Genomic DNA, 46,715 nt, shown 5'->3' with positions numbered 1-46,715 from the left:
CGCCTACGAGAAACGATCGATCGCGATCAGCTCGAACCTGCACCCCTCCGGGTTCGACGAGCTCATGCCCAAGACCCTCGCGACCGCGACCGTCGACCGGCTCCTCCACCACGCCCACCTCACGCAGACCACCGGCGAGTCCGTCCGCCTCGCCCAAGCCCTCGCCGGCACGGGGGTGACCCCCATGCCCTAACCGAGACCGCTCACGCGGCCAGGGCCACCACAACCCGATGGGCAGAACTCCTGGCCGCGAACGGGCACTTCCACTGGCCACCAGCGGGCACTTCTGCTGGCCGCCGATGGGCAATTTCTGGTGGCCGTTGACATCGATGACCACTTAGCACCGCGGGACTCAATTTCGAGTGATACTCCGGCCTTCGCCATTCGCTTGCAGTGCGTCCGCTCAGGCATCCCCTCAGCGGGCGGTGTGCCATAGTTCAGTTCTGGGCCCAAATTCTGCGATTGGAAGCTCTAACCTTGGCCCGTGCGCCAAACCGAGTCAGACCGACGATGTGCACCAAACCGTGGGGTGCCAACGGCACGGAAAGCAACGATCGCGGCGCTTACTTTGGCTTTGGCCTTGAGCATGTCCGCATGCATCCAAGTTGACAACGGCATCACCTTGCCAAAAGAGACGCTGCCTCCTTGCCCGACAAGGCCGCCTCCCGCAACGCGTGTACAAGACTTAGGTCACCAGTCCTGTGATCTCACTGGCGGAACGCTGATTTTCCCCGACGGATACACCCTCGTTGTACCGCCATCTGGCGCAGTGACCTCTGACGATGTCTGCCACGCTAAACCGGATCCCGATCCGAGCGGCAAAACCGTCTGTACCGGAACGTATTATGCCGGAAACCTGGCGGGGTGGGGCACCGTCGCCTGGTTCAAGAGCGGCGATGGGAAACACACAACCTACGGGGAACGCCAATCGCCGTGAGAAAGGAAAAGGCGCTCAAGTAGGGCGCTACCGTCAGCGTTTGGCTGTGAGCGACGAGCGATCCGGGGGACCAGTTGAGTCCCCCGCAGTGGATGCTGCTATTGCTGTCAAGTGGCCTGTTTGGTTTCGAGGTGAGTGAGTATGAGGTTGGCGTGTTGTTCGAGTTCGGGGTCGGCGCGGGTGCCGATCTCGAGTCGTCGTAGCCGCGACGTCCACTCCGACCGGATCGTGGGCTATTCGATCAGCGACCGGATGACCGCGAAACTCGGCGTCCACGCGCTCCCTAACGCCGTCACACGGCGCCGTGAGGTCGCCGGGTGCATCCTGCACGCCGACAGAGGCAGCCAGTTTCGAAGCCGCGCCCCGGCCAGCGAACTCCGCCGCCACGACATGGTCGGATCGATGGGCAGAGTCGGCGCCGCCGGAGACAACGCCGCCGTGGAGAGCTTCTGGTTCCTCGTTCAAACGAACGTGCTCAAGCAGCAACGGTGGACGACCCGGCAGGAACTGCGCCTCGTGATCGTCGTCTGGATCGAGAGGAAGTATCACCGGCAGCGAGCCCAGGACGCTCTCTGCGGATTGACGCCAATCGAGTTCGAAGCGAAGCTAACCGAACAGCCGCTCTCCCTCGCGGGCAAAACCATACCTGTCACCGATCCCTACTTCACGCCCATGCGCCGGGTACGCTCTACGCCATGTGTGTACGTTTCGCGATGCACGAAGAAGTGAATGCGGCGATTATGGAATTCGTCGAGTGGACCGGTACAACGCCGGAACTCATCGAGCCGGTCTTGTAGGGCTAGGAGAAGCGTTGGCCGAGGTCCTAGTGCTGCACGGTTCTCCGGGCTCGGGCAAGAGCACCCTCGCCCGGGGCCTGGCTCTAGCGCTTAGCGCCGCCGATGTGGCCTGGGGCGTCATCGACCTGGACGAGTTGAGTCTCGTGCATCCCTATCCCGGTAAGGGATTCGCACGAGACAACCTCCGGGCGATCTGGCCGAACTACGTCGCCACCATTCCCCACATCAAGCTGATAATCCCGATGGTCTTCGACAACGAGCAGGAAGTCGAACTCGTCCGCGCGGCACTCCCTGGCGCACGGCTGATCATCGTCGAGACGACAGCACCCGTCGCCGTCCTGAAGAAGCGAGTAACCGACCGGGAGCCGACAGAGGACGTAGCAGCAGGAACACGCACGTGGATCGACCTCTACCACGCCCGGTCGGATCACGAACGGATCCGACACTTCCAAGTGACGACCCATCCCGCGAGGGTCGATGAATCCGTCCGCGAGATCCTCAACCTGACGGGCTGGCTCAGTTAGCCTCCGCCCTACGATGACAGCGTGCTCGATCACGAAGAGATTGTTCGCCTGTACGGTCCTTGGCGGAGCCGGACTCCGCAGGACGCGGCGGCTCTGCTCGCCGTTTATGGTGGCCAGTGGTGGATCGCCGGAGGCTGGGCGATCGACGCGTTCGTGGGATCGTCTCGTGAGCACGGCGATCTCGACCTCGGAATCCCGCGCGGATCGCTCGAAGGGTTCATCGATTTCGTCTCTCCCGGTCTAGACGTCTGGGCGGCAGCTGGGAGTCTCACCTCTCTGTTCGGCGGCTCCGCGCCGCAACTGCCCGAAAGTGTCGGCAACTTGTGGCTGCGGGCGAGCGGGGCCGATCCCTGGGAGTACGACGTGATGCTTGAGGCCGTGGAGGGTGGTACCTGGACATTCAAGCGAGATGCGCGCATTACCCGGCCGCTTATCGACTGTCTCTGGGAGCACCACGGTTTCACGTACCTCCGTCCGGAGATACAGCTGCTCTTGAAGGCGAAGGACCTTCGGCCGAAGGATGACTTCGATTTCGAGCGCTGCCTTCCGATACTCGAGGCGAGCAACCTTGCCTGGTTGGCCGGTGCGCTCGTAGCTGCGCATCCTGACCATCCGTGGATAGAACGCATCACTCGACAAAGCCGGAGCTGACGGCGGTCCACCTCTAGCACTAACAACGATGCCAGCGCCATTCTCATCGACGACGTACGAGCGCGAGCACTATCGTTGCCAACCCTGCGAGGAAGAACACGACAGACGCCGTTAAGAGCACCCAATCGAGGACCTGGCTTGACCCTGTGCGTCCCACGGTTCGTGACCCAGTCGCTGCGCGAACTGACCGCCGGCAAGAGAAGCGACGATACCCATCTTTTGGGTTCTGGGCCGTATCCGGATGGCGGTAACGTCCGCCTCGATCCCAACTGTCGGCAAGGTGTTGGATTTTCCGTTGGACTTTTCGGTTCTGAGCCGAGATCCGCTCCGCCTGAAACGAAGAAAACCCCCGGCTGACCGAGGGTTTTACTGTGGTGGGCGATACCAGACTCGAACTGATGACCTCTTCCGTGTGAAGGAAGCGCGCTACCAACTGCGCCAATCGCCCGTGCATCCGCGAGCGGCTGCGAGATTCGATACTAGCCGACTCCGGGCCGTCGATGCACATCGGCACAGGCACTCCAGGCGACACACCCGGAGGGCGTAACCGGTTTTGTCTTGTCCCGCCGGATCGGATAGAGTCTTCCACGTGCCGCAGGGAACTGCGGGATGGAATGCGGATGTAGCGCAGTTGGTAGCGCATCACCTTGCCAAGGTGAGGGTCGCGAGTTCGAATCTCGTCATCCGCTCGAGTCGGCCCGGTCCTCGGATCGGGCCTCTCAGGTACGGTGCGGGTTTTTTCCGTGTTGTGGCGTTCGGTGGATTGGCCGAGAGGCGAGGCAGCGGCCTGCAAAGCCGTATACACGGGTTCGAATCCCGTATCCACCTCGGTCCTGGGCTTTGCGCTCAGGTTCGGGCGATTGGCGCAGCGGTAGCGCGCTTCCCTGACACGGAAGAGGTCACTGGTTCGATCCCAGTATCGCCCACAGAGAGAAACCCCCGGGGAGACCGGGGGTTTCGTCGTTTCCGCGGTGGTCTAACCTCCGGTGAGTGGCGACTACTTCGCTCTGGTCGATCGGGCGATGGTCGGCTGGGCGGTCGCCGCGTCGAGGAGCGTGCGAATTCCGGCGTCGAGGCTCTGCTCGAAGCGGCTGAGTTCGGCGTTCCTGACGCCGTTACGTGTGGCGGCGACGCGCCATCCAGCGATCACTTCCGCGGTCCGCCTCAGCTCCGCGGCGACCTCGTCGGAACTGAGGCGGCACGCGCGCCCCGCGACGCGGAGCCCCTCGGCCTCGTCGGCGGCCGACTCAGCACCGGCGATGGTGGTCTGCCGGCCGTCGGGGTCGGGATTCGAGTTGATGTCGAAGGCCGGCGACAGGGTCCATCCAGCGCGGCCTCGGAGGAAACCGTGGTTGCGCAAGTGGTCGTCGGTGTTGTTCAGGCCGACGCTGACGGCGATACGGCGGAACAGCTGCCTGGCGTCGTCCTTCGGACTGGCGCTGACCTCCTGGAGGCGGTCGGCGATGTCGAGGTAGTCCGCGCTCTCGCCGTCACGGTGCTGCAGGAGGGTCATCGCGCTGATGTATCCGACGCGGCCGGGCTCGGCAGCGTCTGCCCGTGTTATGCGGTCGAAGCGATCGAGCAGAAGAACGTGCCGGCCGTCAATGCGCACGAGCCGATGCGGGGGAGTTGTGACTCCGGCCAAAGCGGCAAGGTCGAGGGCTGTGGCCTCCCAGGCCATGACGTCCCACGCGTCCTCGTGGTGAGGAAACTTCGCGATCAGCTGCATGCCGTCGTCTCCGCGTACAGCCGCTTTCGGGCGGGCGCCTCCGAGGGAGCCGGTCCCGGCGTCCAGGAGTGCCTTGACGGCCTCGAAGTCGTCGCCGTCACGTGCCGCGGTATCCGCAGCGCGCAGAAGCTCGGGCAGTCGGACGAGTCTCGGGACGTGGTGCCCGGGGTCGACGAAGCGGGATCGGTCGTTCGGCCGGAATCGGAGTGCGCCCTGCCGGGTGATGTCGCTGACTCCCGTCAGGAAGTCGACGTCGTCGAGCTGCTGTGGGCGGCGTTCCTCCGTGCGGGCGACGGCGCGCTCGCGCTTGGAGATGAGGTTGCGTCCCCACCGGTCCGGCGCAGAGTCGGCGAAGGCCCCGGGGAGGCCCTGCGCGTACTGAGTACCCGTGACGAGTTGCAGCGCCGGATCGATCGCGTAGGCCTCCGGGTGCGCGAGGTAGCTCTGGTCGTACTGGAAAGTCGTCGAGGTGAGGGCGCCGCGGCCGCGGTGGAATTGGGCGTGGCCGACGAATACCGTGGAACCGCCGAGCTCGAGGTGCACCTCGAGTGCGTCGTAATGGGTCACCGCACGCGCTCCCGGTTGAGGAGCGCCGCGCGGGCGCGCCCGAGGTCCGTGCTCAGCGGGTCGAGAGCGCCGGCGAGAGTATCGAGGATGCCGAGAGAGCGCGCGACCTTCAGGACCACATGGAAACCGACGGTGGGGTCGCCGTGCTCGAGCTTGCGCAGGGTGTCACGGGTGATGTCTGCGCGCTCGGCGACCTGCTGGGTGGTGAGGCCGAGGATCTTGCGCCAGCCCGCAAAGTCGTCGCCGATCTGCTTGGCGGCGTGGACGACCTTGGCTGGTTGCTCGCTTGTCATAACCGCCCCTTCGCCGACCTTTAGTGACGAGCATACCAGGCCATAAGGCTATTAATGAACAGTTTGGTCGCCATTACTTCGGCGATCATGAGCGAAATGATCTGCGTAGGCCGGACCGGGCTCACTCCGTTACGGTATCGAGGTCGCGCGGTTCGTCCACGTCCGCGACCACGTCGGCGCTGACGCGGACGACAGGGAGGCCGAGCCGCCCGATGAGCGCGCGCACCGGTGTCCCTGCGACCCCGCCAGTCGCCTCAAGCTGCGCCAGCCGGTTCCGCAGGGCGGGGAGCGGGACGCGCGCGAGGAGCCACTGGATGTTGCCGGCCTCGTCCGCGAGCACTCCCAGCGGCATACCGTGAAGGGCCGCGATCGCGTCGGCCGGCCGTGCGAGGTCCGCCGAGACGATGAGCGCCTCGCGCGTGCCTTCCGGCAGGGCGGCGACCCCGGCTGCGATCCCCGCACACGGGCCACCCCACCGCGGATACTCGGACACGCGCACGGCGTCCCGGGGGAGAGCGTGATCGGCGGCCGAGACGATGACCACCGTCCGGCACTCGCTCAGGGCTTCGATCGTCCGGAGAAGGAGAGTCCGGCCGGCCACCTGCGCCTGCAGCTTGTCGCTCCCGAACCGCGTCGAGCGGCCGCCCGCGACGACGATGGCGGCCTCCACCGGGACACGCTCAGCCACGCCGGCTCTCCACCGTCACGGGCCCCGGACCAGCGAGCTGCGTGTCGAAGCCCGACCAGGGCAACGCCATACTGTCAGCGGTGTCGCCCTCGCGTAGCCCCTCCTCCGGCACCACGAGGATGCCGCTGGCGCCGGCGAGCCCGCGCAGCATCGCGGCCCCGTGCCACGCCGTCACCGTCGCCCGGCCATCCACCCAGGTGAACGGTGCGAGCGTCGTCGCGCCGTCGCGCCCCGTCGTCGCGGCGGCGACCACCGCCCTGAGCTGGTCGGACGGCCGACCCGCCAACCCAGCGAGCAGGGGCTCGACCACCGTGAGTGCGCCCAGCATCGCCGCGAGCGGGTTCCCCGGAAGAGCCGCGACGAACCGGCCGTCCGGCAGCACGGCCAGCGTGGTGGGGCCTCCCGGACGCATCGCAATGCCGTCCACCAGAATCCGGGCATCGAGCATGCGGAGGGCATCGCGGACATGGTCCGTGGGCGAGGTACCGGTACCGCCGGTGGAGACGACCAGGGGAGCGTCGACCTCGTCGAGAGCGCGCGCGGTCCCCTCCACGTCATCGCCCACGCGGGTCGCTCCTGTCACGGTGCCGCCGAGCATGCGGATGAAGGCCGGCAGCTGGACGCCGAAGCTGTCCCGCACGCGTCCGGGACCCGGGATGCCCGCGGTCACGACCTCGTCGCCGGTGAGCACCAGCCCGACACGGGGCACGGCGCGCACCGCGAGCTCATCGCGTCCGGTGGCGGCGGCGAGTGCGACGTGTGCCGGGTTGAGCAGCGTGTCGGAGGCGATGATGCGCTCGCCGCGCGCAGCCTCCATCCCCGCCGGCCGGATGTGCTGGCCCGGTCGCGGCTCGTGTGCGACGGTCGAGCGGAGGACGCCGTCGGCGACCGAACCGCTCTCGCTGCGGAGTACCGCGGTCGCGCCGGCCGGCACGAGCGCCCCGGTCACGATGGGGCGTGCGAAGCCCCGAGCGGGGAGGCCGTCCCCGAACCGTTCGACGACGTGACCCTCCAGCTTCCACGGTCCATCGCCCACCACCAGCCAGCCGTCCATCGCCGCCGAGGCGAAATGGGGGAGATCGATGTCGGTGAGCAGGTCGTCTGCCAGGTGGCGTCCGACAGCGTCCGCGAGCGCCACGGTCTCCTCCGGCAGCAGAGCAGCGGTCCCAGCCGCCAGTGCGATCGCCCGGGCGTCGTGCCAGGCAGGTCTCGCCGCCCGTCTGTCGTGTCTCTTCGCGGCCGTGGTACTCATCGCTTTCGAGTATGGCCCGCGCCGGGCGGATCGTTCCCGTCGAAGTCGATGCGCTTCCTCGGCGGATTCGAGTAGGACCGGCCGCGAGCGCTGTGATAAGCCTGCTGTATGAGCAGGAGGACGGCGCGAAGACGCATCACGAGGATCGAAGTCGGCGGGGCCGAGTCCCACCGCGAGGACCTCCTCGCCGTCGAAGAGCCGCTCGAGATCCGGCTCGGTGGAACGCCGCTGTCGATCACGATGCGTACGCCCGGGCACGACTTCGACCTGGCCGCCGGTTTCCTCGTCTCCGAGGGAGTTGTCGCCCACGACGAGGAACTCCTCGCCATCCGCTACTGCGCCGGGCTCCCGGCTGAGGGCGAGAACACGTACAACGTGCTGGATGTCACCCTCGCCCCCGGGGTCGCGCGTCCCGTCCTGGGCCTCGATCGCAACTTCTACATGACCAGTTCGTGCGGACTGTGCGGCAAGGCGAGCATCGACGCGGTGCGTACCCGGTCCCACCACCCGGTGGCAGCGGACCCGGTGACCGTTTCCGACGAGTTCCTGAGCGCCCTGCCGGATCGGCTCCGCGCCGGGCAGGCCGTGTTCGACCAGACGGGCGGCCTGCATGCGGCCGCGCTGTTCGACGCCGCCACCGGAGAGCTGCTGGTGCTGCGCGAGGATGTCGGCCGGCACAATGCCGTGGACAAGGTCGTCGGCTGGGGGCTGAAAGAAGGACGGCTCCCGCTGAGCGGGACCGTCCTGATGGTGTCCGGTCGTGCGAGCTTCGAGTTGGTGCAGAAGGCGTCGATGGCGGGAATCCCCGTGCTGGCGGCGGTGTCGGCGCCGTCGTCCCTGGCCGTCGATCTCGGGCAGGAGCTGGGGCTGACCGTCATCGGATTCCTGCGCGGGAACTCGATGATCGTCTACTCGGGGAAAGAGCGCGTCGTCGCTGCGGGGAAGACCCGGAAACAGGAGGAACTGGTCTGATGCATGACAGGGACGTGAACCCCGGGACCGACTACCCCGACCTGCAGGTCGGCCGCAACAAGGACTGGGCCGTCGGAGTGCCCGCGATCCTGCATTCGATGGAGCCGGCCATCGCCGAGATGGGTCCGCTGCGAACCGCGAAGCTGATGACGGCGATCAACCAGAAGAACGGCTTCGACTGCATGAGCTGCGCCTGGCCGGACCCGGGCGAGCGCAACCTCCTGGAGTTCTGCGAGAACGGTGCGAAGGCTGTCACCTGGGAGGCGACGCCGGTCACGGTCCCGACGAGCTTCTGGGCCGAGAACTCGCTGACCAGCCTGCTGGACAAGTCGGAGTACTGGCTCGGGATGCAGGGTCGCCTCGTCGAGCCCGTCTACAAGCAGGCCGGCTCGGATCATTACGAACCGATCGGCTGGGACCGGGCATTCACGGTGATCGCCGATCGCCTCACCTCCCTCGACTCGCCGGACCGCGCCGCGTTCTACACCTCTGGCCGCACCGCCAACGAGACGGCGTTCGTCTATCAGCTGTTCGCCCGCGCATTCGGGACCAACAACCTCCCCGATTGCTCCAACATGTGCCACGAGTCGACCGGCACGGCGTTGAGCGAGACGATCGGCATCGGCAAGTCGACGATCGCCTACGACGACTTCGGCAAAGCCGAGCTGATCATCGTGATGGGGCAGAATCCGGGCACGAACCATCCGCGCATGCTCACCGCTCTGGAGGAGGCGAAACGGAACGGCGCCACGATCGTCGCCGTGAACCCGCTTCCGGAGGCGGGCCTGATCCGCTACAAGAACCCGCAGAAGGCACGCGGCATCATCGGCAAAGGCACCCAGATCGCCGATCACTTCTTCCAGATCCGCTCCGGCGGCGACATGGCACTGCTGCAAGCGGTGTCGAAGCGGGTGCTGCAGGCCGAGGACCGCGCGCCCGGGACCGTGCTCGACAACGAGTTCCTCGCCGAGCACACCCTGGGTCTCGAAGCGTTCCGCGAGCACATCGCCGCGCTCGACGACGCCACCGTGCTGGAGGCCACCGGCCTCACTCTCGACCAGGTGGACCTGCTGGCGGACCTCTACGTGCGTTCCGACCGCACGATCATCACATGGGCGATGGGTCTGACGCAGCAGAAGAATGCGGTTGCGACCCTCAAGGAGCTGATCACCCTCCTCCTGCTGCGCGGCAACATCGGCAAGCCCGGTGCGGGCGCCTCTCCGATCCGCGGTCACAGCAATGTGCAGGGCGACCGGACGATGGGGATCTGGGAGCGGATGCCCGACAGCTTCCTCGACGCCGTTCAGCGCGAGTTCGGCTTCGATCCGCCCCGCACGCACGGCTTCGACTCCCTGCAGACGATCACCGGTCTGCAGCGCGGCGAGATCGATGTCTTCTTCGCGATGGGAGGCAACTTCGTCGCGGCGATCTCCGACACCGCTGCCGCGGAGGCGGCCATGCGGGGCGCTGGACTGACGGTGCAGGTGTCGACCAAGCTCAACCGTTCGCACGTCGTCACCGGGGAGGAGGCGCTGATCCTGCCGACGCTCGGCCGCACCGAGGTGGACCTCCAGAAGGGCGGTCCGCAGTTCCTCTCGGTGGAGGACAGCGTCTGCGCTGTGCACGCCACCCACGGCGCGGTGCCCCCGGTCGCGCCCGGCCTGCTCTCGGAGGTGGCCATCGTCTGCCGGTTGGCGCGGGCGACGCTCGGCGACCGGTACGGGATCGACTGGGCCGGATTCGAGGACGAGTACGACGTGATCCGCGACCACATCAGCCGGGTCGTGCCGGGCTTCGAGGCATTCAATGCCGACGTCCGCCGGAAGGGCGGCTTCGTCCTGCCGAACGGCCCCCGCGACGCGCGCCGCTTCGACACCGCAACCGGCAAGGCGATGATCACCGTCAACGAACTGGAGCACCTCGAGCGGCCGGAAGGCCGGCTGATCCTGCAGACGCTGCGCTCTCATGACCAGTTCAACACGACGATCTACAGCCTCAACGACCGCTACCGCGGCATCACGAAGGGCCGCGACGTGATCTTCGTCAACCCGGACGATCTCGCGGAACTCCGGCTCGCCGACGGTCAGCGGGTGAACGTCATCAGCGAGTGGCACGACGAGCCGGACCGCGTCCTCCCGAACTACCGGATCGTGTCCTACCCGACGGCACGGGGATGCGCGGCGGCGTACTACCCCGAAGCGAACGTCCTCGTGCCGCTGAAAAGCGCTGCCACCGGGAGCAACACCCCGGTGTCGAAGGCCGTCATCGTGCGCTTGGAGGCCGTGGAGCAGTGAACGCGTGACCGCGCCCGTCCGCTCCGATCAGTAGCAGACCTGCAGGCCCTCGATGTCGGAGCTCAGCACGTCCGTGCCGCCGGTGATGTTCGTCGCCGTCGTGGCGAGGCGGACCATCTGGTCCCCGATGACGCGGGGCACGCAGCCGGCGCGCACCAGGAGCAACGGGCGGGATGCGGAGCCCGCTGCAGCGGAGGCGACGAGGGCGTCCTGCCAGGTGATTCCGGAGGCCAGGTACACGGTCCCTGCGCCGTTCGCGGGGTAACCGGAGGCGGCCAGCAGCGCGCTGGTGGCGAACCGGTCGGATCCGCCGATGCGGGTGACCGTCGACCCCTGGCTCTGGGGCTGCACCGACCAGACGTCGCCGACCACGTCCGAGCCGCCGATGAGCGTGAGCGAGTGCACCGACTTGCCGGTCAGATAGGCCTGGGTCGCCGGGTCGATGGTCGCGCCGTTGACGAGCAGCAGCGGGCTGTTCTTCTTGGCGGCCACGGGCGCGGCCGACAGCGCGTCCGCAAAGCTGTTCGCAGCCGCGATGAAGGCAGCAGTGGCGTTCGGGAAGGCGTAGGCCGCGATCTGCCGTGACGTGTCGTAGCGATCGACGCCGCCGATGCGGGTCACCGGTGCCACGGCCTGCAGCTGCGTGAGGGCGTCGTCGGTGATCGCGCTGGTCCCGCCGACGACGATGATCTTCGCCGGCTTCAATCGCTGGATCTCGGCCAGCACGTTCGGCGGGACGGTGCCGGGCATCGTCAGAAGGACGGGCCCGTGCTGAGCGCCGGCGGCTGGAGCGGCGGAGAGCGCGTCAGGGAAGTCCAGACCCGAAGCGACGTAGACCACGGGGACACCCGGGGTCGGGAATGCCTGCTGCGAGACCTGGACGGACGTGGCGAAGCGGTCGGACCCCGCCAAGCGGGTCGCCGCGGGCGCGGTGGCGATCGCCGCCGAGATGAAGGCCGTCTTGCAGCCGAGCGAGGCGTTGCCGGCGCTGTCGCCCGGCAGGGCCAGCGCGGTGATGCACGCCCCGTACTGTCCGTAGCCGCTCCACGGCGCCTGCACGGCGAAGCCGTGTGCCGCGCCGGCGGACGGATAGACGTTGCCGACATCGGGCCTGCTGGCGTTTGCGGTGACGGTCGTCGTGGTGATCCCCGCCGGCGTGTTCCAGGTGATCTGCACCTGGCTGGAGGCCGCCAGGTTGGTCAAGTCGATCGCCCAGCCGGTCACAGTGAACGGCGCCCCGGAGGTCACGGTCGCCGTGTCATAGGACCCGATCGGCGGGTGGCTCTGCGCCCCGTACGCGAAGGCCTGGAGCTGGGCCCAGGTGCCGTTGAAGATGTCCTGGTCACCGGCGAAGACTCCGGCGTCGGCGTACTGCCACATGGTCCAGTTCAACCAGCTCGCGGGCAGCGCACCCGGGGTGGTCGTTCCGTACCGTGCCACGAAGAGCGGGTACGCGCCGAAAGTGTTGTCGGAGCCGGTGCACTGGTTCCACCAGTTGGTCGTGGAGTAGATCGCGGGCGGGATCCCGGTCAGCGCCTTCATCGTGTGGACGAAGTCGGCGATCCACGCCGACATGGCTGCCGTCGACATGCCCCAGCAGGTGGAGCTGGGTCCGTACTCGATGTCGAGCAGTGGCGGAAGGGTCCGTCCATCCGGCGCCCAGTTGCCGCCGTGCGCGTAGAAGTACCGCGCTTGGCTGGCGCCGTCCTGGCCCAGATCCGTGCTCGGGTCCGCGAAGTGGTAAGCGCCACGGATCATCCCGACGCTCGTCGCACCCGTCCACTGCGACGGGAAATGGGAGCTGACGTAATCCGTGCCCTCGGTGGACTTGATGTAGACGAATCTCGCGCCGTTGGACCACATCGCGTTCCAGTCGACGGTCGGCTGCCAGCCGCTCACATCCATACCGAGCGTTCCTCCGACGCCGAGCGCTGCCTCCGGGCTGAGCGCATACGGGGAGACGGCAGGACCTTCCGCGGCGGCCACCGTCGATCCCATGGCGTGGTCGCCTGCGGCATTCATCTGCGCGAGCGAGGGATCCGCGTCCGCGGTCGACGGCGACGGGGACGGAGTGGGCGTGGACGAGGAGGATGCGGGAGGCGCGGACGGCGACGGCGTGGGTGACGCCTGCGGCGTTGCGGCCGCAGCCGGCGCCGTGGTGGCCGACGGGGCCGGAACCGATGGCGTCGCACCCTGAGCCGGCGTCGCCTGCAGGAGCGACAAGACGAGCGCACCGGCCGTGAGGTAACCGATTCTCATGAGGGACATCCGCTTCTTTGTGAGGAGGTGAGGTGTCCGTCGGTCGGGTCCGTCGGAGTGCGATTCGGGGAGGGTAGGGCTCGATCAGTCTAGGGTTCCGCGTGCCGGAGCGCACGACCCTCAGTGGGGTGACACGCGCGTTCTACTCGGCCTCGGGCGCGTCAGAGGCCTGCGGCCTCTCCGCGGATGCGCGGGTGGCCGCGGGATTGTGATGTCTTCGCACGCGATACTCGCGCACGGTCAGCACGACGATGAAGATGTCGAATGCGGTCAAAGCGGCCAGAGCCCAGGTGAAGTGCACGATCAGCTCATACCCCTGGTAGCCGATGAAGGCGACGAGGAAGGCGATCAGCCACGGGTAGGCCCAGAGCCTGTTGCGGAGGACGGCGACGACCAGGACCACCTTCACGATCCCGTGGGCCAGGAGGTAGATCGCGCCGAAGAGGGTCGCCGAGACGCTCACGGTGCTGGTGTAGTGGACGAGTGCGTTCGCGATGGGGTCGTTGGGATCCTCGTGGAGCTCGTGCCGGGTGAGCGCCCGCGTCACGGCCGCGATCTGGGCCGGCGTCACGACGAGGAGCGCCGCTCCGGCGATCAGCTCGACCGCACCGTCCAGTCCTTTGAGCACCAGGCTGACGAAGAAGGTGCGATCCAGGAGGCTCCGGCGTTTCGCGCTCACCCCCTCCACGGTACGCGCGACCCGGGCGGGCGGCGGGGTCCGGCTAGAGTTGGAGGGTTCCCAACAACCCTCAGATCCTAGGAGTGGACAGGTGGCCGACGGCTTCGAGCTCTTCACCGACCGTTCCGTTGTCGCGATGCGCGTCAACGGCGAGCTGAAGGACCTCGCGACCACCGTCACGACGACCGACGAGGTGGAGCCGGTGACCATCGACTCGCCGGACGGCCTCAGCATCCTGCGTCACTCCACGGCCCACGTGCTGGCGCAGGCCGTCCAGTCCGTGAACCCGGAGGCGAAGCTCGGCATCGGTCCGCCCATCACGGACGGCTTCTACTACGACTTCGACGTCGTCGAGGCGTTCACTCCCGAGGACCTGAAGTCCCTCGAAAAGGAGATGTCGCGCATCGTCCGGGCGGGCCAGCGGTTCGTCCGTCGCGTCGTCACGGACGAGGAGGCCCGCGCCGAGCTCGCCGGCGAGCCGTACAAGCTCGAACTCATCGGGCTGAAGGGCGGAGCGCAGCACGGCGACACGGCGGCGTTCGACGAGAGCGAGTCCGTCGAGGTGGGGTCCGGTGAGCTGACCATCTACGACAACGTCGACCCGAAGTCGGGCGAGACCGTCTGGAAGGACCTCTGCCGCGGCCCGCACCTCCCGAACACCCGGATGATCGGAAACGGCTGGGCGCTCACCCGCGTGGCCGCGGCGTACTGGCGCGGCAACGAGAAGAACAAGCAGCTGCAGCGCGTCTACGGGACGGCGTGGCCCAGCAAGGACGAGCTGCGCGCCTACCAGACGCGGATGGAGGAGGCCGCCAAGCGCGACCACCGCAAGCTCGGCGCAGAGCTCGACCTGTTCAGCTTCCCGGAGGAGATCGGCTCCGGACTGGCGGTGTTCCATCCCAAGGGCGGGATCATCCGCAACGAGATCGAGAACTTCATGCGCGAGCGGCTGATCGCGAACGACTACGAGCTGGTCAACACGCCGCACATCACGAAGGCGCACCTGTACGAGATCAGCCAGCACCTCAACTGGTACAAGGACGGCATGTTCCCGCCCATGCACCTCGATGAGGAGCGGGATGCGGACGGCAACATCACCCGGCAGGGGCAGGACTACTACCTCAAGCCGATGAACTGCCCGATGCACAACCTGATCTTCCGCGCGCGCGGTCGCAGCTACCGCGAGCTGCCGCTGCGGCTGGCCGAGTTCGGGACGGTGTACCGGTACGAGAAGTCGGGCACACTGGCCGGGCTGACCCGTGTCCGCGGCCTCACCCAGGACGACGCGCACATCTACGTGACCGACGAGCAGATCAAGGACGAGGTCGCCCGCCAGCTGGAGTTCGTGCTCGAGACCCTGCGCGGCTACGGCCTCAGCGACTTCTACCTGGAGCTCTCCACCAAGGATCCGGACAAGTACGTCGGAAGCGACGAGAGCTGGGAGACCGCGACCGAGACGCTGCGCGAGGTCGCGATCGAATCCGGGCTCGAACTCGTCGACGACCCGGGCGGGGCCGCGTTCTACGGGCCGAAGATCTCCGTGCAGGCCCGGGATGCGATCGGACGCACCTGGCAGCTGTCCACGGTCCAGCTGGACTTCAACCAGCCGGAGCTGTTCGAGCTGGAGTACAACGCGGCCGACGGCACGCGGAAGCAGCCGGCGATGATCCACCGTGCCCTGCTCGGCTCGATCGAGCGGTTCTTCGCCATCCTGCTGGAGCACTACGCGGGCGCCTTCCCGGTCTGGCTGTCGCCGGTCCAGGTGGTGGGCATCCCGGTGGCCGACCAGTACGCGCCGTTCCTCGACGACGTGATCTCGCGGCTCCGCGCCCGGGGCGTGCGGGCGGAAGTGGACCATTCCGACGACCGGATGCAGAAGAAGATCCGCACGCACACCAAGGCCAGGGTGCCCTTCCAGCTCATCGTCGGCGAGGAGGACGCGTCCGCCGGGACGGTCAGCTTCCGCTTCCGGGATGGTACCCAGCGCAACGGGGTGACCGTGGATGAGGCGATCGAGCGGATCGTGGAGAGCATCCGGTCGCACGAGCTGGTCGACACGGCATGGCACGACTGAACCTCGGGTCCTACGACGCGAGCCCCGGCGAGGGCGCGGACGACACCGCGCCCGCCGCCGGGGAGCCGGTGCGTGTGGACGACCCGTCGTACCTCGTCGGCGTGCCCGACGAGTTCCAGCGGTTGTGGACTCCGCACCGGATGGTGTACATCCAGAACGGCGCGCAGCCCACGAAGGACGACTGCCCGTTCTGTCTCGCCCCCAGCCTGAGCGACGAGGAGGCGCTGATCGTCGCGCGGGGGACGCACGCCTACGCTCTGCTCAATCTGTTCCCCTACAACAGCGGGCACCTGCTGGTGTGCCCTTACCGCCACATCGCCCTTTACGACGAGGCAACGCCGGACGAGGTCGCCGAGATCGGCAGCCTGACCCAGACGGCGATGCGCGTCATCCGCGAGGTGTCGAAGAACGACGGGTTCAACCTCGGGATGAATCAGGGCGTGATCGCCGGAGCCGGCGTCGCCGCGCACCTGCACCAGCACGTCGTCCCGCGCTGGGCGCAGGATGCGAACTTCCTGCCGATCATCGCGAAGACGAAGGCCCTGCCCCAGCTCCTCGGCGAGGTCCGCGCGACGATCGCCGCCGCCTGGCCGCAGGAGTAGCTCCCGGCGACATTCGTGACGAATGTGCGCTTGGGCGGGGTTGGGGGCGACATTCGTGACGAATGTGCACTCTGGCGGGGTTGGGGGCGACATTCGTGACGAATGTGCGCTTGGGCGGGGTTGGGGGTGACATTCGTGACGAATGTGCGCTTGCGCGGGGTTGAGGGGGACATTCGTGACGAATGTGCACGTGGGCGGGGTTGGGGGCGACATTCGTGACGAATCGTCGCTTGGGCGGGGTTGGGGGCGACATTCGTGACGAATGTGCACGGGATGCGCGCCTCAGGTCCCGGGCGCGCTCGCGTCGCTCAGGTCGTCGACGAGGCGGCCGGCCTCCTCGTCGCTCAGATCGTGCACGGTGAGCCGCAGGTGATGGGACCGCGCGGGCTGCTCGCCCAGCAGGAACTCGTCGCCGGTGCGCGCCAGCCAGCCGCGCCGCATCAGGCGATCGGCGACGATCCGCGCCTCCACGGGCAGCTCGAGCCAGAGGTTGAGCCCGTCGCCGGCTTCGGCGGGGAGTCCGCGGTCGGCCAGCCGTGTGGCGAAGGCGGCGTTCCGCGAGGCGTAGTGCCGCCCGGCGTCGGCGATGGTCCGCAGCGCCGTCTTGTCCGTCAGCTGGGCGAGCACGAGCCGCTGCAGGATGTGGCTGACCCACGTGGTCCCTGGGCTGAGGCGGAAGGAGAGACGCTCGGCCGTCTCCGGGTCCGTCGCTGCGACCGCGAGGCACATGTCCGGCCCGAGGAACTTGGACACCGAGCGCACCAGGGCGAAACGGAGGTGCCCCGGCCCGATCAGCGACTCGTAGGGGCGCTGGGACAGCATCGAGAAGTGGTCGTCCTCGATGACGAGCACGTAGGGGTGGCCGGCGAGCAGCCCGCGCAACTCGGCGGCGCGGCCGGGGGAGAGGGTCGCGCCCGTCGGGTTCTGCGCTCTCGGCGTGCAGATGATCGCGCGGACTCCGGCCTCCAGCGCTGCGCGGAGGCCGGAGACGGTCATCCCTTCCGCATCGACCGGCACCGGGACGGCCCGGTAGCCGCCGAGCCGGACGGTGTGGATGCTGGAGAGGAAGCACGGATCCTCGAGCGCAACGGCGTCGTCCCGCAAGAGCGCCTGGGCGAGCAGCCGCTCGACAGCATCCACTGCGCCGTTCGTGATGGTGATCCGCACGGGCTGATCGGGCAGGTCGTCGCGCACCCAGTCCCGTGCACGCTCCTCGAGGGCCGGGTCGACGACGGGCTCGCCGTAGAGCACCGGACGGCCGATCGCGCCGGCCAGCGCAGCGGACGGGTCGGGGATGCGGCGGGGATCGGGGTTGCCCGTCCCGATGTCGCGCAGCACGCTGCCGGCCGCATAGCCCTCCTGGGCGACGGCTTCGAGCCCGGCGATCACGGTCCCGGCACGCCCGCGGGCGGTGACGACGCCGGCCTGAGCCAGCAGGCGGTAGGCGGCCACGGCGGTGTTCCGGTTGACCCGCAGCAGCTCCGCCAGCTCGCGCACCGGGGGAAGGGCGTCGCCGCGGCGCAGTGCCCCGCGCTCGTGCAGCGCGCGCACGCTGGCGGCGATCTCCGACGCCGTCGTACCCGTTATGCCGTGCTCGTCCATGTCGCTCCCCGGGGAGGCTCAGGCGAGCCTCCGTTGGCGAGTCTAGCGACGCGCGCGGGGATGCTATCGTTCGGCATAGGCCAAAAGAATCTTTGTGTGCACGAGAGGGCGATGATGACAGACAACGAACAGGGCACCTTCACGGGATCGAGCCGTGTGAAGCGCGGCCTCGCCGAGATGCTGAAAGGCGGCGTCATCATGGACGTCGTCACCCCCCAGCAGGCCCGCATCGCCGAGGATGCCGGGGCCGTCGCGGTGATGGCGCTCGAGCGCGTGCCCGCCGACATCCGCTCGCAGGGCGGCGTCGCTCGCATGAGCGACCCGGACCTGATCGAGGCGATCATCAGCGAGGTGTCCATCCCGGTCATGGCGAAGGCGCGCATCGGCCACTTCGTGGAGGCCCAGGTGCTGCAGGCGCTCGACGTCGACTACATCGACGAGTCCGAGGTGCTCTCGCCCGCCGACTACGTCAACCACATCGACAAGTGGCGGTTCACCGTTCCGTTCGTGTGCGGCGCCACCAACCTGGGCGAGGCGCTCCGTCGCATCAACGAGGGCGCGGCGATGATCCGCTCCAAGGGCGAGGCGGGCACCGGCGACGTCTCCGAGGCGACCAAGCACATCCGCAAGATCACTTCTGAGATCAACGCCCTGACGTCGATGACCAAGGACGAGCTGTACGTCGCGGCCAAGGAGCTGCAGGCGCCCTACGAACTGGTGCGCGAGATCGCCGAGACCGGCAAGCTGCCGGTCGTGCTGTTCACCGCAGGCGGCGTGGCCACCCCGGCGGACGCCGCGATGATGATGCAGCTCGGCGCGGACGGCGTGTTCGTCGGCTCCGGCATCTTCAAGTCCGGCAACCCGGAGCAGCGCGCGGCGGCGATCGTCAAGGCGACCACCTTCTACGACGACCCCACGGTCATCGCCGAGGTCTCCCGTGGCCTCGGGGAGGCTATGGTCGGCATCAACGTCACCGACCTGCCTGCGCCCCACCGCCTCGCCGAGCGTGGCTGGTAAGTGCTGACCGAGGAGCGTAGCCCGAAGGTCGGCGTCCTCGCCCTGCAGGGCGACTTCCGCGAGCACATCGCGGTCCTGCGGGGCCTGGGCGCCGACGCCGTGCCCGTGCGGCGGCCGGAGGAGCTGGAGGAGATCGGCGGCCTGGTCATCCCCGGCGGCGAGTCGAGCGTGATGGACAAGCTGTCCCGCGCCTTCGGGCTCGCCGAGCCGCTGCGCGACGCGATCGCCGGGGGACTCCCGGTGTACGGGACGTGCGCCGGGCTGATCATGCTGGCCGATCGCATCCTCGACGGCATCGCGGGTCAGCAGACCCTCGGCGGACTGGATGTCGCGGTGCGGCGCAACGCCTTCGGCTCGCAGGTGGACTCCTTCGAGACCGACCTCGACATTCCGGCGCTGGGGGACGCGCCGCTGCACGCGGTCTTCATCCGCGCACCCATCGTGGAGAGCGTCGGCGAGAAGGCGACGGCACTGGCGCGGGTGGACGACGGACGCGTGGTCGCCGTGGAGCAGGGCAACCTCCTCGGGACCTCGTTCCATCCCGAGATCACCGGGGACACGCGCTTCCACGAGTACTTTCTGCAGAGGGTCCGGGACGTCGCTCGCGTACAATAGACGAGTTTTCAGACGCGAGTTTTTCAGACGTAAGGCGAGGGAGCACCAGTGTCAGGGCATTCCAAGTGGGCAACGACCAAGCACAAGAAGGCCGTCATCGACGCCCGCCGAGCCAAGTCCTTCGCCAAGCTGATCAAGAACATCGAGGTCGCGGCGAAGACGGGCGGCGCCGACATGTCCGGCAACCCGACCCTCGTGGATGCGGTCCAGAAGGCCAAGAAGACCTCGGTCCCCAACGACAACATCGACCGTGCCATCAAGCGCGGCGCCGGTCTCACCGGCGAGTCGATCGACTACATCACGATCATGTACGAGGGCTACGGCCCGGGCGGCGTCGCCCTGCTGATCGAGTGCCTCACCGAGAACCGGAACCGCGCCGCCGCCGAGGTCCGCACGGCGATGACGCGCAACGGCGGCACGATGGCCGACCCGGGCAGCGTCGCATACAACTTCCACCGCAAGGGTGTCATCGTCGTCCCGCACGCCGACGGTGTGGATGAGGACAGCGTCCTCGCCGCCGTGCTCGAAGCGGGCGCCGAGGAGGTCACCGACCGCGGCGAGAGCTTCGAGGTGGTGACCGAGGCATCCGATCTGGTCGGAGCGCGGACCGCCCTCCAGGAGGCCGGCATCGACTACGACTCGGCGGACGCGGAGTTCGTCGCGACGGTCAACGTCGAGGCCGACGCCGAGGTCGCTCGCAAGGTCTTCCGCCTCATCGACGCCCTCGAGGACTCGGACGACGTGCAGAACGTCTACACGAACCTCGACATCAGCCCCGAGGTGCAGGCGCAGCTCGACGATGACGACGAGTAGTGCCGACGCGTAGGCCGAGCCGATGACGATCCGGGTGCTCGGCATCGACCCGGGTCTCACGCGCTGCGGCGTCGGGATCGTCGACGTGCGTCCCGACCGCAAGGCGACGCTCGTGGCTGTGACGGTCATCCGCACCCCGCCGGCGATGCCGCTGGAGGAGCGGCTCCTGGCGGTGGGCAACGGCATCGAACAGCTCCTCGATGAGCACCGCCCCGCCGTGGTGGCGATCGAGCGCGTGTTCGCCCAGCACAACCTCCGCACCGTGATGGGCACCGCCCAGGTCAGCGGCGTTGCGCTCCATTCAGCGGCGAAGCGCGGACTGCCGGTCGCCCTTCACACGCCCAGCGAGGTCAAGGCGGCGATCACGGGATACGGATCCGCCGACAAGAGACAGGTGCAGGCCATGGTGGCTCGCATCCTCGGGCTCGCCGAGGTGCCGAAGCCGGCGGATGCGGCGGATGCGCTCGCGATCGCGATCTGCCATGCCTGGCGCGGCGGCCCGGTCGCACCGGACGCCGGGGGAGGCACGGACACGGCGCTCACCCCCGCGCAACAGGCGTGGCGCGCCGCGGAGCGCTCCGGCCGGACGTCGGCGGCTCCCCGTAGGCTGGCACGGTGATCTCCTCCCTCCGCGGCACCGTGCTCTCTGCGAGCGGCGGCACCGCCGTCATCGAGGTGGGCGGCGTCGGCTTCGCCGTGCAGCTGACGCCCGATCACGTCCTCTCGCTCCGGGTCGGAGAGGAGGCGTTCCTCCACACCTCGCTGATCGTGCGTGAGGATGCGCTGCAGCTCTTCGGGTTCGCCGACCGGGAGCAGCTGGAGGTGTTCGAGCTGCTCAACGGCGTCTCGGGCGTCGGGCCGAAATCCGCGATCGGCGTGCTGTCCGTGCTCTCGCCGGACGAGATCGCCGAGGCCGTCTCGGCGGACGACGATGCTCCCTTCCGCAAGGTGTCCGGAATCGGACCGAAGACCGCGAAGCTGATCGTCCTCTCGCTGACCGGCAAGATCGCGGTGATCCGCCGTCCTGCACGTGCGACGAAGGCCGCCGCTGCGCCCTCGTCCGTTTCCGACAGCGTGCTCGTCGCGCTGATGGGACTGGGCTGGCCCGAGAAGGTGGCGGCCGAGGCGGTCACCGAGGTCGTCGCCGACACCGACGAGGCGCAGCGCGACAGCGTCCAGACGCTCCTCCGGCTCACCCTCGGCCGGCTCGGACCGGCGGCGCGACGATGACCGACGACCTGACGGCGCCCGAGCTCGAATCGGAGTCGGAACTCGCGTTCGAAGGCGCGCTGCGCCCACGCAGCCTCGCGGAGTTCGTCGGCCAGGCGAAAGTCCGCGGGCAGTTGCAGCTGCTCCTCACGGCGGCACGGATGCAGGAACGGACGCCCGACCACATCCTCCTCGCCGGCCCTCCCGGCCTCGGGAAGACGACCTTGGCGATGATCGTGGCGCACGAGAGCGGCCGTCCGCTGCGGCTCTCCAGCGGCCCCGCCATCCAGCACGCCGGCGATCTGGCCGCGCTGCTGTCCTCGCTTACCCCCGGCGAAGTGCTCTTCATCGACGAGATCCACCGCATGGCGCGCTCGGCGGAGGAGATGCTGTACCTCGCGATGGAGGACTTCCGCATCGACATCATGGTCGGCAAGGGCGCGGGCGCCACGTCCATCCCGCTCGACCTCGCGCCGTTCACGCTGGTCGGCGCGACGACCCGCTCCGGCCTCCTGCCGAACCCGCTGCGCGACCGGTTCGGGTTCACGGCCCACCTGGAGTTCTACGACGAGGCGGAGCTCGCTCAAGTGCTCTCGCGGGCCGCGACGATGCTGGAGTTCGAGGTCGACCGGGAGGCGCTGGCCGAGATCGCCGGGCGCTGCCGGGGGACGCCGCGCATCGCGAACCGGCTGCTGCGCCGGGTGCGGGACTACGCGCTCGTGCACGGCGGACGTGCGGATGTGGCTGCCGTGCGCGCCGCGCTCGAGCTCTACGATGTCGACCCGCTGGGCCTCGACCGTCTCGACCGGGCCGTGCTGCACATCCTGCTGGAGCGGTTCGAGGGCGGTCCCGTCGGACTCAACACGCTCGCCGTGTCCGTCGGTGAGGAGGCGGAGACGATCGAATCGGTCGTCGAGCCGTTCCTGGTGCGGATCGGGCTGCTGTCACGCACGCCGCGTGGCCGCGTCGCGACGGCCGCCGCCTGGCGTCACCTCGGGATGCCCAGCCCGCGGGGGGAATCCTCACAGGCTCCGACCTTGATCGATGACATATAATCCAAGCTGGCCGTTCGGCCAACCCCCTTGCCCCCCATTGAAAGGCTCGGCAACTTAATGGATCCGTTGACCATCCTCATGGTCGTCATTCTGGCGGCCCTGGTCTTCTTCATGTGGCGGAACAGCCGTAAGCGGCGCCACGATCAGGAGGAGACGCGCTCGAAGATGGTGCCCGGAGCCGAGGTCATGACCAACTTCGGTCTGTACGGCACGCTCGTCTCGGTGAACGAGGACGACAACACGGCCGTCATCGAGACGAGCCCTGGCCACGTCGTGAAGGTGCACCGCCAGGTGCTCGCTCGCGTGGTCGAGCCGACCCCCGCCGAGCCCGTCGCCGACGACGATGCCGAAGCCCCCGGGATCGAGCTGAACGAGGATCACGCGATCAGCGCCGAGGCCACAGACGCGACCCAGCCGGAGTACGGCGAGCGGCTCGATGACACGTCGAAGAAGCCCGGCTCGAAGAGCGACGACTAAAACATTCCCTGTGTTCCCGCGCCTCCGAGGCGCGGGAACGCTCGTAGAAAGCTGAGTTCCTGGTGGCAAAGTCGACCCCGGTCAAAAAAGCCTGGCGTTCGCTGAGTTGGCTCGGCGTCATCGTGGTAGTGCTCCTGGGCACCCTCACGGCCGGCGTCCTCCTCAGTAACGCCACCTGGCTGCCCAAACTCGCCCTCGACCTCGAGGGCGGCACGCAGATCATCCTCTCGCCGCAGGTGCAGAACGGTCAGTCGGTGCAGCAGGAGCAGCTGGACCAGGCCGTCTCGATCATCCGCCAGCGCATCGACGCGTCCGGCGTCTCCGAGGCGCAGATCTCCACCGAGGGCTCCCGCAACATCGTGGTGTCGCTGCCCGGCAAGCCGGATCAGGCGACGCTCGACCGGGTGAAGTCGAGCGCACGCCTCGACTTCCGCGCCGTGCTCGTCGCGGGCGGACCGACCAACGAGGTCGTCGGAGCGGACGGCAAGTCGACGCCTGCCCCGACGCCGGCGCCCGGACTCCAGTCCACGCCGTCGAGCAAGCCGACGAACGGCAGCGATCTCGCGTGGGTCACGCCGAAGCTGCAGGCGGAGTTCAACGCCTACGACTGCAAGGCGAACGCCAAGAAGGCCACCAGCGCCGCGCCCACGGATCAGCCGCTCATCACCTGTGACGACCAGAACACGGTCAAGTACCTGCTCGGCCCGGTCGAAGTCAAGGGTCAGGACATCTCGGACGCCAACGCGGGTCTCGTGCAGAGCTCGCAGGGCGTCACCACCGGCCAGTGGGCCGTCAACATCGTCTTCAACGGCGCGGGGACCAAGGCGTTCGCCGACGTGACCACGCGGCTCGTGGCCCTCAAGGACGCACAGAACCAGTTCGCGATCGTGCTCGACGGCAAGGTGATCTCGGCTCCGACGACGCAGGCGGCCATCACGGATGGCAAGCCGCAGATCACCGGAAACTTCACCGAGACCACGGCGAAGGCGCTCGCGGACCAGCTCAAGTTCGGCGCACTGCCGTTCAGCTTCAAGGTGCAGAGCCAGGACACGATCTCGGCGACGCTCGGAACCTCGCAGCTGCTCAGCGGTCTGATCGCCGGCCTGATCGGCCTCATCCTGGTCGCCATCTACACGTTCTTCCAGTACCGCCTGCTCGGTCTCGTCACGATCTTCTCCCTCGTCGTGGCCGGTGCGCTGTCGTGGCTCACGATCTCGCTGCTCTCGTGGCACTACGACTACCGGTTGTCCCTCGCCGGCGTCGCGGGCCTGATCGTCGCCATCGGCTTCACGGCGGACTCGTTCATCGTGTACTTCGAGCGCATCCGAGACGAGTTGCGCGACGGACGCGGTCTGGAGTCCGCCGTCGAGGCCGGCTGGGCGCGTGCACGCCGCACGATCTATGCGTCGAAGGCCACCAACCTCCTCGCGGCGGTCGTCCTGTACGTCCTCGCCGCCGCCAATGTCCGCGGCTTCGCGTTCACCCTGGGGCTGACCACGATCATCGACGTGATCGTCGTGCTGCTCTTCACCCACCCGACGCTGCAGCTGCTGGCACGGACCCGGTTCTTCAGCTCCGGGCACGCGATGTCCGGTCTCGACCCGCAGGCGCTCGGCGCCGTCTACCGTGGCGCGGCACGCTTCCGCGCGCCGACGGCGACGGTCGGCGTCGGCACCGCTGCACGCAGCAGCAAGGAGGCGGCTCGCCGCCAGACGATCGCCGAGCGCAAGGCGGCAGAGCTCGCCGGCGCGACGGCGTCCTCGGATCGCTCGACCGAGGGGAAGGACTCCTGATGGCCAGCCGTCTTGTGAAATTCGGTAACGACCTCTACACCGGGGCGCGCTCGATCGACTTCGTCGGCCGGCGGAAGATCTGGTACGCCATCGCTGCGGTGATGGTCGTGCTCTCGATCCTGGTCCCGGTGCTGAGGGGTGGATTCAACTTCTCGATCGAGTTCCGCGGCGGATCGCAGTTCCAGATCAGCGACGTGCAGAGCACGGACACGACGAAGGCGCAGGCCGCCGTCACGAGTGTGGTGCCGAATGCCGTCTCCCACGTGAGCGTCGTCGGTACGAACGCGGTGCGCGTCCAGACGGACCAGCTCTCCGAGACGCAGACGCACGATGTGTCGGATGCGCTGGCCAAGGCGTACGGCGTGAACTCGTCGGAGGTGTCTGCGACGTTCATCGGCCCATCCTGGGGCGCGGATGTGACGCAGCAGTCCATCCAGGGTCTCATCGTGTTCCTCCTGCTGGCGTTCATCGCCATGGCGCTGTACTTCCGTACGTGGAAGATGTCGGCTGCGGCGATCGTCTCGCTGTTCCACGACCTGATCATCACGGCGGGCGTCTACGCGCTCGTCGGATTCGAGGTCTCTCCGGCGACGATGATCGGCTTCCTGACCATCCTCGGCTACTCGCTGTACGACACCGTCGTGGTGTTCGACAAGATCCGCGAGAACACCAAGGAGGAGCTGGAGCTCACCCGGCGGACATTCCCCGAGGCCGTCAACCTGGCGGTGAATCAGACGCTCGTGCGCTCCATCAACACCGCGGTCGTCGCGGTGCTGCCGGTCGCGTCCATCCTCTTCATCGGCGCCTACGCTCTGGGCGCGGCCACGCTCCGCGACATCTCGCTCGCTCTCCTCATCGGCATCGTCGTCGGCACCTACTCGACCATCTTCCTCGCGGCGCCGATGTACTCGCAGTTCCGCGAGAAGGAGCCGGCCATCCGTAAGCACGACATCAAGGTGCTCTCCATCCGGCCGCGGGCCGCTGTGAAGAGCGACGTGGTCGTCGCCGCCTCGGAGTAGACACGCATGCCGGACACCTCCGCTCAGCCACGGTTCCTGCCGGAGGACGAGGTGTCCGTCTCGCGTGCCCGGGAGCTCGTCGACGCCGGCGAGGCGTGGCTGCTCGACGTGCGTGAGAATCACGAATGGGAGGCAGGCCACGCGCCTGCTGCCCACCACATCCCTCTCGGTGAGCTGGGTGCTCGTCAGCACGAGCTGCCGGAGGATCGGCAGCTGCTGGTGATCTGCCTCGTCGGAGGCCGCTCGCGGATGGTCGCCCAGGCCCTGATCGAGGCGGACTATCCTGCCGCCAACGTCGCGGGCGGGATGGCGGCCTGGCAGGCCGACGGGGGCCAGGTCGTCCGCGACGACGGTACGCCAGGAGCGATCGTCTAGGCCGACCGCGTCCACCGTGAAAGAACGGTGTGCGGGAGCGGCCATAATAGACGTCAGGAGGCGCGCGCGAATGGTTGACACAACGACATCGCAGACCGCTTCGTTGCGCCGCCTGGTGCCCCGGATCTTTTCGCGGGCGCAGCCCTCCGGCGCCGTCGATACACTGATACGCACGGTGCGGATGCACCACCCGAAAGCCGACCTGTCGCTCATCGAGCGCGCCTATTCCGTGGCGGAGCGGGCACACACCGGTCAGAAGCGCCGCTCGGGCGAGCCGTACATCACCCATCCGGTGGCCGTGGCGCAGATCATCGCAGACCTCGGCATCGGCGCGAAGACGATCGCCGCGGCACTGCTCCACGACACCGTCGAGGACACCGAGTACACGCTCGATGAGCTGCGCGACCAGTTCGGCGACGAGATCGCGATGCTGGTCGACGGCGTCACCAAGCTCGACAAGGTGAAGTACGGCGACAGCGCCCAGGCCGAGACCGTACGCAAGATGATCGTTGCGATGTCGAAGGACATCCGCGTGCTCATCATCAAGCTGGCGGACCGGCTCCACAACGCCCGTACGTGGGGCTTCGTGCCTGCCGCGTCCGCCACGCGGAAAGCCACCGAGACCCTCGAGATCTACGCGCCCCTCGCGCACCGGCTCGGTATCCAGGCGATCAAGTGGGAGCTCGAGGATCTGTCGTTCGCGGTGCTCTATCCGAAGCTGTACGCCGAGATCGAGAGTCTCGTCAAGCAGCGGACGCCGGAGCGCGAGCGCCTGGTGCAGCAGGTGATCGACGCCATCAACGAAGACCTGAAGTCTGCCAGGATCCGCGGCAAAGTCGTGGGCCGGCCGAAGCAGTACTACTCGATCTACCAGAAGATGGTGGTCCGCGGTCGCGAGTTCGACGACATCTACGACCTCGTCGGCATCCGGGTGCTGGTCAACACGGTGCGCGATTGCTACGCCGTGCTCGGGCAGATCCACGCGCGCTGGACGCCGATGCCCGGTCGCTTCAAGGACTACATCGCCACGCCGAAGTTCAATCTGTACCAGTCGTTGCACACGACGGTGATCGGACCGCAGGGCCGCCCGGTGGAGATCCAGATCCGCACCGAGGAGATGCACCAGCGGGCGGAGTTCGGTGTCGCCGCCCACTGGAAGTACAAGGAGCAGACCACCGGCAAGAGCGCCGGTGGCCCGGCGAAGGTCGACACCGACCTGGCGTGGCTCGCGCACATCTCCGATTGGCAGGCCGAGACCGCCGATCCCAGCGAGTTCCTCGACTCCCTCCGTTTCGAGATCGGCGCGAAGGAGACGTACGTCTTCACCCCGAAGGGCCGGGTGATCGGCCTGCCCGCCGGGGCGACTCCGGTCGACTTCGCCTACGCGGTGCACACGGAGGTCGGGCACCGGACGATGGGGGCGAAGGTCAACGGCCGGCTCGTCCCCTTGGAGAGCAGCCTCAACACGGGCGATGTCGTCGAGATCTTCACCTCCAAGAACCCCGACTCCGGACCCAGTCAGGACTGGCTGAACTTCGTCAAGAGCCCGCGGGCGCGCAACAAGATCCGCCAGTGGTTCACCAAGGAGCGCCGCGACGAGGCGATCGAACAGGGCAAGGATGCGATCGCGCGCGCGATGCGCAAGCAGAACCTGCCGCTGCAGAAGCTGATGACTCAGGATGCGCTCGTCGAGGTCGCGTCCTCGCTCAAGCATCCGGACGTGTCTGCGCTGTACGCGGCGGTCGGTGAGGGGCATATCTCCACCCAGTCCGTGATCGAGAAGATCGTGGCGTCGCTGCAGACGGAGGTGGAGTCCGACGGAGAGCTGGACATCCCGGTCAAGGGCCGGCGCCAGCTGCGCAACAGCGACTCCGGCATTCTGGTGCGGGGAGCGCCGGACATCCTCGTGAAGCTCGCGAAGTGCTGCACGCCGGTGCCGGGCGACCCGATCGTGGGCTTCATCACCCGGGGGCAGGGCGTCTCGGTGCACCAGTCGAACTGCCACAACGTGCAGTCGCTGCTGCAGGAGCCCGAGCGCATGATCGAGGTGGAGTGGGCGCCGAGCTCGAAGAGCATCTTCCTGGTGCAGATCCAGGTCGAAGCGCTCGATCGCTCCGGACTGCTGAGCGACGTCACGCGCGTGCTTTCCGAGCATCACGTCAACATCCTTTCCGCCACGGTCACCACCTCCAGCGACCGTCTGGCTCTCAGTCGCTTCGTCTTCGAGATGGGCGACACCACCCATTTGGACCGCGTCCTCAACGCCGTGCGCCGGATCGACGGCGTCTACGACGTCTACCGCGTCAGCGGCGGCTGACCGGATTCGGTCGGCTGAGCCGGTTCCGCCCTCCGAGCGGGCGCTTGGAGGGCGGCCTGCGCTACCGCAGGGAGTCTGCTGCGGGCGAGGACGCACCCCTTGCGCCGGCCGGTGCGCAGCCGGTCGTCCAGGTCGGCGGGTGCGACGCCGGCCAGGGCCAGCAGATGACGCACCTCCAGAGCCTGAGCGTCGCCGAACGGTCTCGCCTCGCTGAGGAGGTCGACAGCGGTGCGCAGCGGCGTCGTGACCCGCACTCTCGCGACGGCGACCAGCTCATCGGGAGGCACCGACCGGTGACGCGCGTCGAGGGCGGGGGAGAGCGCGCTTCCCCGGCGATGCGGCGGCACGCTCACCTGCGGGACGGGCGGGGGCGAGGAGCGTGTCCCGTGGATCCACGCCGCGGAGCCACGGTCTGCGACCGCCCAGGAGGGTGCTGAGCGCAAGAAGGCGTGCGCCCGGAGCTCCGGCCCGTCAGGAGCGTCGATCGGCGCGAAAGCATCACCGACACGGAACAGCTGCCCGTCGAGGCACAGCGCGAGCAGTTCTACCACCGGCAGGATGCCGGCATCGAGCAGAGGGGGCGAGAGTGAGGTCATGCCTCCAGCCTCGTCTGCGGGCCGGCCACGCGGCCGGCCTGCGACGAAACGGGGGAGAACCCGCTCACCTCACCGCTTGTGGACGGGACGAGGATCAGCCCAGCGCGTCGAGCCAGATCTTGCGAGCGTCCAGCGCCTCCTGCGCCGCCTTGACCTTCGCACTGTCGCCGGAGGCCTGGGCCTCGGCGAGCTCTTCCTCGAGCTTCGCGATGGCGGCGTTCAGCTGGCCGGCCAGGCCCTCTGCACGCGCCTTCTTCTCGGGGTTGTTCTTCTGCCAGTGCTCCTCGTCGAGGCGCCGGACGGCTGTCTCGACCTTGCGGAGGCGGTCCTCGATGGGGCGGACCTGCTCCCGCGGGACGCGGCCGATCTGGTCCCAGCGCTCCTGGATGGACAGCAGCTGAGCCCGCGCCGATTCGCGATCCGTCGCCTTGAGCAACGGCTCGGCCTCGTCGAGCAGGGCGAGCTTCAGCCGCAGGTTGTCGTCGTACTCGGCGCTGTCGCGCGCATCGACCTCGGCCTTGGCCGAGTAGATCGCGTCGCCGGCGGCCTTGAATCGTGCCCACAGGGCGTCGTCGTTCTTCTTCCCGGCACGGCCGGCGGCCTTCCACTCGTCGAGCAGGCGCCGGTACTCGGGGACGCCGTCGGCGCCGAGCGGGATCAGCTTCTCGGCCTGTTCGATCAGTGCGGCCTTGCGGTTGCGCACATCCCGGTGCTGCGTGTCGAGCTCGGCGAAGAAGGCCTTGCGGTTGTGCTCGATCGTGGATCGTGCGGCGCGGAACCGCTTCCACAGGTCGTTCGCCTCGTTCTTGGGCAGGCGCGGTCCGTCCTGCTGGTGGGCCTGCCACCGAGCGAAGAGAGCGTCGAGCTCGGCACTCGTGGTCTTCCACTGGGTGCGGGCCGGATCCTGCGCGGCGAGCGCCTCCGCCTGCTCGACGATCGCGGTGCGCTCGGCGATGGCCGCGTCGAGCGCTGCCTTGGCTTCGGCGCTCTGCTGCTCGGTGAGCTCTTCGACCGTGCCGCCGAGCGCGTCCAGCCGGGTGAGCAGCGATGCGAGATCGCCGACGGCGTTCGCGCCTTCGACGGCCTTCCGGAGATTGGCGACGGATCGGGCGACGTCGGTGGCCGGCGCTCCCCGGCGGGCGCGCTGCTCCAGCAGCCCGACCTGCCCGGCGAGGTCCGTGTACTTGCGCTCGAAGTACGCCAGAGCCTCCTCCGCCGTTCCATCGGGGTACTCGCCGACGATGCGTTCGCCGTCGCCCTCGCGGACGTACACGGTCCCGGTGTCGTCGACACGACCCCAGGGGTGCTGTTCAGAAGTAGCCAAGAGCCTCACCTTGCTGCTGCGCGATCCGGGCGGGATGCCGCCCCACGTTCGGGAATCAGCCTATTGCACCTGTCGCGGTCACTGCAGGGTGAAGCCGTTGATGGTGGTCGCCACAACGGGCGCTCCGTCGGTCTTCCCGCCCTGGACCCCCTTGTCGGTGACCTTCGACTCGAGCTGGTCGAGTCCGCTCGTGATCGTGCCGATGACGGTGTAGCCGCCGGCCTGGTCGGCCGGGATGGTGGTGTCCTTGTAGACGATGAAGAACTGGCTGCCCTGGCTGTTCGCGTTGTCACCCTGACGGGCCATCGCGATGGTGCCCGCCTTGTAGACGTTGTCCTTCGGCGCGTTCTCGATCGGTCCGTACGAGTAGCCCGGGCCGCCGGACCCGTTGCCCTGGGGGTCGCCGCACTGCAGCACGTAGAACCCGCCGTTGGTCAGGCGGTGGCAGGTGAGACCGTCGTAGAACTTCTTCTGCACCAGCGAGATCGTGGAGGAGACCGCCTGAGGCGCCTTCGCGCCGTCGAGCGAGACGTCGAGCGGGATGCCGTTGATCGTCAGGGTGCCCTTCCAGGTGCGGTCCTCGGCGAGCGTCTTGGGCGGGACGTCTCCCGAGGAGGAGGCAGACGGCGAGGGCGAGGCGGAGGCCGAGCTGGACGGCGATGCCGACGCCGAGGCCTTCGCGGCGCCGGGTCCGGCGGAGAAGTAGAGCAGTTGCGTGCCGACGGCCAGCACCACGATCACGGCGGCCGCGATTCCGGCCACCCAGTTGTCACGCGCGCGCCGCTTGACCTTGTGCTCGTGCACGCTCTGGCGCGCCTGATAGGCGCGGAGCCGCTCCCGAGCCAGTCGGGCGTCGCGGTCGTTCTGCTTCGGTGCCACGTTGGTCCTCCGGAGAGTCGTTCGGGGGATGTCCGCGAGACATCGGCCCGCTGGATCATGGAGAACCCTATCCGTCCGATCTATGGACGACCAACTCGGCCTCCCTTCGCACCCTGTCGCGGCCGCGGGGAGTGTCGGTGGTCGCGACTAGCCTTATGGAGTGGTCGACACTCAACCAGGGCTCCGGGCGGGAGCGACACCCCTCGCGGTGCGCATGCGCCCGAAATCTCTGGAGGAGGTGGCCGGGCAGCGTCACCTCCTGAAACCCGGGTCGCCGCTGGTCGCGCTCGCCTCCGACAAGGAGGGCCAGACCGGTTCCGTCTCCGTGATCCTGTGGGGTCCGCCGGGCACGGGCAAGACGACGCTCGCTCAGGCGATCGCTCATTCCTCCGGACGCCGGTTCGTCGAGCTCTCGGCGGTCACCGCCGGGGTCAAGGACGTCCGGCTGGTGATGGATGAGGCGCTCTCCACCCGCGACCTGTACGGCATCTCGACGGTCCTCTTCCTCGACGAGATCCACCGTTTCACGAAGGCTCAGCAGGATGCGCTGCTCCCGGGAGTCGAGAACGGCTGGGTCATCCTCGTCGCTGCGACCACCGAGAACCCGTCGTTCTCGGTCATCTCGCCGCTGCTCTCCCGCAGCCTGCTGCTCACGCTCGAGACGCTCAGCGACGACGACCTCGGCACGGTCATCGACCGCGCCGTGGCCGACGACCGGGGGCTCGCAGACCAGTACGTGCTCGCCCCGGAGGCCCGGGCCGCGCTGATCCGCCTCGCGTCCGGCGACGCACGGCGCGCCCTCACCGCACTCGAAGCGGCATCGGTGACGGCTGCGTCCGCGACGCCGGCGACGGCCAAGGAGAAGCCGGTCATCACTGCCGAGCTCGTCGCGCAGGCGGTCGACCGGGCCCTGCTGCGCTACGACCGCAACGGCGACGAGCACTACGACGTGATCAGCGCGTTCATCAAGTCGGTGCGCGGGTCGGATGTCGACGCATCCCTCCACTACCTGGCGCGCATGATCGAGGCCGGCGAGGATCCGCGCTTCATCGCCCGGCGCATCATCATCCTGGCGTCGGAGGACATCGGGATGGCCGACCCGCAGGCGCTCGGCGTGGCGATCGCGGCGGCGGACGCCGTCCAGTACATCGGGATGCCCGAGGGCCGCATCCCGCTCGCCCAGGCCGTGGTGCACCTCGCGACCGCGCCGAAGTCGAATGCGGCCTACCGGGCGTTGGACGCGGCGATCGCCGACGTGCGCGCGGGCAGGATCGGCCGCGTCCCGAAGCACCTGCGCGACGCCCACTATCCCGGCGCCAAGCGGCTCGGCCACGGCAAGGGCTACCAGTACCCGCACGACGACGAGCTCGGAGTGCTGAAGCAGCAGTATCTCCCCGACGAACTGGACGGCACGACGTATTACACGCCGACCGAGCACGGCAACGAGCGCGACGTCGCCGCACGGCTGGCGAAGCTGCGCCGCATCGTGCGCGGGCGATGACGTCGGTCTGCTAGACTTTCTGCGCCTAGAAGCGTGTTCGGGGTGCGGCTGCCGCGGTCACGATTCGATGGGAGTAGCCCTGTAGCCGGGCGTCCCTGGCAACAATCCCTCTCTCTGCGGACGCATACGTATGCCCGCATCCACCACTTCAGAGAGAAATCGAAAGGAAACCGTGTCTTCACGTTCCCGCAGCAAGACCCGCGAGTCGCGGGCCCTGGGCATCCCGCTCACCCCGAAGGCGGCGCGCTACATGGAGAAGCGCCCCTACGCTCCGGGTGAGCACGGCCGCACCAAGCGCAAGGCCGACTCGGACTACGCCGTGCGTCTGCGCGAGAAGCAGCGTCTGCGCGCCCAGTACGGCATCCGCGAGAAGCAGCTCCGCATCGCCTTCGAGGAGGCCCGTCGCACCCAGGGCCTGACCGGTGAGAACCTGGTCGAGCTCCTCGAGATGCGCCTGGACGCGCTCGTGCTCCGCGCCGGCTTCGCCCGCACCATCACGCAGGCCCGCCAGTTCGTCGTGCACCGCCACATCCTCGTCGACGGCAACCTCGTCGACCGCCCGTCCTTCCGCGTGAAGCCGGGTCAGCTCATCCACGTCAAGGCCCGCTCCGAGGGCACCGAGCCTTTCCAGGTCGCGGCCGCCGGCGGACACCTCGACGTGCTGCCGAAGACCCCGGGCTACCTGGATGTCGAGATCGACAAGCTGCAGGCCCGCCTGGTGCGCCGCCCGAAGCGCGCCGAGGTCCCCGTGACCTGCGAGGTCCAGCTGGTCGTCGAGTACTACGCGGCTCGCTGAGTTCAGCAGGTACGGCCCGGACGGGGTCGCGGCATCGCGCCGCGGCCCCGTTCGCCGTTCCCGGGAGCGCCGCTTGCGGCTACGCTGGATCCGTATGCCGGTGACGGAATGGAAGGGGACGACGTGTCCGGAGGAGACATCGCGGGGTTGATCGCGGCCGTCGTGTTCGCGGTCCTCGTCGGCTTCATCGCCATCCCGCTGATCAAGCTGGGGCGTGTGCTCGATCAGACGCGCGCAGCGATCAAGGAGGCGAGCGACGGCATCACGCCGATCCTCGACGAGACGGCGACCACGCTGCAGGAGACCAACAAGCAGCTGGCGCGGGTGGATGTCATCACCAGGAACGTCGCGGATGTGACGGGCAACGTCTCGGCGCTCGTGGCCCTGTTCGCCGCCACCATCGGTGGTCCGCTGATCAAGCTGGCCGGCTTCAGTGCCGCAGCGCGAGCCGCGTTCCGGACGGCCGGCGGCTTCGCCCCGGGCCGGTCCTCCAACGGCCGGTCCTCCTCCCGGAAGACTCGCGGGCGCTCGCACTAGACTTGTTCGGTGCGAGATCGCCCGGGTGTTCCGACGCCCGCGCGCAGCGCCGTCCAGAGAGGGAGGACCAGCATGAAGAGTTTCCTGTGGCTGCTCACAGGCGTCGCCATCGGCTTCGCCGTCGCCCACCAGGTCAACGAGACCGCCAAAGGTCGCGAATTCTTCAACAGCATCGACCGGAAAGCGCGCGACTTCGGTGAGGCCGTGTCCGACGGCTACCGTCAGCGCGAGGCCGAGCTCCGCTCGGCCATCCAGGGCGACTGACGCCGCCTGCGTCCCTCCTCACCCCACAGACTTTCGATCGACCGGAACCCATGCAGACTGCTGAAATCCACCGCCGCTGGCTCGACTTCTTCGCGCAGCGCGGCCACACCGTCGTGCCCTCCGCCTCCCTCATCAGCGACGACCCCTCGCTGATGTTCACGGTGGCCGGAATGGTGCCGTTCGTGCCCTACCTGACCGGTGTGGTGCCCGCGCCCTTCCCGCGCGCGACGAGTGTGCAGAAGTGCATCCGGACCCTCGACATCGACGAAGTCGGCAAGACGCCCCGGCATGGCACCTTCTTCCAGATGTGCGGCAACTTCTCGTTCGGCGACTACTTCAAGGAGCAGGCGATCACGTTCGCCTGGGACCTGCTCACCACGTCCGAGGGCGAGGGCGGCCTCGGGTTCTCGCCCGACGATCTCTGGGTGACGGTGTATGAGGAGGACGAGGAGGCCCGAGAGATCTGGGGCCGCGTCGCCGGCCTCCCGCCGGAGCGCATCCAGGGCCTCGGCAAGGACACCAACTACTGGTCGACGGGCCAGCCGGGGCCGGCGGGTCCGTGCTCCGAGATCTTCTTCGACCGCGGGCCCGCATACGGGGCGGACGGCGGTCCGGCGACGGACGACGACCGGTACGTCGAGATCTGGAACCTCGTCTTCATGCAGTACCTGCGCGGCGAGGGCGACGGCAAGGAGTTCGACATCCTCGGCGACCTGCCGAAGAAGAACATCGACACCGGCATGGGCCTCGAGCGCGTCGCGTTCATCAAGCAGGGCGTCGACAACATGTACGAGATCGACCAGGTCCGGCCCGTGCTCGATCGCGCCGCCGAGCTCGCCGAGAAGCCGTACGGCAACGAGGCGCACGAGGACGACGTGCGGCTGCGGGTCGTCGCCGACCACGTCCGCAGCGCGCTGATGCTGATGGCCGACGGCGTCACGCCGTCGAACGAGGGCCGCGGCTACGTGCTGCGCCGTCTGCTCCGCCGCACCGTTCGGGCGATGCGCCTGCTCGGCGTGGAGTCGGCGACCTTCCCGGAGCTCTTCCCCGTCTCGCGGGACGCGATGAAGGCGGCGTATCCGGAGGTGGCGACCGAGTTCGCCCGGATCTCGCAGCTGGCGTACGCCGAGGAGGAGACCTTCCTCCGGACCCTCGTGGCCGGCACCGGCATCCTCGACACCGCCGTGGCGACGACGCAGAAGGAGGGTCGCACGCAGCTCGCGGGCGACACCGCGTTCCTGCTGCACGACACCTATGGCTTCCCCATCGACCTCACGCTCGAGATGGCGGATGAAGCCGGCCTGACGGTCGACCGCACGGCGTTCGACCGGCTCATGGCCGACCAGCGTTCGCGCGCGAAGGCGGACGCAAAGGCCAAGAAGACCGCGCTGGCCGACCTCTCCGTCTACAGCGCCTTCCGTTCGCTCGGCGAGACGGTGTTCACCGGCTACACGGAGCTGCAGACGGAGTCCAGCGTCCTGGGTCTCATCGTCGACGGCCGCTCGGTGGACCGTGCTAGCGAAGGCCAGGTCGCGGAGATCATCCTCGGGGCGACCGCCCTCTATGCGGAGTCCGGCGGTCAGGACGCGGATGCCGGCTCGATCGTCGGTCCCGGCTACGAGCTGGATGTGCTCGACGTGCAGAAGCCGGTCAAGGGGCTCATCAGCCACAAGGTCCTCGTCCGCAGCGGCGAGGTCGGGCTCGGCGCGCCCGCGACGAGCATCGTGGACGGCGACTACCGCCGAGGCGCACGCCAGGCGCACTCGGGGACCCACATCATCCACGCGGCCCTCCGGCAGGTGCTCGGGCCGAACGCACACCAGTCGGGCTCCTTCAACAAGGCCGGCTACCTGCGCCTCGACTTCTCGTGGAACCAGGCGCTCTCGGCCGAGACCCGTACCGAGATCGAGGAGATCTCGAACAACGCGATCCGGCAGAATCTCGAGGTGAGCACCCGCGAGCTTCCGCTCGCCGAGGCGAAGGCGCTCGGCGCGATGGCCCTGTTCGGCGAGAAGTACGGCGACGTGGTCCGCGTGGTGGACATCGGCGGTCCGTGGTCGCGTGAGCTGTGTGCAGGCACCCACGTGTCCTCCAGCGCCGAGATCGGGATGATCAACCTCGTCAGCGAGTCGTCCGTCGGTTCCACGAATCGGCGCGTCGAGTCCCTGGTCGGGCTGGAGGCCTTCAAGGACCTCGCGGTGGAGCGCACCATCGTGTCGCAGCTCTCCAGCTCCCTCAAGACGCCGCGCGAGCAGCTGCCCGAGAAGATCGCCGACCTGATGGCGAACCTCAAGGCCGCGGAGAAGCGCATCCAGGCGTTCGAGGCGCGGGCCGTACTGGACAAGGTGCCCACGCTGCTGGATTCGGCCACGCGTCGCGGTTCAGTCACTGTCGTGGCAGAGGATGCCGGGACGCTGAACAGCGCCGACGACCTGCGGCTGCTGGTGACGACCGTGCGGGAGCGGCTGGGCTCGGACGCGGCGACGGTCGCGCTGGCGGCACGCGCCGCGGGCAAGCCCGTCGTGATCGTCGGCACCAACCAGGCGGCTCGCGACGCGGGCGTCAACGCGGGCGCGCTCGCCAAGACGGCGGCCGGTGTCCTGGGCGGCGGTGGCGGCGGCAAGGCCGACCTGGCGCAGGGCGGCGGCACGGACACCGACGCGATCCCGGCGGCGCTGACCGCCGTGGTCTCGGCGATCGGGTAGCACCGGTGCGCAGCGGGGTGCGGATCGGCATCGACGTCGGCAAGGTCCGGATCGGCGTGAGCCGCTCCGACCTCGACGGAATGCTGGCGACCCCCGTCGAGACGGTCGCACGCTCCGAGGATGCTGCGGATCGCCGCAGGATCGCCGAGATCGTCGGCGAACTCGGAGCCTTCGAGGTTATCGTCGGCCTGCCGTTGGCGCTCTCGGGAGCGCACACCGCCTCCACGGCGGATGCGATCGGGTTCGCCACGGCGCTGGCCGCCGAGACCGGCGTCCCGGTGCGTCTGGTCGACGAGCGCTTGTCGACCGTGTCGGCGGCCTCGGCGCTGCGTGCGTCGGGCAGGAATACGAAGAAGGCGCGTCCAGTGGTGGATCAGGTCGCGGCCACGATAATTTTGCAGCACGCCCTCGATGCGGAGCGGTCTACAGGCCGTCCGCCGGGTGACCCCGTCGAATCGAGCATTGGACGCTAGCTTGACTCAGAACCCGCAGGAGCGGCCGGAGCCGCCCGCCTTCCCGGCGGTGAACCGGCCGCCCGCGCCGCTCCAGCCGCCGCCGGCGCAGCAGGAACCCGGGCAGCAGGAACCGGCCCAGCAGCAGGCGCCGTCGCCGGCAGCAGCCGAGGCCGGCGCCGAGCGTCCTCCGATGACCCGCCGAGAGGCGCGCGCGGCGCGCGAGGCGCAGCAGCAGGCCCTGACTCACGAAGCGGTCGGTCCGACCTCGCCGCCCGGACCCGGGCACGAGTCACCCGCCGAAACGGCAGCATTGGCCGGCCTCGACTTCGACGCCGTGATCACGGGCCCCGTGGCCCAGATCGAAGAGCCGGAACCCGTCGGCGTGGCCGCCCGTCATGGGTCGGACGAGCAGGCATCCACGCACCACGATCATCCTGCGCGTACTCTGTTCGGAATGCTCGAGGACACCGACGACGCGCCCGCCCACCACAGGTCGGCACACGACGACTCGGCGCACACCGTGGCCGGCCTCGTCTGGCGGCAGCAGAACTACGTGTCGCACGACGAACCGCGCAAGAAGCGGCGCTGGGTGCGGCGACTCGTCGTGACCATCGTGGTCCTCGGCCTGCTGGGCGGGATGGCCGGGGGCGCGTACGCGATCTTCCAGCCGCAGATCGTCAAGCTGCAGAACGCCCTGTTCCCGCCGGACGACGACTACAAGGGCACCGGAACCGGCGAGGTGATGTTCACCATCAAGTCCGGCGACGACGGCTCCTCCATCTCGCAGAACCTGGCTAAAGCCGGGGTGGTGAAGACCTACGACGCGTTCTACTCGCTCCTGCTGCGCCAGAAGCCGCAGGCCGAGTTCCAGCCCGGCGTCTTCAAGCTGGCGAAGCAGATGAGCGCGGCGGCGGCGCTCGCGGCACTGGAGGACCCGGCCTCGCGCGTCCAGAACACGGCGGTGATCCCGGAGGGGACGGCCGAGAAGGACGCGCTCCAGACGGTCGCCACGGCGACGAAGATCCCGCTCGCCGACCTTCAGGCCGCTGCGGCGAACCCGGCGGCGTACGGTCTGCCCGCCCAGGCGAAATCCCTCGAGGGCTTCCTGTTCCCGGCGACGTACACGTTCCCCCCGGGGACCACCGCGCAGCAGGCGATCAAGACCATGGTCGACCGGATGTTCCAGTCGCTGGATGCGGCGGGCGTCGCTCCCCAGAACCGGTGGAACACCGTCATCCTCGCGTCGATCGTGCAGCGCGAGGCCGGACTCAAGGACGACTACCCCAAGGTCGCGCGCGTGTTCCTCAATCGTCTCGCTCAGGGCTGGGATCTGCAGTCGGATGCGACGGTCGCCTATGGCACCGGCCACACCAACCGGGTCGAGACGACGGACGCGGAGCGGGAGGACGCGAGCAACCCGTACAACACGTACGTGCATCCAGGTCTCCCCGTCGGGCCGATCTCGAACCCGGGCGACCTGGCGATCAACGCCGTGCAGCATCCCGCCGACGGCCCGTGGATGTACTTCGTGACCTGGAACCTGAAGACCGGAGAGACGATCTTCTCCACGACTCAGGCCGAGCACGATGCGGCGGTCGCGAAATGGCAGCAATGGATGAAGGACAACCCCGGTTATGGATAAGACCAGCAAGCCTACGCGCGACGTGGACATGACGGAGGCGGCCGAGGGGGTCGAGGCCGAGGGGGTCACCGCCGAAGAGCTCGCCGTCGAGAAGCTCGCCGTCGAGAACGGTGTCTCCGAGGCGTCGGCGGAGGCCGCGATCGCCGCGCTGGTCGACGAGGAGCGCCAGCGGGAGGCCGAGGAGGCTGCGGTGGCGGAGGCCGTGGAGGCCGCAGACCGCGAGGACCCGGAGCCGGAGTCCGAGCGGGAACCCGGGCCGGAGCCCGAGCCGGAGTCCGAGCCGGCAGCTGCGCCCGCACCCGCTCCCGCCAAGCCGAAGGCATCCAAGCCCCGCGCGGCCAAAGCTCCGATCCGGCGCCTGGCCGTGCTCGGCTCGCCGATCGGCCACTCGCGGTCTCCCGAGCTCCACCGCGCCGCATACAGCGCCCTCGGCCTCGACTGGTCCTACGAGGCCGTCGACGTGACCGAGGATGCGCTGCCCGGCTTCATCGCCGGCCTGGGCCAGGAGTGGCGGGGTCTGTCGCTGACCATGCCGTTGAAGAAGGCGGTCCTGCCGCTGCTCAGCGACACGGACCGCATCGCCGAACAGACCGGGGGAGCAAACACGGTCCTGCTGGACGGCGAGGACGTCCGCGGATTCAACACCGATGTCGCCGGTATCGTCCACGCACTCCGCGCCGCCGGTCTCGAGCAGGTGCGCTACGTCCACATCCTCGGCGGCGGAGCGACCGCCGCGTCCGCGCTCGTCGCTGCTGCGGAGCTCGGAGCGGAACGGGTGGATGTGCACGTGCGCGACCTCGCACGAAGCTCCTGGATGGAACAGCTGGCCAACGACCTGGGCCTGCGCATCCGCATCCGCCCCTTCTCACAGGCGGATCGCTCGCTGGACGTCCCCGAGCTCGTGATCAGCACCGTCCCGGGCGGCGCCCTCACCGAGGCCCTGTACACGGACTCCACCCGGCGTCGTTCCCTGTTGTTCGACGTCGCCTACGAGCCGTGGCCCACTCCACTCGCGGCGCAGTGGGAGTCCGTGGGCGGCCGCACGGTCTCGGGTCTCGCCATGCTCGTCCACCAGGCGCTGCTGCAGGTGCGCGTGTTCGTCTCCGGCGACCCCCTGGAGCCGCTCCCTAATGAGCCGGACATCCTGGCCGCGATGCGGGAGGCGGTCGGAATCGACGAGCGGGGCGCTCAGCTGGGGGACTGATCGGGGCGGGCAGTCCCTCGCGACCCGAGCGAATCACCGTCACCAGTTCTTCGGGAGTCGCGGGTCGTCCGGGTCGATCGGAGCGCACCGACTGTAACCACGGAAGTCGGAGTAGTTCTCACCGATGGTGAAGACGATCGCGAAGCCGTCTTCACGGACCCCGGTGAGATAGGGTGGGTAGGACACGACTTTCCGTGGCGGGTAGATCTTGTTGTCCTCGATCACTTTCGTCGGGAAACCGTAGTCGGTCCACATCTTCGCCACCCGCTCCGCCGTCTCCTCAGGACTGGACTTCGTCGGACCCTTGTACTGGTTGAAGATGTTCCACGTCTCCGACGGGGTGCCGTCGGCGTAGTCACCACACCCGGGCTGCCAGGTCATCGTGTCTGGTTTCGGCCAGGTGTCGGCGACCAGGGCGGTGGCCTCGTCGTAGAGGCGCTGCATCTCGTGTTGGACTGCGGCGCGGTCGGCTTTGTCGTCGTCTTCCACCTGCTGGATCTCCTTCGCGGTCTTGGGTTGTGGTGCGCATCCGGTCAGGGTTGCTGTGGCAACCAGCGCGGTCAGCGCCACGATACGCACCACAGCCCGCCGACGCTGCCTCGACATCGCTGTCATCGTCCCGAACCCAACGGTGTGGGGCACAGTCGAATCACCGTCACCAGTTCTTCGGGAGTACCGGGTCGTCCGGGTCGATCGGAGCGCACCGGCTGTAACCGGAGAAGTCGGAGTAGTTCTCACCGATGGTGAAGACGATCGCGAAGCCGTCTTCACGGACCCCGGTGAGATAGGGCGGGTAAGACACGACTTTCCGTGGCGGGTAGATCTTGTTGTCCTCGATCACCTTCGTCGGGAACCCGTAGTCGGTCAACATCTTCGCCACCCGCTCCGCCGTCTCCTCGGGGCTGAATTTGGTCGGACCCTTGTACTGGTTGGCGATGTTCCAGGTCTCCGACTGGGTGCCGTCGGCGTAGTCACCACACGCGGTCTGCCAGTTCATCGTGTCTGGTTTCGGCCAGGTGTCGGCGACCAGGGCGGCGGCCTCGTCGTAGAGGCGCTGGATCTCGTGTTGCACCGCGGCGCGGTCGGCTTTGTCGTCGTCTTCCACCTGCTGGATCTCCTTCGCGGTCTTGGGTTGTGGTGCGCACCCGGTCAGGGTTGCTGTGGCAACCAGCGCGGTCAGCGCCACGATACGCACCACAGCCCGCCGACGCTGCCTCGACATCGCTGTCATCGTCCCGAGCCAAACGGGGTCGGGAACGGGCCTGGTTGCGGCTGCGGCACCGTCCATCGGTCCAGTGGGGTGCCGCCGACGGGGACCTCCTGCCCACGCCCCATCGTCGCCATCGCTGTGCTGTACTGGGCAGAGGTGAGGTTGTCGAGGTAGCTGTAGGAGCCGGAGTCATTCGACCCGTCTCCGAACGGCCCGTGCTTGGTGATCCCCTTCAGCGCCTGACCGTCGAGGCTGGTGTTCTCGGCACTGAACGGGTGCGCACCGAAGCCCGAGCTGGTGGGATCGGTCCGGCCGGAACCGAACTGTCCGAGCCCGGCCCATTCGTCGCGTACGCCCTGCGCCGCGTACACTTCCCCGCCCGGCACGTGCAACGCAGCTGCAGACGGGATGCTGCCGGAGATGCCCGCCGAGCCGAGCAGCACGACATGTCCAGCCGACACCCCTTCGCGCGCCAGGGCGAGGGTGGCGACGTCGGTCCCGTACGAGTGCGCCACAACCGAGAGCCCGTCCGCGTTCGCCGGCCAGTCCTTCACCGCCGTCAGCCCTCGCAGGGTGTTCCCGAGCCGCTCCGCGCCGGCCTTGGCGAGATCGTCATGGAAGACGCCCCACGCATCCAGGCCACTGGGCGGGTCGTAGTCCAGCCACGACAGCACCGCGATCTTGCTCGGATCGACACCAGACGCACGCCATTGCTGCTGCCGCATGTCCTTTGCAGCCACACCGTACTGTCCGATGTCGTCGGCGGTGGTCCCCATCCCGGGTACTAAGACGCTGATGTGTTCGGCGGTCTCGAGCAGACCGGTGCTGATGGCGACTTTGATGTGTTCGCCGGGCTTGTAGACATAGAGCTCATGCGGTGGGTCGCCGGCCGGACCCTTACCGTAAGCCTTGTTGATCCTAGAGAGTGTGTCGGCCAGCTTCTGCGCCTCGGCGAGACGGTTCAGGGCCAGTCGGCGAACCCCCTCGAACGGCGAGGTGAGCTCGGGGTCCGCCTTGGCGTTCTTGAGGCACTTCTTCGCCTCGGCCAAGTCGGCGACCAAGCATGCAAAGTTGGCGTCGGAACGCACGCGCGGGGGAACACCGTCGAGGTTGCCGACCAGCTTCGGGGCTGCTTTCGCCCACTCCTTGCGCTGCGTCGCGTCGAGCTTCTTCCACCAGGCAGCAGTCTTCTCCGGTGCCGGCGGGTGGTCCCAGAACCTCTGAAGCAGTTCGGGATGCGCTGCAAGCATCATGCTCAGTTGCGACGGGGACACAGCTTTCAGGAGCGACAGCAGTTCCGCGGGCGTCGCCGACGTCCAGTCCTTCGACGACTCCAGCCCGGCCAGGAAGCCGAGAGCGCTCATCCGCGCTGCCGAAGCGCCGTGCCCAGCCGCCGCACTACCGGGGGCGAGTTGCTTCAGCAGGGCAACAGTCTCCGCCATGGCGGCAGCGAGGTTTTCGAGACCATCGGCGAACAGGCCTGTGGTCCCTTCCGCAAAGGCGTGGAGTGCTTCCAGCCTGTCTTCCAGATCGCGAACGTCGTTCTCGAGCTGGTTCAGCACCAGCTCCAGTTGAGAGTTCTTCGTCTCGAGGGCTTCACCCAATCCGGGTACGGTCGTCGCGGAGGTCAATACAGATCTGTTGACTTCGATCTGGTGTTCGGTCGCGTCCCGCTGCTTCTTCGTCGCGGTGAGCTGGGTGTTCAGCTCATCCTCTTTCAGGACGCCGAACCGGCTGACCTTCGCGTCTTCCATCGCAAAAGTGCCCAGGTCATCCTGAACGGAGTCGATCTCGCTCTTCGTCCGCAGAATGCAGGGCGCAATGATCTGAACGAACAACGCCTCGACCGCGGAATACCCTTTCCCCGACAGTTCTCCTGTGGCCAGGCCGGCAATGAGACGGTCGGAGGCGCTCGCCAACTTCTCCAGCACCGCAGACCCCGCGGTGAGATTGGCCGAGAGTGCAGTCTTCACACTGTTCGAGTCGCCCGAGTCGTAGTTCATGCCCACGCTGTATTCGCTTTCTCTGTTCGCGGTTGACGCCAGGCCGCTTCACTCTGGACCCTGCTCCTGCCGGGATCCGTCGTGCGAACCTAACGGGTCGTCTCCGTGGCTCCCAACTCACGACGCGGACCGGAAGGCTGGGCACTTCGTCCGCGACGGTGCGGAGATCGCTCACAACGGCGGTTTGTCGCGCTCGGAGGCACCGGATCGACGTCCCGCAATTGAGGTCGACTTCAGGACGAACGAGGGGAGAGCCAGCGCCTGCCCGCCCGGAGCTCGCGTGGCGCTATGCCAGAATCGAAGAATGCTTCGTTGGCTCACCGCCGGGGAATCCCACGGCCCCGAACTCATTGCCGTCCTGGAGGGTCTTCCCGCCGGGGTCCCGGTGTCGCTCGACGCGATCCGCGCCGATCTGGCGCGCCGCAAGCTCGGCTACGGCCGCGGGGCCCGGATGAAGTTCGAGCAGGATGCGCTGGAGATCTCCGGCGGCGTCCGGCACGGCCTGAGCCTCGGCAGCCCGATCGCGCTGCGCATCGGCAACACCGAGTGGCCGAAGTGGGTGGATGTGATGAGCCCCGAGCCGGTCGACCCCGCTGTGCTGCAGTCCGGACGTGGGGCGGCGTTGACGCGCCCGCGCCCGGGGCACGCCGACCTCGTCGGGATGCAGAAGTACGGCTTCGACGAGGCTCGCCCGATCCTCGAGCGGGCGAGCGCCCGGGAGACCGCCGCCCGGGTCTCGCTCGGCGCCATCGCCAAGTCGTTCCTCGACGAGCTGGGCATCACCCTCGTCAGTCACACGCTCTCCATCGGCCCGGTCCGGGTCCCCGAGGACGCGCCGCTGCCGACGCCCGCCGACGTGGACACGCTCGACGGCGATCCGCTGCGGTGCTTCGACCCGGCCACCTCCGAGCGGATGGTGGAGGAGGTGGATGCCGCCCATAAGGACGGCGACACGCTCGGCGGTGTCGTCGAGGTCCTCGCATACGGCCTCCCGCCGGGCCTCGGCTCGCACGTCCACTGGGACCGCAAGCTGGATGCGCAGCTCGCCGCCGCCCTGATGGGCATCCAGGCGATCAAGGGCGTCGAGGTCGGCGACGGCTTCCTGACCACCACCCGGCGCGGCTCGCAGGCCCACGACGAACTGCTCGCCGAGGACGGCGCCATCGTCCGCACCAGTGACAAGGCGGGCGGAACCGAGGGCGGCATGAGCACCGGTGGCGTGCTGCGGGTCCGGGCCGGGATGAAGCCGATCGCGACCATCCCGCATGCCCTCCGCACTGTGGATGTGGCGACCAGTGAGGCGGCTCCGGCCCACCACCAGCGCTCCGACGTCTGTGCCGTTCCCGCCGCCGGCGTGGTGGCGGAGGCGATGGTGGCGCTCGTGCTGGCGAACGCCGTGCTGGAGAAGTTCGGCGGCGACTCGATCGCCGAGACGGCCCGCAACCTGCGCGGCTATCTGGACGCCATCCCGCAGAACCTCACCACTGAGCGCCTCAGTTCCCCGTATGCCTGAAGGGCTCCGTGTGCCTGAGGATCACCCTGTACCTGAGGAGCGCCCTGTACCTGAGGAGCACGCTGTGCCTGACGGACCTCGGCTCCCGGACGGGCAGACCATCGCCCTGATCGGGCCGCCGGCGGCCGGGAAGTCCCGCGTCGGCAAGCGGCTCGCCGCGCTGCTGGACCTGCCGTTCGTCGACACCGACGCCCTGGTGGTCGCCGGCAACGGACCGATCCCCGACATCTTCGCCACCCACGGCGAGGCGTACTTCCGGCAGCTGGAGCGGGTCGCCGTGGCGGGGGCGCTCCGGCAGCCCGGCGTCGTGTCGCTCGGCGGGGGAGCGGTCCTCGATCCGCAGACGCAGGCCGACCTCGCCGATACGCGCGTGATCCTGCTGACCGTGCGCCCGGAAGCCATCGCGAAACGGATCTCGACCGGCAAGCGCCCGCTCATCACGGATCTGGAGTCGTGGAAGCGCCTCGTCGCGCAGCGCAGCGACCTCTACCACTCGCTCGCCGACTACACGGCCGACACCTCGTCGCGGTCCATCGACGCCATCGTCGAGGAGATCGCGGCGTGGGTGCAGACGGAAGGACACGAATGACCGACGCACCCACCGAGATCCTGGTCTCCGGAACACGGCCCTATCCGGTGGTCGTCGGGCGGGGCCTGCGCCTCGACCTCGACGCCCACCTGGGAAACGGGGTGAACAAGATCCTCGTCGTGCACCCGCCGACCCTGGGCGCGGCCGCGGCGGAACTGCGCGAGTCGCTGCTCGGCCGGTACGAGGTGCTGCTCGCGGAGGTGCCGGATGCGGAGGCCGCCAAGCGGGTCGAGGTCGCCTCGTTCCTCTGGGGAATCATGGGCCAGGCGGACTTCACCCGTTCGGACGCCGTGATCGGCTTCGGGGGTGGCGCGGTCACCGACCTCGCCGGCTTCGTCGCGGCGACGTGGCTGCGCGGCGTGAAGCTCATCCAGGTGCCGACGACGCTGCTCGGGATGGTGGATGCGGCCGTCGGCGGCAAGACCGGCATCAACACGGCAGAGGGCAAGAATCTGGTCGGCGCCTTCTACGCGCCCGCGGCGGTGATCTGCGACCTGGACACGCTCACGTCGCTGCCGCGGAACGAGATCCTCGCGGGCTTCGCCGAGGTCGTGAAGTACGGCTTCATCGCCGAGCCCGAGATCCTCGACATCATCGAGACCGATGTCGAGAGAGCGACGGACCCGGAGACGCCCGAGTTCCGTCGGCTGGTGGAGCTCTCGATCGGCATCAAGGCCCGGGTGGTGAGAGAGGACTTCACCGAGCAGGGCCTGCGCGAGATCCTGAACTACGGCCATACGCTGGGGCACGCCATCGAGCACGCCGAGCGCTACCAGTGGCGGCACGGCGCCGCCGTCTCGGTCGGCATGGTGTTCGCGGCGGAACTCGCCCGCCTCAGCGGCCGCCTGAGCGACGAGGTGGTCGACCGGCACCGGCGGATCCTGGAG

Annotated in this window: 43 protein-coding genes, 4 tRNA genes and 1 pseudogene (1 of these 48 only partly in view); 34 read left to right on the top strand and 14 right to left on the bottom strand. The window is 68.4% G+C overall.

Annotated elements, in window-relative coordinates:
- The 4 genes and pseudogenes from BM287_RS08695 to BM287_RS08680 form a co-directional block, all read left to right on the top strand.
- A partial coding sequence (locus BM287_RS08695) for an ATP-binding protein (protein ID WP_170857485.1) occupies positions 1–193 on the top strand: 193 nt, incomplete at its 5' end.
- Positions 194–1,141: 948 nt separating this feature from the next.
- A pseudogene (locus BM287_RS08690) lies at positions 1,142–1,537 on the top strand (DDE-type integrase/transposase/recombinase); the annotation flags it as partial.
- A 154-nt stretch (positions 1,538–1,691) separates the two neighbouring features.
- A complete protein-coding gene (locus BM287_RS08685; protein WP_139230636.1) occupies positions 1,692–2,258 on the top strand; it encodes a P-loop nucleotide/nucleoside kinase family protein in 567 nt (188 codons plus the stop codon).
- 21 nt (positions 2,259–2,279) lie between these two features.
- Positions 2,280–2,909, top strand: coding sequence for a nucleotidyltransferase domain-containing protein (locus BM287_RS08680; RefSeq protein WP_090037827.1), 630 nt, complete (start codon positions 2,280–2,282; stop codon positions 2,907–2,909).
- Between the two features lie 372 nt (positions 2,910–3,281).
- On the opposite strand, the gene BM287_RS08675 is transcribed toward BM287_RS08680, so the two are convergent.
- A tRNA-Val gene (locus BM287_RS08675) sits at positions 3,282–3,357 on the bottom strand.
- A gap of 168 nt (positions 3,358–3,525) precedes the next feature.
- Between BM287_RS08675 and BM287_RS08670 the strand changes: the two genes are divergently transcribed.
- The 3 genes from BM287_RS08670 (at position 3,526) to BM287_RS08660 (ending at position 3,835) form a co-directional block, all read left to right on the top strand.
- Positions 3,526–3,598 (top strand) — tRNA-Gly (locus BM287_RS08670).
- A 68-nt stretch (positions 3,599–3,666) separates the two neighbouring features.
- Positions 3,667–3,737, top strand: a tRNA-Cys gene (locus BM287_RS08665).
- A 26-nt stretch (positions 3,738–3,763) separates the two neighbouring features.
- A tRNA-Val gene (locus BM287_RS08660) sits at positions 3,764–3,835 on the top strand.
- Between the two features lie 71 nt (positions 3,836–3,906).
- Here the strand turns inward: BM287_RS08660 and BM287_RS08655 are convergent.
- The 4 genes from BM287_RS08655 to BM287_RS08640 all read right to left on the bottom strand — a co-directional run bounded on the left by BM287_RS08655 (position 3,907) and on the right by BM287_RS08640 (position 7,438).
- Positions 3,907–5,205 carry a type II toxin-antitoxin system HipA family toxin gene (locus BM287_RS08655; RefSeq protein ID WP_090037831.1) on the bottom strand — a complete coding sequence of 433 codons (1,299 nt, stop codon included), beginning with the start codon at positions 5,203–5,205 and terminating at the stop codon, positions 3,907–3,909.
- Entirely contained in the window at positions 5,202–5,498 is a 297-nt protein-coding gene (locus BM287_RS08650; protein ID WP_090037834.1) for a helix-turn-helix domain-containing protein, read from the bottom strand. The genes BM287_RS08655 and BM287_RS08650 overlap by 4 nt, the downstream gene beginning before the upstream one ends.
- 121 nt (positions 5,499–5,619) lie before the next feature.
- The gene (locus BM287_RS08645) at positions 5,620–6,186 is read right to left on the bottom strand and encodes a molybdenum cofactor guanylyltransferase (protein ID WP_090037837.1); all 567 of its coding nucleotides are present in this window, start codon (positions 6,184–6,186) and stop codon (positions 5,620–5,622) included.
- Positions 6,179–7,438, bottom strand: a complete 1,260-nt coding sequence (locus BM287_RS08640; RefSeq protein WP_090037840.1) for a molybdopterin molybdotransferase MoeA — start codon at positions 7,436–7,438, stop codon at positions 6,179–6,181. Before BM287_RS08640 ends, BM287_RS08645 begins: the two co-directional genes overlap by 8 nt.
- 108 nt (positions 7,439–7,546) lie before the next feature.
- Between BM287_RS08640 and fdhD the strand changes: the two genes are divergently transcribed.
- Together fdhD and BM287_RS08630 are read left to right on the top strand one after the other, a co-directional pair.
- Entirely contained in the window at positions 7,547–8,410 is an 864-nt protein-coding gene (gene fdhD, locus BM287_RS08635; RefSeq protein WP_090037844.1) for a formate dehydrogenase accessory sulfurtransferase FdhD, read from the top strand.
- Entirely contained in the window at positions 8,410–10,704 is a 2,295-nt protein-coding gene (locus BM287_RS08630; protein ID WP_090037848.1) for an FdhF/YdeP family oxidoreductase, read from the top strand. Before fdhD ends, BM287_RS08630 begins: the two co-directional genes overlap by 1 nt.
- Positions 10,705–10,731: 27 nt before the next feature.
- Here BM287_RS08630 and BM287_RS08625 read toward each other — a convergent pair whose 3' ends face one another.
- Positions 10,732–12,702, bottom strand: coding sequence for a cell wall-binding repeat-containing protein (locus BM287_RS08625; RefSeq protein WP_170857483.1), 1,971 nt, complete (start codon positions 12,700–12,702; stop codon positions 10,732–10,734).
- On the opposite strand from BM287_RS08625, the gene BM287_RS17815 reads away from it, so the two are divergent.
- Positions 12,701–12,901: a hypothetical protein gene (locus BM287_RS17815; RefSeq protein ID WP_170857482.1), complete on the top strand. Its 201-nt coding sequence runs from the start codon at positions 12,701–12,703 to the stop codon at positions 12,899–12,901. The two genes, BM287_RS08625 and BM287_RS17815, sit on opposite strands and share 2 nt — an antisense overlap.
- Before the next feature lie 204 nt (positions 12,902–13,105).
- On the opposite strand, the gene BM287_RS08620 is transcribed toward BM287_RS17815, so the two are convergent.
- Positions 13,106–13,642, bottom strand: coding sequence for a DUF2127 domain-containing protein (locus BM287_RS08620; protein WP_170857481.1), 537 nt, complete (start codon positions 13,640–13,642; stop codon positions 13,106–13,108).
- Between the two features lie 91 nt (positions 13,643–13,733).
- Here BM287_RS08620 and thrS point away from each other — a divergent pair, with 91 nt between their 5' ends.
- Both thrS and BM287_RS08610 read left to right on the top strand, forming a co-directional pair.
- Positions 13,734–15,716, top strand: a complete 1,983-nt coding sequence (gene thrS, locus BM287_RS08615) for a threonine--tRNA ligase (RefSeq protein ID WP_090037860.1) — start codon at positions 13,734–13,736, stop codon at positions 15,714–15,716.
- Positions 15,704–16,318, top strand: coding sequence for an HIT family protein (locus tag BM287_RS08610; protein ID WP_090037865.1), 615 nt, complete (start codon positions 15,704–15,706; stop codon positions 16,316–16,318). Before thrS ends, BM287_RS08610 begins: the two co-directional genes overlap by 13 nt.
- Before the next feature lie 282 nt (positions 16,319–16,600).
- Here BM287_RS08610 and BM287_RS08605 read toward each other — a convergent pair whose 3' ends face one another.
- Positions 16,601–17,920 (bottom strand): aminotransferase class I/II-fold pyridoxal phosphate-dependent enzyme, encoded by a 1,320-nt coding sequence (locus BM287_RS08605; protein ID WP_090037868.1) that lies wholly within the window; start codon positions 17,918–17,920, stop codon positions 16,601–16,603.
- Between the two features lie 114 nt (positions 17,921–18,034).
- Here BM287_RS08605 and pdxS point away from each other — a divergent pair, with 114 nt between their 5' ends.
- The 11 genes from pdxS to BM287_RS08550 all read left to right on the top strand — a co-directional run bounded on the left by pdxS (position 18,035) and on the right by BM287_RS08550 (position 28,610).
- Positions 18,035–18,937 carry a pyridoxal 5'-phosphate synthase lyase subunit PdxS gene (gene pdxS / locus BM287_RS08600; RefSeq protein ID WP_090038308.1) on the top strand — a complete coding sequence of 301 codons (903 nt, stop codon included), beginning with the start codon at positions 18,035–18,037 and terminating at the stop codon, positions 18,935–18,937.
- A gap of 3 nt (positions 18,938–18,940) precedes the next feature.
- Positions 18,941–19,552, top strand: a complete 612-nt coding sequence (gene pdxT, locus BM287_RS08595; protein WP_139230637.1) for a pyridoxal 5'-phosphate synthase glutaminase subunit PdxT — start codon at positions 18,941–18,943, stop codon at positions 19,550–19,552.
- A 48-nt stretch (positions 19,553–19,600) separates the two neighbouring features.
- Entirely contained in the window at positions 19,601–20,365 is a 765-nt protein-coding gene (locus BM287_RS08590; protein ID WP_090037875.1) for a YebC/PmpR family DNA-binding transcriptional regulator, read from the top strand.
- A gap of 28 nt (positions 20,366–20,393) precedes the next feature.
- A complete protein-coding gene (gene ruvC / locus BM287_RS08585) occupies positions 20,394–20,984 on the top strand; it encodes a crossover junction endodeoxyribonuclease RuvC (RefSeq protein WP_211772963.1) in 591 nt (196 codons plus the stop codon).
- Positions 20,981–21,595: a Holliday junction branch migration protein RuvA gene (gene ruvA, locus BM287_RS08580; protein ID WP_090037882.1), complete on the top strand. Its 615-nt coding sequence runs from the start codon at positions 20,981–20,983 to the stop codon at positions 21,593–21,595. The genes ruvC and ruvA overlap by 4 nt, the downstream gene beginning before the upstream one ends.
- Positions 21,592–22,629, top strand: coding sequence for a Holliday junction branch migration DNA helicase RuvB (ruvB, locus tag BM287_RS08575; protein WP_090037885.1), 1,038 nt, complete (start codon positions 21,592–21,594; stop codon positions 22,627–22,629). The genes ruvA and ruvB overlap by 4 nt, the downstream gene beginning before the upstream one ends.
- A 57-nt stretch (positions 22,630–22,686) precedes the next feature.
- Entirely contained in the window at positions 22,687–23,106 is a 420-nt protein-coding gene (gene yajC / locus BM287_RS08570) for a preprotein translocase subunit YajC (protein WP_090037889.1), read from the top strand.
- Between the two features lie 62 nt (positions 23,107–23,168).
- Positions 23,169–24,899, top strand: coding sequence for a protein translocase subunit SecD (gene secD / locus BM287_RS08565; protein ID WP_090037894.1), 1,731 nt, complete (start codon positions 23,169–23,171; stop codon positions 24,897–24,899).
- Positions 24,899–25,918, top strand: coding sequence for a protein translocase subunit SecF (secF, locus tag BM287_RS08560; protein ID WP_090037898.1), 1,020 nt, complete (start codon positions 24,899–24,901; stop codon positions 25,916–25,918). Before secD ends, secF begins: the two co-directional genes overlap by 1 nt.
- Positions 25,919–25,924: 6 nt before the next feature.
- The gene (locus tag BM287_RS08555; protein ID WP_090037901.1) at positions 25,925–26,293 is read left to right on the top strand and encodes a rhodanese-like domain-containing protein; all 369 of its coding nucleotides are present in this window, start codon (positions 25,925–25,927) and stop codon (positions 26,291–26,293) included.
- 70 nt (positions 26,294–26,363) lie between these two features.
- A complete protein-coding gene (locus tag BM287_RS08550; RefSeq protein ID WP_090037904.1) occupies positions 26,364–28,610 on the top strand; it encodes a RelA/SpoT family protein in 2,247 nt (748 codons plus the stop codon).
- On the opposite strand, the gene BM287_RS08545 is transcribed toward BM287_RS08550, so the two are convergent.
- The 3 genes from BM287_RS08545 to BM287_RS08535 form a co-directional block, all read right to left on the bottom strand.
- On the bottom strand, positions 28,589–29,206 hold the full coding sequence (locus BM287_RS08545; protein ID WP_090037908.1) for a type IV toxin-antitoxin system AbiEi family antitoxin: 618 nt from the start codon (positions 29,204–29,206) through the stop codon (positions 28,589–28,591). The two genes, BM287_RS08550 and BM287_RS08545, sit on opposite strands and share 22 nt — an antisense overlap.
- 94 nt (positions 29,207–29,300) lie before the next feature.
- Positions 29,301–30,530, bottom strand: coding sequence for a DUF349 domain-containing protein (locus tag BM287_RS08540; RefSeq protein WP_170857480.1), 1,230 nt, complete (start codon positions 30,528–30,530; stop codon positions 29,301–29,303).
- Positions 30,531–30,608: 78 nt separating this feature from the next.
- Positions 30,609–31,409 carry a peptidylprolyl isomerase gene (locus BM287_RS08535; protein ID WP_090037917.1) on the bottom strand — a complete coding sequence of 267 codons (801 nt, stop codon included), beginning with the start codon at positions 31,407–31,409 and terminating at the stop codon, positions 30,609–30,611.
- 160 nt (positions 31,410–31,569) lie between these two features.
- Here BM287_RS08535 and BM287_RS08530 point away from each other — a divergent pair, with 160 nt between their 5' ends.
- From BM287_RS08530 to BM287_RS08495, 8 genes are all read left to right on the top strand, one after another.
- Positions 31,570–32,910: a replication-associated recombination protein A gene (locus BM287_RS08530; protein WP_090037921.1), complete on the top strand. Its 1,341-nt coding sequence runs from the start codon at positions 31,570–31,572 to the stop codon at positions 32,908–32,910.
- A gap of 172 nt (positions 32,911–33,082) precedes the next feature.
- Entirely contained in the window at positions 33,083–33,706 is a 624-nt protein-coding gene (gene rpsD / locus BM287_RS08525; protein ID WP_244528084.1) for a 30S ribosomal protein S4, read from the top strand.
- Between the two features lie 123 nt (positions 33,707–33,829).
- Positions 33,830–34,243, top strand: a complete 414-nt coding sequence (locus tag BM287_RS08520; RefSeq protein WP_244528076.1) for a DUF948 domain-containing protein — start codon at positions 33,830–33,832, stop codon at positions 34,241–34,243.
- A 72-nt stretch (positions 34,244–34,315) separates the two neighbouring features.
- Positions 34,316–34,507: a hypothetical protein gene (locus BM287_RS08515; protein ID WP_090037930.1), complete on the top strand. Its 192-nt coding sequence runs from the start codon at positions 34,316–34,318 to the stop codon at positions 34,505–34,507.
- A gap of 50 nt (positions 34,508–34,557) precedes the next feature.
- On the top strand, positions 34,558–37,212 hold the full coding sequence (gene alaS, locus BM287_RS08510) for an alanine--tRNA ligase (protein WP_090037933.1): 2,655 nt from the start codon (positions 34,558–34,560) through the stop codon (positions 37,210–37,212).
- A gap of 5 nt (positions 37,213–37,217) precedes the next feature.
- Entirely contained in the window at positions 37,218–37,685 is a 468-nt protein-coding gene (ruvX, locus tag BM287_RS08505; protein ID WP_170857479.1) for a Holliday junction resolvase RuvX, read from the top strand.
- 1 nt (position 37,686) lies between these two features.
- The gene (gene mltG / locus BM287_RS08500; RefSeq protein ID WP_244528075.1) at positions 37,687–39,309 is read left to right on the top strand and encodes an endolytic transglycosylase MltG; all 1,623 of its coding nucleotides are present in this window, start codon (positions 37,687–37,689) and stop codon (positions 39,307–39,309) included.
- On the top strand, positions 39,302–40,513 hold the full coding sequence (locus BM287_RS08495) for a shikimate dehydrogenase (RefSeq protein WP_090037937.1): 1,212 nt from the start codon (positions 39,302–39,304) through the stop codon (positions 40,511–40,513). Before mltG ends, BM287_RS08495 begins: the two co-directional genes overlap by 8 nt.
- A gap of 39 nt (positions 40,514–40,552) precedes the next feature.
- Here the strand turns inward: BM287_RS08495 and BM287_RS08490 are convergent, their stop codons facing one another.
- The 3 genes from BM287_RS08490 to BM287_RS17810 are packed head-to-tail and all read right to left on the bottom strand — an operon-like array spanning position 40,553 to position 43,726.
- Positions 40,553–41,119, bottom strand: a complete 567-nt coding sequence (locus tag BM287_RS08490; RefSeq protein WP_244528072.1) for a SadB/YajI family lipoprotein — start codon at positions 41,117–41,119, stop codon at positions 40,553–40,555.
- A 49-nt stretch (positions 41,120–41,168) separates the two neighbouring features.
- Positions 41,169–41,735, bottom strand: a complete 567-nt coding sequence (locus tag BM287_RS08485) for a SadB/YajI family lipoprotein (RefSeq protein WP_244528070.1) — start codon at positions 41,733–41,735, stop codon at positions 41,169–41,171.
- 5 nt (positions 41,736–41,740) lie between these two features.
- A complete protein-coding gene (locus BM287_RS17810) occupies positions 41,741–43,726 on the bottom strand; it encodes an alpha/beta hydrolase (RefSeq protein WP_244528068.1) in 1,986 nt (661 codons plus the stop codon).
- A 304-nt stretch (positions 43,727–44,030) separates the two neighbouring features.
- Between BM287_RS17810 and aroC the strand changes: the two genes are divergently transcribed.
- The 3 genes from aroC to aroB all read left to right on the top strand — a co-directional run.
- Positions 44,031–45,239, top strand: a complete 1,209-nt coding sequence (gene aroC / locus BM287_RS08475) for a chorismate synthase (protein WP_090037942.1) — start codon at positions 44,031–44,033, stop codon at positions 45,237–45,239.
- A 64-nt stretch (positions 45,240–45,303) separates the two neighbouring features.
- On the top strand, positions 45,304–45,828 hold the full coding sequence (locus BM287_RS08470; RefSeq protein WP_244528066.1) for a shikimate kinase: 525 nt from the start codon (positions 45,304–45,306) through the stop codon (positions 45,826–45,828).
- A protein-coding gene (gene aroB / locus BM287_RS08465) for a 3-dehydroquinate synthase (RefSeq protein WP_090037946.1) crosses the window boundary here: on the top strand, positions 45,825–46,715 show its 5' portion. Its footprint extends 189 nt past the window's final position; only the first 891 of its 1,080 coding nucleotides appear in the window; its start codon is at positions 45,825–45,827; its stop codon lies beyond the right edge, outside the window. The genes BM287_RS08470 and aroB overlap by 4 nt, the downstream gene beginning before the upstream one ends.

The organism is Leifsonia sp. CL147 (assembly GCF_900114565.1).
GTDB lineage: Bacteria > Actinomycetota > Actinomycetes > Actinomycetales > Microbacteriaceae > Leifsonia.
This window is presented reverse-complemented; position numbering and strand designations above follow the sequence as displayed.

Excerpts from the sequence above, each read along its gene's own strand:
- BM287_RS08545 (WP_090037908.1), bottom strand. The coding sequence starts at position 29,206 with ATGACCTCACTCTCGCCCCCTCTGCTCGATGCCGGCATCCTGCCGGTG.
- BM287_RS08605 (WP_090037868.1), bottom strand. The coding sequence starts at position 17,920 with ATGGACGAGCACGGCATAACGGGTACGACGGCGTCGGAGATCGCCGCC.
- BM287_RS08625 (WP_170857483.1), bottom strand. The coding sequence starts at position 12,702 with ATGGGATCGACGGTGGCCGCCGCGGAAGGTCCTGCCGTCTCCCCGTAT.
- BM287_RS17810 (WP_244528068.1), bottom strand. The coding sequence starts at position 43,726 with ATGAACTACGACTCGGGCGACTCGAACAGTGTGAAGACTGCACTCTCG.
- BM287_RS08485 (WP_244528070.1), bottom strand. The coding sequence starts at position 41,735 with ATGTCGAGGCAGCGTCGGCGGGCTGTGGTGCGTATCGTGGCGCTGACC.
- yajC (WP_090037889.1), top strand. The coding sequence starts at position 22,687 with ATGGATCCGTTGACCATCCTCATGGTCGTCATTCTGGCGGCCCTGGTC.
- fdhD (WP_090037844.1), top strand. The coding sequence starts at position 7,547 with ATGAGCAGGAGGACGGCGCGAAGACGCATCACGAGGATCGAAGTCGGC.
- BM287_RS08610 (WP_090037865.1), top strand. The coding sequence starts at position 15,704 with ATGGCACGACTGAACCTCGGGTCCTACGACGCGAGCCCCGGCGAGGGC.
- alaS (WP_090037933.1), top strand. The coding sequence starts at position 34,558 with ATGCAGACTGCTGAAATCCACCGCCGCTGGCTCGACTTCTTCGCGCAG.
- BM287_RS08555 (WP_090037901.1), top strand. The coding sequence starts at position 25,925 with ATGCCGGACACCTCCGCTCAGCCACGGTTCCTGCCGGAGGACGAGGTG.
- BM287_RS08640 (WP_090037840.1), bottom strand. The coding sequence starts at position 7,438 with ATGAGTACCACGGCCGCGAAGAGACACGACAGACGGGCGGCGAGACCT.
- pdxS (WP_090038308.1), top strand. The coding sequence starts at position 18,035 with ATGACAGACAACGAACAGGGCACCTTCACGGGATCGAGCCGTGTGAAG.
- BM287_RS08550 (WP_090037904.1), top strand. The coding sequence starts at position 26,364 with ATGGTTGACACAACGACATCGCAGACCGCTTCGTTGCGCCGCCTGGTG.
- BM287_RS08515 (WP_090037930.1), top strand. The coding sequence starts at position 34,316 with ATGAAGAGTTTCCTGTGGCTGCTCACAGGCGTCGCCATCGGCTTCGCC.
- ruvB (WP_090037885.1), top strand. The coding sequence starts at position 21,592 with ATGACCGACGACCTGACGGCGCCCGAGCTCGAATCGGAGTCGGAACTC.
- BM287_RS08495 (WP_090037937.1), top strand. The coding sequence starts at position 39,302 with ATGGATAAGACCAGCAAGCCTACGCGCGACGTGGACATGACGGAGGCG.
- BM287_RS17815 (WP_170857482.1), top strand. The coding sequence starts at position 12,701 with ATGGCGTGGTCGCCTGCGGCATTCATCTGCGCGAGCGAGGGATCCGCG.
- secF (WP_090037898.1), top strand. The coding sequence starts at position 24,899 with ATGGCCAGCCGTCTTGTGAAATTCGGTAACGACCTCTACACCGGGGCG.
- BM287_RS08650 (WP_090037834.1), bottom strand. The coding sequence starts at position 5,498 with ATGACAAGCGAGCAACCAGCCAAGGTCGTCCACGCCGCCAAGCAGATC.
- BM287_RS08630 (WP_090037848.1), top strand. The coding sequence starts at position 8,410 with ATGCATGACAGGGACGTGAACCCCGGGACCGACTACCCCGACCTGCAG.
- BM287_RS08490 (WP_244528072.1), bottom strand. The coding sequence starts at position 41,119 with ATGTCGAGGCAGCGTCGGCGGGCTGTGGTGCGTATCGTGGCGCTGACC.
- aroC (WP_090037942.1), top strand. The coding sequence starts at position 44,031 with ATGCTTCGTTGGCTCACCGCCGGGGAATCCCACGGCCCCGAACTCATT.